The organism is Kitasatospora arboriphila (genome assembly GCF_039528095.1).
Lineage (GTDB): Bacteria > Actinomycetota > Actinomycetes > Streptomycetales > Streptomycetaceae > Kitasatospora > Kitasatospora arboriphila.
Genome location: NZ_BAAALD010000060.1, coordinates 1 through 49060, shown reverse-complemented (window position 1 = coordinate 49060; position 49060 = coordinate 1). Strand labels below are relative to the sequence as shown.

Genomic DNA, 49060 nt, shown 5'->3' with positions numbered 1-49060 from the left:
GCCGCTGGCACGCCAACACCGGCAACGGCTACTACGGCGGCCTCCAGTTCGACCGCGCCACCTGGCACACCAACGGCGGCACCACCTACGCGCCCCGCCCCGACCTCGCCACCCGAGACCAACAGATCGCCGTCGCCGAACACCTCACCGCCCACCGCGGCCTCGCCCCCTGGCCCACCTGCGGCACCCGCACCGGCCACAACACCACCGCCCACCACGCGGTACCCGCGCCCCGGCCCGCCACCCAGCAACCCGCCGCCGAACCGGACACCGCGGCCGATGCCGACACCGGCCCGATCCCGGCCGACTCGGCGACCGTCGTGGTCCAGGACGGCAACACCCTCGACGGCATCACCCGAACCCTGCAACTGCCCGGCGGCTGGCCGGCCCTCTACGCCGCCAACCAGGACGTCATCGGCGACAACCCCGACGTCATCCTCCCCGGACAGACCCTCCGCCTGCCCTGACGCCCGGCAGTCCGTGGCCGGCGCAGCGGTGCCGCGGAGAGGCGGAGAGGTGGGAAGGCCGGAAGGCGGCAAGAGTGTCCATACACCTGTTCGAGTTCGCGGGGGATCGACTCACGTAGGAAGGCCCACCATGAAGATCACCGTCCTCGGCACCGGACTCCTCGGCTCGCAGCTCGCCACCGAGCTACGAGCACGAGGCCACGAGGTGACCGCCGCGTCGCTGTCGTCCGGCGTCGATCTGCTCACCGGGGCCGGCCTCGACAAAGCGCTCGCCGGCGCGGAGGCAGTGGTGAACGTGACCAACTCCCCCACGTTCGACGAGCAGTCGATCGAGTTCTTCCGGACCACGGTGGGCAACCTCCTCGCCGCAGGCGAACGGGCCGGCGTGCGCCACCAGCTGGTTCTGTCCATCGTGGGCGTGGACCAGGTCCCCGAACTGGACTACTACCGCGCCAAGGCGCTCCAGGAGGAGTTGCTGCGCGGCGGTCCGACGCCCTACTCGATCGTCCGCGCCACGCAGTTCTTCGAGTTCATGGAGCCGACCATGTCGTGGACCTCGGACGAGACCACGGTGCGGCTGCCCGCGACGTTGCTCCAGCCGATCGCCAGCCGCGACATCGTCGACGTCCTCGCAGACGTGGCCACCGGCACGCCGCTCGGCGGGATTCTCGAGATCGCGGGCCCCGACACGTTCACGCTCGACGAGATCGGCCGCATGACGCTGGCCGCGCGGGGCGACCGGCGCCCCGTCGTCGTCGACAACCAGGCGGGCCTGTTCGCCGCCGTCCACGGAAACGTCCTCACCCCGGGCCCCGGCGCCCGCCTGGCACCGACTCGCTACCAGGACTGGCTCAACGGCTGACCGCTCCCAGGGACGCGAGGAACTGCGCGACACGCCACTGACACTTCAGACGGGCAAGGCGTGTTGGGTTGTTGACGATGCGGAAGGCACGCACGGCAAGGTCTCCCGCGCCGTGGGGCTGACGACCTCCAGGCGTTCCGCGGCGGCCACCAGGATGAGGGCGCTGGTGACGTCGCCGGGCGCTCCACCCTGACCGGGATGCCGTCCCGGCCGGCGCGCGCAGGATCTTGGAGGTCACCGCCACGACGGGGTTGTTCCCCGTCCACGGCACCACCGAGGATGCCGCCCGGCACAGCGAGGATCCGGCCGTATCCGGCACGTAGACGGCGCCGGGCCGGGCAGGCGCCTGATGTCGGAGAGTTCTTCGCCAGGACCGGAAGCCGTCATGTGTCCCTCCCTTCGCCCCGTGGTCTCGGACCAGCATCGACTGGACTTCCTGCCCTGCGGGGAGGCGGAGTGCGCGAGCGAGGGCCTGGACTTCACCCGCACCGCCCTCGCCGACTGGCACCTGACCACCGCAGTCGGTCAAGTGGCCGCCGACGCCGCCCTCGTCACGGCCGAGCTCCTCGCCAACCCCGCCGATCACGCCGGACATCCCCTCGCTCTGCAACTCCATTGGTCGCCGGGACGGTTGCGGATCGCCGTCACCGATCCCGGTCCCACCCCGCCGCGGCTGGTCGAGCCGCACCGGCCGCAAACCCCGCACGCCGGACCGCGCTCGCCAACCCCGACCCGCTCCTCGACAACTGACCCCGCCTCGGCGCAGGCCTGCGCAGCAGGCCTCATCCGCGCGACGCGCTTCCCTGCCCGAGCCCGGGCCCGCCGGACCGGGAGGTCAGCCCAGCCACTGCCCGGCCAAACGACGCCGGGGCGCCGGCACCTCTCCCCCGTCCCGCACCCGGCCGAGTTCCAGCAGCACGTTGAACACGTCCACGGCCGCCGCAGCGGCCGGCATCGCAGCCTCGAACGCTCGCTGCCGATCCCGCGCCGCCCACGCCCGGGCCTCCCGCTCCACCATCGCCCGCAGCTCGGCCGACCTCGCCGCCCAACCTCCGGCACCGACTCCCGTATCTCGCCCATTCCGCCGTCATCACTCACCCCCGCACACCCGCCCGGCCGTCCGGCTGTCCGGGCCGGTCCCGACACCACTGAACGCCGACAGGAACGGCCGCGAGGCGCCGGCATGGGCCGGCTCCGACGCGATGCCGCCCGGCACGGTCTGCGGCGCCGCGCACCGCACTCGGCGACACCCCGATGCCGGCCGGTGCCGCGCCCGCGAGCCGACCGCCGCCAGGCTGCCAGGCTGCCAGGCATGGGCATGGGCATGCTCACGGCCGTCGAACGGGTCGTCCAGGAAGCGCAGCAGCAGCTCGACGATGACGCCCTGTCACCGCATCACGAAAGCTTGCAAGAGCCAGTCCCAACTGGCCACTACTGAAGGTGAATACGTAATGTCGGACAGTTGCTCCTGAGCGGGCCTGCGCCTGCGCGGCAGTCGTCGACCAGGTCTGGTCGGTTCTGTACCTGTAGCAGGTATCGACCCACCCGACTTCGACGGCGCAGGGCCAGGCATTCGAGGGGCGCCGAAAACGCGAGCATCACTCCGATGGCAGACATATGATCGGGCCGGTCGTCGGGGCGGAAGCCGAGCCGGGCTGTCGGATTCAATTCGAAGGCACCGACGCTCGCGCCTGACGTTACGTCCGAGTCGAGGGGGAGACGGTTGGCCCTGCGCAAGAAAGGCACCCGCCTTATCACGGTCGATGGCACGGCCTACCGGTGGCGTGTGTCCGGTGGGGCCGGATGCTGCACAGGGTGCGCATCGGGGCGGTTCGAGTTCGTGGTTGAGCAGGCCGATCAGAAGGGCGCGGTGTTGATGGCGACGACATCGGCCTTTCCCGTGGTTCCCTCCATCGTCGGGGCGGGAGTTCGCGCCGCGCTCGATCACGGGTGGCAGCCGATGCGAAAGGGATCAGCTTTCCGACTGACCGGGCTGGCGTAGACCACAGGGTGACGGCGGGCGGGGCGAGCCGGTCGACCACCGACCGCCGCTCGCGTGGAGCACCAAGTTCCACCTCGGGCCGCCTCGGCAAGGTCGGCCTCCAACCAGCCGCGGGCCGTCCGCTGCTCGTACACGGCCCCGATGAGGGTCATCCGCCACCCCGCCGAGACTGCCGCCTGCGCGGGGCCGGGTGCACCAGGCCGTGCTCGATGTTTGCGCGGCTCCACAACCTCGCACTCGCCGGATAGCCCACCTCACCGTCGCATACCAGGAAATATGCACCCGGCTACGGCACGGATCCAAGGTCCCGTACGCATGAAGTCAGTGAAGTTCGCATTCCCATGGCTCGATGTCCGGCTCGCCCAGGGGCAGCTCCCCGGTGCAGTACTTGTAGAGCCACGTCGCAGCCCTGCGTTCAGCGTGCTTCTCGTTGACCGGCTCTCCCTGCTCGTCCAGTTCAAGGACGTTGGCGAAGATGGCGAAGCAGATCTCCACTTGTGAAGGCGAGTCACGGAGCTCTTCCCAGTAGTCAACCCCTTCGAGTAGTGGGTGGCCCACCGAGCCACGGGCGAGCCATCCGGCAAAGCGCCGGAAGGCGCTCGAAGTACCGCGACTGAGGTGTGAAGGCATACCAAGAATCTAAGGGCTGTCCCGTAAGTGATCTTGCTGTGTGATGTCTTGGTCGTGGCTGATGTGATCACGGCGTCCGTGCCGTCCTGGACAGAGCCGTTCACCGGGCTGAGCCCGCGCACCTTCGGCAAGTTGGTGACCCAGCTCCGCCGCGAGGGCGCCGACGCTCCGGGCCGGGGCCGGCCGTGGAAGCTGCCGCTGGAGGACCGGGTGCTGCTGGTCGCCGCCTACTGGCGTACCAACCTGACACTGCGCCAACTGGCATCGCTGTTCGGGGTGTAGAAGTCCGCCGCCGACCGCGTCATCGACCATCTCGGGCCGAAGCTGGCGCTGCAGCCCCGTAAGCGGTTCGCGAAGGACACGGTGCTGATCGTGGACGGCACCTTGGTGCCGACCCGCGACCACAAGGTGGCCGAGCAGTCGAAGAACTACCGCTACTCCACCAACCACCAGGTCGTCATCGAAGCCGACACCCGCATGGTCGTCGTGGTCGGCCGGCCGCTGCCGGGCAACCGCCACGACTGCCGGGCGTGGGCCGAGTCCGGCGCCAAGGCCGCCGTCGGCAAGACCACCACGATCGCCGACGGCGGCTACCCGGGCACCGGGCTGGTCATGCCGCACCGCCGCCGCAAGGGCGAGGAACTGCCCGACTGGAAACAGACCCACAACAAGTCCCACAAGCAGGTGCGCGCCCGCGTCGAGCACACCTTCGCCCGCATGAAGACCTACAAGATCCTGCGTGACTGCCGCCTGCGCGGCGACGGCGTCCACCACGCCATGCTCGGCATCGCCCGCCTGCACAACCTCAACCTCGCGGATAGGCGAGCAGACCGAACCTCAGCCGACCACATCCTCACCAGCCCCAAGATCATCTACGGGACAGCCCTTAGAAGCGAAAGCCCCTTCTCCGGCAGGCGCCCGCGCGTTGAGCGGGCCATCGTGACGGCACCCCAGTACGCGACCCAGGTATCCCCGCCGTGTCACCCAGCGGAACCCTGTATCAGCTGCGCATCCCCTCGCGGTATCCAATAACGGCTGCATCCGGTACAACGAGCAGCTTGCCGGTGGTACGCCGAGCCTCCAGATCGCTGTGGGCCTGGGCGGCCTCGGACAATGCGTAGCGGCCCGTTACGGTGACCTCAAGCGCCTTGGAGCGCACCCACTCGAACACATCGGCGGCCCGTCGGAGCAGTTCGGACCGATCGGCGATGAAGTCCCCGAGGCTGGGCCGGATCAGGGTCAGCGAACCGCCCTGGGCGAGCCGAATCGGATCAAACGGCGGCACGGCACCACTTGCCGCGCCGAAGAGCACGAGATGGCCGCGGGTTCGCAGGCTGGCGATGCTCGCATCGAAGGTGTGCGCGCCGACGCCGTCGAAGACAACCGGCAGTCCCTGACCGCCGTTGAGCCGCCTCACCTCGGCTGCGAGATCGTCGACTGCGGAGGAAAGGATCACCTCAGCGGCCCCGGCACGCTTCGCCAGCTCGGCCTTCGCCGCGGTCGACGTCGTGCCGATCACCCTGCCGCCGAGATGGGTGATGAGCTGGGTCAAAAGGAGCCCCATGCCACCGGCAGCCGCATGCACGAGCACCGTGTCGCCCCGCTGGACCGGGTAAGCGTCTGTGACGAGATAGTGCGCGGTCATTCCTTGCAGGAGCACGGCGGCGGCGGCCTCGAAGCCGATATCGTCGGGCAGCGGCACCAACCGCGAGGAGTCCACGACGGCCCGCTCGGCATAGGTGCCGGGAATCTCCACCCAACCGACCCGGTCCCCCACGGCGACGTCAGCCACGTCCGGTCCAACTTCGACGACCGTGCCAGCGCCCTCAGCGCCCGGGGTGAAAGGCAGCGGGAGGACGTATCGACCCTCGCGGTGGTAGACGTCGAGGAAGTTGACCCCGGATGCGGCGACCTCCACGACCGCCTCGCCCGGACCCGGCCGCGGCTGGTCCACCTCGGCCTCCTGCAGCACCTCGGGACCGCCCACTTCGTACACCTGAATCGCTCGCATGACCCTCCAATAGCGGCTCTCATCCCCCACCAACCCCGTTGATGGGGATCCGATTCCCGGCATGCAGATCAACGCCCGCCGGCGCCGCACGCCACGACCAAGATCATCGCACAGCAAGATCACTTATGGGACAGCCCTTAAGGGCTGTCCCATAAGTGACCGTTGAGATGGCCGGGACAAGGTGGGCTGATCGCCGGTGGGTCGGGCTATGCGGCCTGGAGAAGGTTGTGGAGGCGGGCGATGCCGAGCATGGCGCGTGGTGGACGCCGTCGCCCTTGAGCCGGCCAGAGCGCAGCGTCCGCTCCCGCCTCGTCCGCGACGTTCCGTCAAGCCGGTGCGGCTCTTCTCGATAGCAACCCGCCGCAGGCCTTGACGGACGAGATCTGACGTCGTGCCATGAGAGGACACCGCGACGGGGGGATGACACGATGGCGGCAGAGGGACATGACGGACCCAGTGGCGAGCCCGAGAGCCACGATGAGGTCCCACAGAGCAGCGCTCCAAGAAAAATCCCACCTGGCAATGACTTCGCCCATGTGGCTTGGATCGTCCTGGCTCTCATCGTCTTCGGGCTGATCTTGACCGCGGCATCCGGCGCCGGCGATTGCTCTGCTAACTGCGACGGCAACACGGGACCCTTGTGGCACTGATCACCGAGCTGCCCGCGAACCTGGCCGCCGCCTCGCTGGTCGCCACCACCGGTTCGCTGCTGCAGCGCCATCGCCGGGGCGTTGCGGTCGACGATGCGGTCGGCAGCCGACTTCGACACTCCATACAGCGGCGCCAACTGCCGCAGCGGAGGTTGGCCCGCCAGTATCCGGCGACCAGCAGGCCCCAGTCCTCCAGCGGCAGGCCTCAGGGCCGCCCCTTGCGGACCGAGCCTGCACCTTCCCACCGCAGCGTGGGTGGACAGCTTGCCGAACTGCCTCGGACACAACCCGGTGAACGGGGATAGCAGGACGGCTCCGACGCCGTGAGCACACCAACCACAGCAAAACCATCTCACCCAGGACCAGCAGTTACGGGACAACCCTTAGCCACAGCGGGCCACGGTCACATCGCCGACCTCGCATCGCTGGGGCCGCACGCCAGCGCCGCGGCTGGAGTAGGCCACGGAGCTCCGCTTGCCGTCGCACTGGCTCTGCGGTGCCGTCATGGTGTCGTTGCCGGCGCCCGCGCCGGGCACAAGGACGGGTGATTGCCGCCCGGAGGGAAGTCTCGTTCGGGAGTTCCGCCTCTGGGCGGCACGTTCGGGTTCGCCGGGAGCTCGGCCGGCAGGCAGCAGGACGGAGCGTCCCAGTACCGGCACCGCCGGGCGGCGTGTCACGCCGCCGTCCCGGCGTCGTCCTGCCCGGTGCCCGGGGGCGGCGCTCCCATCCTGACCGACAGCACGGACCCCGGGTGGAGGTGGCAACGTATGGCGGAGGCTGGGATCGACTACGCAGCGGCGTTCCAGGCGCTTCCCGGCGCGATCACGCTCCTCACCCCGCAGCTCGTGTTCGCGGCCGCCAACGAGACGTTCCTGCGCCAGGCCGAGCGCAGCCGCGACGTGGGCGAGCCCGGGGTTGAACGTCTCGGAGCAGCCGTCACTCCGGACGGCTGGCACACCTGGCCCGACGACCCGCCCAACCGATCTGACCGACCCCGTCCGGCGCCGCGGGCCCGGCTCGCGGCGCCGGGCCCAGTGCCGACCATTGCCCGCCCCGACAGGTGTGCACCGGTGATCCCGGTGCTGGGCAGTTCCTCGGCCGAGGGCCGCCGAGAACCGCCGAGGGTCGCCGAGGCAGGCGTCGGGCACAGCATGACGGACGGTCAGGACGAGGGCTCGGATGCTCTGCGGCGCTTCGACCGCCGCCGGTGGAGGACGGCGGCTGCGGCAACGGCAGCGGCGAGGGCTGCGGCGAGGGCTGCGGCGATTGCGGCGGTGACCAGGCCGGAGCTCTCGGATTGGGCGGTTTGCGTCAGCGGGGCGGCGGACGCCGGTGCTGGAGGGGCCGGCGGGGTGGTGGCGGAGGAGGCGGTGCTTGCGGCGGCGGAGGCGTCCGTTCCCGGCGGGGTGGTGGCCGGGCTTGCGGAGGATGGGGCCGGGGCGGACGGAGGGGCGGCGGAGGACGGAGGGGCGGCGGAGGACGGGGTGGGAGGGGCTTTCGCGGCGGTGACCTCGAAGGGGGCGACGGTGTCGTCCTGGCCGGCGTTCAGGGTGCAGGGGACGTCGACCCGGCCGGGCCCGGCCAGGTTGCCGTCGGCGTCCTTGGGCACGAGGTGGAGGGTGAACTTGTCGGCGGTCACGCGCCCGGTGCCGGGGCGGGTGAAGGAGAGCCGGGGCGCGTTGCCGGTGGCGGGGATCTCGAAGGCGCCGGAGGCGGGAACGGGGGTGCGGGTGATGGCGAGGTGGACGGGGACGGCCCTCTCGCCCTGCGGGGCGAGGACGCGGGTCTCGGCGTCGACCGAGCCTTCGATGCTGCGCACCCCGAGCACGTAGCGCAGGCCGAGGGTGAAGGAGGCCTCGACGGTGGCGGCCGCCCGGATGGCGAAGGCCGGGCTGGACTCGCCGGCCGGCAGGGTGGCCGGGATGTCCGCGGAGATCCTGGCGGTGATGGCCTGTCCGCCGATGGTCGGGAAGACGCAGGTGTAGTGCAGGGTGGGGGCGGCGGGCCGGGCGGCCGCGGGGGCGGTGGCGAGGGCGCCGACGAGGGCGGTGGCGGTTGCGGCAACGGCCGCGCGCCGGGTGCGCCTGCTCGGGCGGTGCGTACGGGATTCGGCGCTCATCGTGCCCCTTCCGTCGAGTGGTCGCGCCGGCGCTGTTCGCGGCCGTGGCGCTGCTGGTGGCTGCGGCTCAGGTGGCTCTGGATCCAGGCGTGGCGGAACTGGTAGACCGCACCGACCTGGCGGAGCACACCGCGCTGGTGGGCGTCGTCCAGGAAAGCGATCAGCGCCCAGGGCAGTTGCCCCGTGAGCGGCAGCCATATGCGGGCCAGTGCCACCCACTGGCCCCAGGCGGTCAGGCTCAGTCCGTAGCCGAGCCCGGCGCCGAACGCGGCCTCCAGTCCGAACACCAGGCCGACCTCGAAGCCACGCAGCGGCCCGTACACGATGCCGTTGAGCAGGCCGACGCCGATGCCGAGGACGAGCGCCCAGGTGAGCAGGTGGTAGGCGACGTTGCGGCGGTCGATGTGCAGCAGGTCGGCGGGGCTGACGACGGATTCGGAGCGGACCGGGGCCTCGAACAGGGCGATCAGGCCGAAGACCAGCCCGGTCGCGAGGGCGATCGGCGGGATGAACAGCAGCCCGGCGGCGAGTCCGGCGCCCTGCCCGTCGGCGAGTCCGATCGGAGCCACCAAGCCCTCGTCGACCAGGATGAGCAGCGCCATGCCGGCTGCTCCTGCACACAGGCCGATCAGGGACCGGGTGCGGGCTTTGCGGCGGGTCATCGGGGTGCCGGTGCTGAGCCGCATGCGGACCGGCGAGGGTCTGAGGGCGGCGCGGGCGGAGGCGTGCCAGTAGACGAGTCCGAAGAGCGTGCCGGCGGCGAGGCCGTGCAGGACGCCGACCAGCAGGCCGCGGACGACGGCGAACCGGAAGCTGTGCGCGGTGGCGACCAGGTCGACGGGGAGGTTGCCGATGGCGGTGGTGACTCCGAAGGCGATGCCGGCCAGGACTGCGATGATCACGGTGCGCGAGAGGCGGCTCATGCCGGTGCCGACCTCCCACCAGGTGAGGTCCTGCCGTTCGCGGCCGAGCCGGGTCAGGTGGTCGGCGAGGTGGCCGAGCCAGCGTTCGGCGCGTTCCGCGTCCCACGGTCCGGGCCGGCGGTGGGCGGTGCCGAGCCGTTCGGTGGGACGGGGGCGGTAGACGGCGGGGACGAACCCGGCCAGCAGGTGCTCCTCGATCGCCTCGGGGTCGGGGAAGCGGGCGGTGTCCAGGAGTTCGCCCGGCCGACGTTCGGGGTGGTCGCTGTACATGGTGCGGGCGAGGGCGATCATCAGCGGGGTGCGCAGCGCGGCGGCGAGGTTGGCGCGGCCCGCGCTCTGCGCCGTCCGGGCGGGGTCGAGGACGGTCTCCCAGGTCGCGCCCTGCCCGTCGGTGTCGGCGGGCCCGGGGAAGGCCGGGTCGGTCCGGGGCAGGTAGCCGCGCAGGTCGTCGAGGTCCAGGTCGCGCAGTTCCAGGACGACGGCGGCGGCCAGCGGGGCGTGGGCCGTCCGGACGGCGGCGGTGAACTCGGCCTTCCGGCTGGTGAGGACAAGCGGCAGCCGGGACAGGTTGAGTGCTTCGAGGGCAGGGGCGCGCAGGTCTTCGGCGAGTTCGTCGAACCCGTCGAGGACGGGGAGGACGAGGTCGTCGTCGAGCAGGTCCGCGGCCAGCGTCTTGCCGCTGGGGACCCGGCGGGCCAGGTGCGGGTAGTCGCGCAGCAGCCGGCCGATCAGCCAGTCGCGCAGGGCCACGGTGGTCGGGTCCCAGGCGCCGAGGCTGAAGATCACCGGCACTCGTTCGTTGCGGGTGCGGGCGTCCAGCAGGTCGAGGGCGAACCGGACCGCCAGGATCGACTTGCCCGATCCGGCCCGGCCGAGGACCACCAGCCGGCCCGACGGTATGCGTTGGTAGATCGCGGCGACCCGCCGCAGGTCGCCGCTGAGGTCCGGTTCGACGCGGGCCTCCCCGGGGGCCAGCAGGAGGGCGTTCGCCGACTGGTCGGCCACCCCCGCCGGCACCTGTTGCCAGCGCACCGGCAGCGCGAACGGGTGGTGCACCCGGTGTTGGGCCTCCTCGCGGCGCCAGCGCTGTCGGCTCTCGCGGGCCAACTCCTCGGCGGCGTCGGCGAGCGGGCCGTGGTCCCGGGGCGGCGGCGGTGCTCCCGGCGGGGGCACCTGCGGTGACGGTGTCTCAAGTGATGGAGCATCGGGTGATGGGGCCTCGGGTGCGGCCGGGCCTGTGCCGCCGCTGAGGGCGCTCAGCCGCCGGCGGTCCTCGGGGCCGGCGTCGAGCGCGTCCGCGATGCGGTTGATGGTGCCGAGCCGGTGGTCGAAGGGCCGGTCGGTCTCGATCCGGCGGACGGTGCTCTCGCCGAGCCCGGCCCGCTCGGCGAGCTGGAACTGCGTCAGGCCGGCCTGCTTCCGTAACTGCCGCACCAGCGCTCCGAGCGTCTCCGCCACGACCCGTCCTTCCCCCGAGGAATCGAAACAGGGGCGAGCCTACCCTGACGACCGGTCACATATGACCGGTGCTGTGACCTGTGCCTTTGCCTGACGCGACGCCAGCATCGGCGGTGCGGACAACGGTCCCGCGGCCCCGGCGCACCCCGTTGCGCGGCCCGGGCCGCCCCCGTCCGCGACACCAGTGCGTGAACTTGAAGGAGGCGGTGTTCCGATGGCGGAGGCGAAGGGCGTCCTGCTGCCGGCCTACGTGGTGGCCGACGAGTCGGGCTCGATGGCCCCGTACCAGCGGGAGCTGGGGGACGGGGTGGCGTCGCTGTGCGAGGGGCTGCGGGCGGAGCCGATGGTCGCGGCCAAGCTCCGGCTGGCCGTGCTGGGCTTCTCCGACGACGTCCAGGTCCGGCTCGCGGTGGCCGACATGCGCACCGAGACCACGGTGCCCCGGCTGGTGATCCGCGGGGTGACCAACTACCGGGCCGTCTTCGAGGACCTGCTGCAGCGGATCCCCGGCGACGTGAAGTGGCTGCGCGGCGAGGGCTACCGGGTGCACCGCCCGGTGGTCTTCCTGCTCAGCGACGGCCAGCCCACCGACGGCTCGTCCTGGCACGCGCCGCACGCGGAGCTGACCGACCGGGATCGCACGCCGACCGCGCCGAACATCATCGCCTGCGGTCTCGGCGACGCCCGGGCGCAGACCATGGTCGACGTCGCGACCCGCCCGGAGTTCGCCTTCCTCGCCAAGTCCGGCGCCGACGTCGGCCGGGCGATCTCGGAGTTCTTCCACTCGCTGACCATGAGCCTGGTGGCCTCCGGACACGCCCTGAACTCGGCCAACCCGCAGTTGGTGGTGAACCGGCCCGACCAGTTCACCATGGCCATCGACGAGGTCGGCCGGTGACGCCCGCCCGCCGGGGCGACCCGGACCCCGCGCCGCCGGCGGCGCCCCCAAGGCCCGCCGGGCCGCCCCGGGCGACCGGGCCGGACCCGGCGCCGTGGCAGCGGATCACCGTGGACGTGCCGGGCCTGGAGTTCGAGGCCCGGCCGCCCAGCCAGTACGCCTTCGACTTCCCGGACAGCGAGTGCGAGGGCTGGTCCACCGACCGGCTCACCCTGCGGTTCGCGTCCGTCCGCGGCGCCAAGCACCGCTACTATCGGCAGCCGCGCCAGGACGCGGCGCGCGCCGCCGTGCACGAGGCCACCGGCGGCATCGTCTTCGCGGTCGCCGACGGCGTGTCCAGCGCCGCCGAGTCCCACCAGGGCGCCGTCGAGGCGTGCCGGGCCGCCGTCGAACGCATCCTGCACTTGCTCGACCGGAGCCCGGACCGGCTCGACGGCGCCGACGTCGCGGCCCAGGCTGCGGAACGGCTGCGCGAACTGGCGCGGTGGCGGCTCGGCGTCGCCGCGCCGCAGGCGGCCGAGGTGGCCCGGCTGTACGCGACCACCCTGGTGGCGGGGGCCGTCCGTGCCGCAGGCGACGCCCTGGAGGTCGAACTCTTCCGGATCGGCGACTCCGCGGCGTGGCTCCTCGACCGGGCCGGCGGCGGCTACCACCCGCTGTTCGGCGGCAAGGCCGTACCGGGCACGCCGCTGGTCAGCAACGAGGTCTCCCCGCTTCCCCTGGTCCCCGACCGGCCGGAGACGGCCGTCGGACGGCTGGCCGAACCGTGGGTGCTACTGGTCGGCACGGACGGGTTCGGCGATCCGCTCGGCGAGGGCGACGGCCGGGTCGGGGAGCTGTTCGCCCGTCAACTCGCCTCGCCGCCGCCACCGTTGTGGCTCGGTCACGTGCTGGACTTCACCCGGGAGACCTTCGACGACGACCGCACCCTGCTGGCGATCTGGCCCCGGGCCGAGGGACACAGGTGAGCGCGGGGCCGGCCGCCCCGGTCGAGTTCGCCGCGCTGACCCTGGGTGGGGAACTCGGCCGAGGGGGCCAGGGATCGGTCCACCGGGTGTGCAACAAGCGCATCAACGAGTCGGCGGCCGACGGCGGTTGGGAGGTCGTCTACAAGGAGTACGCCCCCGCGGTGCTGCCGCAGGTGGACGCCGGCGCGCTGGCCGCCGCGGTCGCGCTGCCCGGGCGGCTGACCGGCGAGCAGGCGCGCTGGCTGTGCGAGAAGACCTCCTGGCCGGCTGCCGTGGTCCGGCGCGGAGGACAGACGTGCGGGTTCCTGATGCGGGCCGTCCCCGACCGCTTCCACTTCACGCTCCGGACCCTGGCGGCCGGCAACCAGGGCTCGCCCCGGCTCGCCACCCTGGAGTACCTCCTCAACGATGACGCCTACGTCGCCGGGATCGGGCTGACCGTCACCGACCGGGATCGGCTGCTCCTGCTCGCCGACCTGGCGACCACCCTCGACCGGCTGCACCGCTTCGGCGTCGCCGTCGGCGACCTTTCGCCGAAGAACCTGCTCTTCACCCTCGCACCGCGGCCCGAGTGCTTCCTCATCGACTGCGACGCGGCCCGAACCGACCGTGCGACGGTGCTGCCGCAGGCCGAGACCCCGGACTGGCAGGTCCCCGCGGGCGAGGAACGGGCGACGCCGCACAGCGACACGTACAAGCTCGCCCTGCTCGCCGTCCGCCTCTTCGCCCGCGACCAGAGCACGACCGACCCGGCCGCGCTGGCGGCGATCGTCCCGGCCCTCGGAGCCCTGGCCCGCGCCTCGCTCCGGACGGACCCGGCCGCCCGGCCGACGCCCGCCGCCTGGGCCGAGCAACTGGCCTCGGCATCCGGCAGCCTGAAACCCGGCCGCGGGCCGAAGGCCGCCGGGGGAACGAAGCCGGGCGGGGCAGCGAAGCCGAAGCCGCCGACCGGACCGGCCGCCCTGCGACCGCGCGTCAACAGCGGTGGCGGACCCGCCGGTTCGGCAGCGGGGAACGCGGGAGCGGGCAGCACGGCGGCCGGGGTCGGCAAGGTGCTCGCCGCCGTGGCCGCCGTCGTGGCAGTGCTGCTGTTCGTGACCCACCGCGACGACTCCCACCCGGCCGACGCCAAGGCGGCCGCCGACAGCCACCCGCTGACGCTCAGTCACCCACCGCGTCCCGCCGGCAGCTCGTACCGGATCCCGCAGCCCGATCCGACCGTCAGCAGCACCCGCCCACGAACCCCGACCCCGACCCCGACGCCCACCCCGAGCCCGAGCCCGAGTCCGACCGATCCGGTCGCCACCGCGGGCGTCGGCGACTGCTTCTACGACACCGGGACCAGCGGCCACGCCGACCTCACCCCGGCCACCTGCACCGCAGGGACGTTCAAAGTCGTCCGGATCAACGAGGGCAGCACCGACCTGGACGGCTGCGCCAACGTGCCCGGAAACGACGAGAGCGTCAGCTCCAAGCGCTACTCGCGGGTCCTGTGCCTCAGTTACCAGAGCTCCGGCGGGGACTCCTACCACGCCCGGCAGGGCGACTGCGTCTTCGGGCCGTCCGGCACGGGACCGTGGTCGGTGCTGTCCTGCCGGACCGGCGCCTTCAAGGTCCTCGCCGTCTACCGCGGCACCAGCGACCACTCCAAGTGCGACAACTGGCCCCACTACAACCAGTGGCGGACCGTCTCCGGCCCCAAGGGCGCCGACCTCGACGTCCTGCAGTGTCTGTCCATGGTGTTCCCCGACGACGCAGGCTACGCCACTGTCCGCGAATGCCTGCTCAAGTCGGGTTCCACCTTCACCAACGTCGGCAGCTGCGACCGCTCGAACGTTTACGTCACCGGACGCACCAGCACGCCGAACTACCCGACGTTCTGCGGCCAGGACGGCTCCACCTACTGGCGCTCCAACGAGTTCCCCGACCTCGGCTACACCGTCTGCTGGCGCTGGCGCTGACCCCCACCGCCGCTGCGCATTGACCGACCCACCATCCCACCGACGAAGTTCAAGGACCTGACATGGCATATCGCTACCGGTGCGGCGAATGCGGCTTCAAGACCTCCTGGGGCACCGAGTCCCAGGGCGAGCGGGAGCAGATCGCGCACTACACCGACCGCCACCCCGGCCTGCGCCCCGGCGGAACGGTCGAGGCCAACACCAAGAACCCGGAGGGGGGCATCGGCTGCCTCGGCTTCCTCGCCGTGCTGTTCCTGCTGTTCGTCCTCGCCGTCGCGTGCAACCGATGAACGGCGCCGACCCGAACACCCCGATGAGGAAGAGGTCATGACGAAGCATTACTGGAACCAGGGCCCGGCCGCACCGGCACCACCCACCTGGCAGCAGACGCCACGCGCGGTGCCGCCCCAGCTCGGCCGTAGCGGCGGCGCGGCGGCACCGGCCCCGAGCGGGCCTGCGCCCGCCACGCCGCCCGCCACGCCGCCCGCCACGCCGCCCGCCACGCCGCCGGCTGCGGCGCCGTCCGGGGCGCCGTCCGGGGTGCGGGCAACGCGCCGGGGAGCCGGGGTGCTGCGCCACTGGCGGCTGCTGGTGGCCGCCGTGGTCCCCTGCCTTCTGCTGGCCAGCGTCGGGTGGTGGTTCTGGCCGCAACAGCCGACGGGCCTTCCGCCGCACATCGCCGAGGGGACCGTCCAGGCGGACCTGATCAGCACTGACGGCGTCAGCAAACTGGTCGGGGCGACGGTGGCGGCCGGGCCCCAGTCGAACCGGCCGCACGCCCCGCTCACCACGGCCCCGTCGGGCTGCGCTGTCGCCGCCGGACCGACGACGCAGTCGGTCTACGGGCAGGCGTGGAAGGCGTTCCTGTCGGCGACCTACCAGGACGCCGGAGGCTCGGGCAGCTACACCGTGAACCAGGTGATCGGCGTGTTCCCGGACGGCAAGAAGGCGGGCGCGGCCTTCCGCACGCTCACCGACGGCCTCGCCAAGTGCCCGTCCTCAACACTCACCGACCAGGCCGGACGTACGTCGAAGTGGGCCTACACGGCGCACCCCGCCACCGAGGTCGCGGTGGCGTGGACCGCGACGCAGGGCGACACCGTGAACTGGGCCTGCTACCACCAGGCGCGGGTGAAGGGCGCAAGCCTGATCCAGGCCTCCGTCTGCCAGGCCGGCGACGGCGAGCCCGCCGTCTCCATGATCGCCGACGAGCTCACCGGCAAGGTGACCGGATGACCGCGCCCTCGCGCAGGACGGCCGCACGCCGCCGGCGGACGCTGCCCCGCATCCTCCACCTCGTGCTGATGGCGCTCCTGGCGCCGATCGTCGCCGCGGGAGTGCAGACGATCGCGGCAGCCGACGCCGTGGCGGTCACGGTACAGGCGGGCACGCTTGCCCCCGTCCCGCTGGTGGCGCCCCGGGGGTTCGAGGCCGCCCTGGCGACCCTCCTGGTGGAGATCAACGACGCGAACCGGCAGGCGGCGGAGCTGGCCCGGCAAGAGAAGGACGTGGTCGCCGAGGCGGAGCGGATCACCAAGGAGTCCGCCGCCATCCGCGACAGCAAGGCGGCGCTCAACGCCAGGGTCGCCGCGGTGAACCAGGAGATCAGCGACCACAACGAGCGCGCGAAGGCCGTGGATGGCGAGATCACCGCCCACAACGCCAAGCCGCACACGTTCCAACTGCCCGCGGAGGCGGGCGCGGCCGCCGCCTTCGACGCCGAGGCGCGCCAACTGGAGTCCAGGAGGAACCAGGAAAACGCCGTCGAGGACAAGATCCAGGGCGAGGAGAGCCAGATCCGGCAGGAGGCCTCCCAGGTCGACGCCAGGTCCTCCCAACTCGACGCAGCCTCCAAGGCCAATGACACGAAGGCCTCCGATCTCACGACGAAGCAACAGCAGCTCCAGTCCCGAGGCCAGCAACTGCTCGCGCAGATGGCGCAGGCGATCCAGAGCTTCGCCTCCGTTCCGTCGAACCCGGCGGCCGCCATGGACCAGGGCGGTGACGCGCCCGCTCCGGCGCCGCAAGCCGGCAACCGGTTCGCCGGCCAGGACGAGGACACCGGCGACAGCCCCTACCGCCGGCCCCGGGCCGCCGCACTGACGCAGTACGCGAAGCAGCACGGCACCACCGTCGACACCCGCCCCGGCACGGCGTACCTGACGCCCGACGCCGTCCGGCAGCTCTCCCCCGCGCAGGCAGCCACCCTCGGCAGCCCGTCCATCAGCTACGACGGGCTGGTCCGCAAGCCCAACGGCCACTACACGGCGCTACGGGTGCGGGCCCCGGCCACCACCACTGCCCCGGCCCCGGCACCGGCACCGGCACCCGCGGCCTTCGAATCCGGCGGGCTGGTCGTGCACCGCAATGGCGAACAACTCCCCGTCGACGAGGTCACGACGGTCCAGGAGGCGCCCGTCGCCGCCGCACCCGGCCCCGCCAACCCTGCCTCCGGGGGGAACGGCAACCGGAGCGTCCCCACCTGTGAGGACTTGAAGCCTTCAGGGGCCACGGACCTGAATGGCGGAGGATGGGTCGACTACCTGCCGTCGGACGCTCAGGGCCGCAACCGGGGAGTCAAGGCCTGTCTCGAAGGGAAGCCCAGCTCCAAGAGGGGGCAGTCCGCGGGCGGCGACATCCGGGGCTGGAGCGACGCTCAGGCGCGGGCGACCGCCCTCGGGTTCCCTGACCCCGATAAGGTCCTCGCTCGCTGCCACTCCGTGCCGCGCATGGCTGGCGGAACGAGGGACGAGCGGAACCTGACGCCTTGCTTCCAACAGGGGGCCAACACCAACCAGGCAACCGGCGGCACCATCACCAACAGCATGCGGACCTTCGAGACCAGGGCCGAGAGCGGCATGAACCGGGGTTATGTGCTGTACAACGTGCGTCCGCAGTACAACAGCACCATCAGCACCATTCCAAGCGAATGGGACATGTCGCTCTACGCGTGGGATGCCACCACCGGGGCGAGCACGGACTCCGCATGGACGGTCGTGGACAACGCGCGCTACGGCCCGAGCGGACTCGTGAACCTGGGAAACTAGCCTCCGGCGAGAACGGGCGGCCGACGGGAGTGGACGTGAACGTCGAGGAGACGCTGGACCGGCTCGGCGCGGTGATCGGGCCGCCGCCTGAGGACGGAGTGGTGCCGGTCCCGTGGGAGCGCGCGCCGGGGGAGATCGGTTTCCAGCTGCCCGCGGACTACCGGGCGTTCGCCGACCGGTACGGGTCGGTCAGCATCAGCAACGAATTGCACATCTACACGCCATCGGCAGCGCCCAGTTCCCAGATCGCGGAGCCGGTCGGCTTCGAGGGGTTCCTGTTTAACACGACGGAGCCCTACGGATACTGTGCCTGGCTGGCCCAGGCCTACCGGGACGGGGATTATGACGAGTGCCCGTATCCGCTGTTCCCGGCCGAGGGCGGGCTGCTGAAGTGGGGCAACAACTACAACTCCGACCATTTCTTCTGGCTGATACGGGGCCCGGACCCGGACCGCTGGCCGGTCGCTGCCAAGTTCCACTCGATGCGGGAGTGGGACCTGTTCGAGGGCGGCTTCCTGAAGTTCCTGCTGGCCGCGGTGACGCAGCAGTACCCGTACCATGATGATGTTGTCCCGGACGGGCTGAAGCAGGTCGGTGACGGCCGTGCTTATCGTTTCAAGGGTGACTGGTCCAAGCGACTGTGACTGACCGTCATTCTGGTTGTGACGGTTGGCTGCCGATCTGGGGTGTTGGAGTTGACCAACGAGCTGGTGCGTGATTGCGGTGGGGATGCGCCGGCCCAGGAGGCATGGCAGGCAGTGGTCGAGGGCCTGCGGCACGCGGTCCGGGGCGGCGTGCGGCTCCGGGCCGCGGGTGCGGGCGCCAAGCACCGGCCGGTGTTCACCGACCGGGCGGTCGCGGCGCTGATCCATCTGCGGCACGGCCTGCCGCGCGCGGTCCTGGGACTGCTGCTCGGCGTCGACCGCTCCACGATCACCCGGGCCGTCGCCGAGATACGGGGCATGCTTGCCCGCCGCGGCTTCGCGGTGCCGGACCGCCCAGGGTCGCCCGGCTGGAGCAATGCTCGGAACCTGTGGATCGGCTCGGGAGGGCATACCTTCCCGGGTAATTGATCGATAGGTCACCGAGCAAGGCCGACGTTGCAGCGCTGGCCGGAAAGACACGCCCTGTGCTCACCGTGGTCAACGAGGACGACACTACGCGAGACGGCTCCTTGCTGGACGAGATCGTCCGCGAAGGCGCGAGGCGGATGCTGGCCGCCGCGCTGGAGGCCGAAGTGAACTCCTACATAGCCGAGTTGGCTGATGAGCGGGACGAGATGGGGCGCCGCCTGGTGCTCCGCAACGGCTACCACCAGCCCCGGAAGGTCACCACCGCCGCCGGCGTCATCGAGATCAAGCAGCCGCGGGTCAACGACAAGCGGGGCGATCAGGCCACCGGCGAGCGCCGGCGGTTCTCCTCGGCGATCCTGCCGCCGTGGTGCCGCAAGTCCCCGAAGATCGCCGAGGTACTACCGCTGCTCTACCTGCACGGCCTGTCCACTGGTGACTTTGTGCCTGCCCTGGAGCAGTTCCTCGGCTCCTCGGCCGGGCTGTCGCCGGCGACCGTGACCCGGCTGACTGCCCAGTGGCAGACCGACCGCGCCGTGTTCCAGGACCGCGACCTGTCTGGCACCGACTACGTCTACGTCTGGGTCGACGGCATCCACCTGCGCATACGCCTGGACGAGGCCAGGGCCGCCGTCCTGGTGGTCATCGGAGTGCGCGCGGACGGCACCAAGGAACTGGTGGCCATGACGGACGGCTTCCGAGAGTCGTCCGAGTCCTGGGCCGCGCTGCTGCGGGACTGCGCGAGACGGGGCATGCGTGCGCCCGTGCTCGCGGTCGGCGACGGGGCACTCGGGTTCTGGAAGGCCCTGCGCGAGGTTTTCCCCGGCACCCGCGAGCAGAGATGCTGGGTTCACAAAACCGCCAATGTTCTCGACGCCATGCCGAAGTCGGCTCAGCCGGCGGCGAAGAAGGCGATCCAGGACATCTACAACGCTGAGGAACGCGACCACGCCGAGCAGGCCATCCAGACCTTCGCCAAGCTCTACGGCGCGAAGTTCCCCAAGGCCGTCAAGAAAATCACCGACGACCAGGACGTCCTGCTGGAGTTCTACAACTACCCGGCCGAGCAATGGATCCATCTGCGGACCACCAACCCGATCGAGTCGACCTTCGCCACAGTCCGACTCCGCACCGAGGTCACCAAGGGCGCCGGTTCCCGCGCCGCCGGGCTCGCCATGGTCTTCAAGCTCGTCGAGTCCGCCCAGGCCCGCTGGCGAGCCGTCAACGGCGCCCATCTCGTCCCACTCGTCCGCGCGGGGGCCCGCTTCGAACGCGGCAAGCTCGTCGAGCGCCCTGGGGCGGTCGCGGCCTGAACGAGCAGTGACGAGGTCTGGGGGTGCGGGGCCCTACATCAGGTCGCTGATCACTGGGTGATCCGTGGAGAGGGGGCAGACGAAGACGCGCATGGCTTCGTGGTTCCCGACGACGACGTCGGTCGGCTCGTTGTGCCGGAGCCGTTCACTCGAACTGCCATCGAGAAAGTCGGCAGGCGCCCAGCTCTCCGTGCCGCCGTCCCATTCTTCACTGTCGATCGCGGCCACGAAGCGCATCCCGCTGCCGCACGTGCCGCACCGTACCGGTCCGTCGTAGCCCTGGTAGTTCCAGGGTTCATGGCCGCCGAGTTTCCAGCCCGGGGCGGTCGAGAGGTCCCAGGAGTAGCGGGGTTCGTACTCCTCGGGGTCGTCAGGGTCGCTGAAGGTCTTCATCTCCCATTCCTCGACGCGGGCCTCGAACTCCTTGCCCAGAGCACCCGGGTGCGGGTACTCGATCACCGGCTCCGGCCGCAGCAGGCATGGGGTGGGCAGATAGCCGGGCGCACCGATGGCCAGCGGTTCCGGCGGGGTCAGGAAGCGGTCTCCCAGGTCAGCGCTGCGGCGGTAGCGGACCTGGACCCACGGGCCGGCGATTCCGTTGTAGGGCGCTGTCCGATCGTCGTACGTGTGCTGGAACGGACACCAGAGGATCTGGAGGAGGTCAATGTCGTCCGGATAGCCGTCGTACCAGGGCACATCATGCGCGTAGACCTGCAACACGGGGAGCAAGGGCCACGGCCCGTCCGCGGAGGACTCGTCCGAGGTGGTCCGACCGTAGTGGGCGGAGCTTGCCGGCCGTTCACTTCGGACGTCGGCGGGACTACGTGGCTGCTCGTACGTCAGATGACGGCCCCCCGGGCAGGTCGGCCAGACCTCATCCTCCGGCCAGGCCAGCGGTCCTCCCACAGAACTGTCCCGCGGGCCCGGATTCGCCGGCGCAGGATGCAGTCGGACTGCTGTCCTCGCATGGACGGCGAGCTCGGGAAAGACCAACGTGACATCGAACGGTCGCGGAGGAGACACCGGGGCTTTCACCGCCGCCCCCGACGGCTTCCGACGTAGTCACCGCGGCCGGTTGGAAGACCACCAGACAGCCATGGCGTCTGGACCAGACAAGCAGACATTTCCTTGATCACACACGGCATCGTACGGAGGAGCGTCCTCCCGCAACAGGAGGTCTGCGGCATCAAGACCATAGTGGTGGCGCCAGCGTTCCACAGGTCTTGACAATTACTCCCGGCTGCGGACCCTCACAGACGTCTTCGCGTACGCCCAGGCCGAAGGTGTGGTCTTGCGGCTGAACGCCACCGGGATCCAGGTCCGCCGCCCGGCCGGCCACCGGGGCGGCCGGTGCGACCGGAGCCCCGGGCGGCCCGACGGAGGCACGTTCCCGGGCCCTGGAATGCCGCAACCCCGGCCCGATCGACGCGGAAATGACAGAGCATCAGCCGTGTGCGGCATCCGACCGGCCGCCATCCGCAGCAAGCCGCCCCCGGGCCCGAGGCCTCACCAGCAGCCGCCCGAGCCGCAGCCGGAACGGTCCCGGCAGCGGCACGCAGCCGCACGTCTCCCGTCGGAAGCCGGCCCACGGCACTGGTCCGGAACAGGGGGCCGGACCCGACCATGCATGGCCCGGAAGGCGTGCGCCGATGCGGCCCGAGGCCCGACGGGAGGCGTGCGGAGCGCAGGCCTGCCGCCGCTCGACGAACCACTCCCGGCAACCGTCACGGACCCGGCGACGCCGGGCGACGCCCGGACACTCCCCGGCTCACCGACCGGGCCACGTCAGCCGACGCGGCGCCCGGATCGAGCTCCCCACCCCCACCCCGCCTGGCCGCCGCAGCACTGGGCCGGCGGGGCATCTGCGCCCCGCGCCGCCGCCCGGAAGGAGCCCCCCCCCGTGCAGGTGGCAGCCACACGATGGTTCAGAGTGGCGCGCCGCACGGCCCCGCGAGCCGTCACGGGCTTGCCCCGGATACTCCGATTCCGTACTATCCGAAACCGTGAAGTCTGAATCCGTTCCATCCGGGCGTTCGGCCCTGCTCGCCCTGCAGCGCGCGACCCACGCCACCCTGCAACTGATCGCCGCCGAACTCGTCGACCTGGACCTGACCGCCTCCGAGACCAACGCCCTGGCGAACCTCGCCGACGGCCGGGGCAGAACCGTGTCCCAACTGGGCGCCGCCGCCGGCACCCGCCCCACGACGCTGACCGGCGTGCTCGACCGGTTGGAGCGGCGCGGTTACATCACCCGCGGCACACGGGCCGGCGACCGCCGCTCGGTTCTCATCGAGCTCACCGAGTCCGGGCAGGCGGCGGCCGCCCTGATCCGGCAGACGCTGGCCGATCTCGAAAACCGCGCCCTGGGCGGCCTGCCGGCCGAGTCGATCGCCGGTTTCCACGCCGTGCTGGACGCGTTGATCGAGGAGGGCTCGTGACCGCGACCGGCCCCGGCACAGGCGCGGAATCCTCCCCGTTCACCCAGCTGATGGACGAGGTGATGGCCACCGCCGACCGGTTCGGGCACCGCCAGCACGTCCATCTGACCTGGCTGGCCGTCCGGCGACACGGAACCGCCGCAGCGGTGGACCTGATCGGCGACGGCATCCGGCGCACCGCCCGCTACGCGGGCGTCCCCCAGAAGTACAACGCCACCGTCAGCCGGGCCTGGGTCGAACTGGTGGGCCACCACGCCGACCGGTCGGACACCGCGGACTTCGACGCCTTCACCGACGAGCACCCCGCACTGCTCGACAAGAAGCTGCTGACCCGCTTCTACCGGCCCTCGACACTGGCGAGCACCCCCGCCAGGACCGGCTGGGTCGAACCCGACCTCGCCCCCTTCCCCCGGCTCACCGACAGCTGAACGCGGGTCCACGGTTGGTCCGCCGCGTGCGGTGCGGCCGACCCAGTGCTTTCCGTCCGGGGCTTCACCGTCGATGTAGGTCCACCCGGGCGCCGGAGCCGATCGCCGAGGGCTACCGAACGAACGGAAGCAGCGGCCACCGACATCACCCGGCGTGGGCCCGGGCAACGGCTTTCGAGGTGCACCCGTGGGCTGGCGCCGACGTCCGCGAAGCCGCCGCCGAAGCCGATGGCCGGCTCCCCGCGGGCCGCCCTGCACGGCCTCGCGCCGTTCGGGCTCCGGCAGGACGGCCCGCCAGGGCCGGCCTGCGACGTCCCACCCCGGCAAAGGAGCCTCCGACAGCTGCGGCGCCACCCTCCGCCCGGCCACGCCCTTACGGGGTGGAGCCGGAGCCGAGGGCGTCGTCGACACAGGCCGCCGGTGGGGACCGCACCCCCTCGGGCGTCATCTTCTGATCGTCGATCAGGCGTGCCACGAGGTCCGGTCGAGCAGCACTGCACGTCGAACGCCGCCGCTGCCGGTGCGGCACGGTCACCGCTGCGGCACGGTCACCGCTGCGGACGTGCCGGAGGATGCGGAGGAACTCGACCGGCATCCGGCCCCGGCCTCCTCGGTCCTCGTGATCGAGGGCTCGCCGGCTCCTGGCGTTCGACCGCCATGGCACTCACTTCCCTCGGACGGATGGCGATCAGCTCAGCTGTGCGTAGGTCCCGGCCGCGGTGAACGCCTCGTCGACGGGCGTGAGGAGTTCGACCAGGCGGCGGGCGCCGGTCGCGCCGATCGGCGCCCAGAGCCCGGCGCAGTGTTCGTCGGTCTCGACCTCGATCCGCTCGCGCGCCGCGGTGCCCGCCTCGGTCGCCGTCCCGTCGGTCTCCAGCCAGCCGCGGGTGACGAGACGTTCGGTGGCGGCGGCCCATTCCTCGTCGTCCCATTGCCGGGTGGCGCGCACGATCGGCGTCGGGAGCCGGCCGGTCGCGGTGTGGATGACGTTGCAGTCGCACGGTCCGAGGCGGTTGTCGGCGAGGACGACGAGGTGCGCGTCGCCGCGCCACTCGCGCAGCACGGTGACCTGCTGCCACAGTGCGGTCAGCGGGTCGGGCGGCAGGGGAACGGATGCGTTGGCCGCGGCCAGCGGTTTGCCGGCGTAGTCGGCCGCGGCGACGACGGGGGCGATCAGCGATCGCGCCTCGGCTATCTGGTCGTCCGTCAGGCCCACCCCGACGCGCCGTAGCGCGTGCTCGGCGGCCGTGTAGCGGGCGGCCTGCCACCGCTCGGGCGGCGCGGCGTCCCATACGCCCGTCATCGATCGCACCGCCCGGGGGCTGAAGTTGTAGAAGGTCGCGAGCGTGACCTGCCACGCGACCGCGCCCATCGGTGCCGAGCGGAACGCGAAGTAGGCCGGTGCGCGGTCGGTCACGCCGAGCTCGGCGGCCTGCCGGGCGGATTCCGGGACGAGGTAGATGAACCGGTGGGCCGCGTTGACGGCGAGGCTGATCTCGCGAACGGCGGTGATGTTCATGTGTGACTCCCAGTTCGGGGGTTCGGCGGTGGAGGTCGGCCCCGCCCGGCCGGGGGTGCGGCCGGACATCGTGGAGCCCGGGTGAGCCGGCGCGGATTCGGCCGGGATGCCGATGCGTTCGAGGCCCGGAGCCCCCACCAGGACGAAGTGGCGGCGCGGCACGGAGGGAAGCGGGCCGCGCGGACGTCGTTCGGCCGCTGAACGGCCGCCGCGGGAAGGCCCGAACCGACATCGCCACCGGCGCCTTCCGAAAGCCCGGCGACTGTGGCGGGATGTCAACCACGGCCCGTGGCCAGAGGCCTGGGCCGGTCGGGGCATCCGGGTCGTGGTCGGTCACGGCGAAGCGACTGGCGCCCTCGGGCTCCACTCCGGGTCAGCTGCCGGCATGCGCCCTTACCGGCCAGGAGATGGGCGGAGTTCTAGCCGGAGCGCAGGGTCGCTCCCGCAGGCGCGGTCGCGCCGGCGGCGGCGGCGGTGACGGTGACGGTGACGGTGACGGTGAAGTTCACCGCCCCTGGCAGGCGGGCGAACGGGTCGTTGACGCTCATCGAGTGTTCCCCTCCACTGCGGCAGGCCGCCCTCGGATATCAGATCATAGCAGCGATAATCGATTATTTGGCTTCCGGCTAGACTGTGGCCGTGACGCAGACGACCGACGCCCCCGCCCGGCCGGGCAAGCAGATGCTCTCCGAACGGGTCTACGACCGGCTGCGCAAGGATGTGCTGCACGGGGTCTTCGGTCCCGGGGATCCCCTCAAGCCGCAGGAGCTGGCGAAGCAACAGGGCGTCAGCCTGGCCGTCATGCGGGAAGTCCTGGTTCGACTGGTCGGGGAGGGACTCGCCACCCGGCTGCCCAACCGCGGCTTCGCCGCACCGACCCCCTCCGACAGCCGCTGGCAGCAGCTCACCGAGGCCCGCCTGGCCCTCGAACCGGACATGCTGCGCATGGCGATCGAGCGCGGCGACCTCGAATGGGAGACCCGCGTGCGCGCCGCCCACCACAGACTGGCACGCACCCCGGAATTCGACCCCGGACACACCGCGTACTACAGCGACGCCTGGGCCGAGGCTCACCGCGGCTTCCACCGCACACTGCTCGAAGGCTGCGGGAACGCCATCCTGCTCGAGACCTTCGACCGGTTGTGGACGGCGAGCGAGGTGGCCCGCCGTCTGGCCAGCCACCACACCCCCGACCGCTCGGCACCTGACGAACACGGCGAGCTGGAGCGGGCCGCCCTCGCCCGCGACCCGATCGCTGCCACCGACGCGCTGGTCCGGCACCTGAGCCGCACCACAGCGGCCCTGTCTCCGGCCACGGGCACCTCGATCTGACACGCACGGATTCCCCGTACAGGGCACACGCCGACCTCGGACGCCCGATTCATCCGGACGCCGGGCATCCCGCCGTCCACCCGGGTGTCCGCGCACCGGTCTGAGCGCTCCCGTGCGCACGGAGTTGTGGGATCTGTCGCAATCGGTGTGATCGGGCTCGCGGCAGTGGCAGCCGGTGACGGCCGGCCCGACCGGCACCCACGGCCGCGAACAGGGGCACCTGGACGCCCGCAGGACCAGCGCCCTCGGCCGGTACGGCCACCGGGGCCAAGCTGCCCGGCAGCGCCTACCGGTGCAAGGCCGAGCCGCAGTCCACCATCACCCGGCAGCCGTGGATCGGCGTCTCCTTCCACCAACGGTGGACGGCGATCGTCGGCTTCGAGAGCATCGTCGAGACGGGCGAGACCGTGCCGGTGCCGTCGAGGTCCACCGGCGGCGAGCCGCCGAGGACCGTCCCGGTGATGGCCCCCGGGGCGGTCGGCGTCCCCGCCCTTCCGCACCCCTGACAGGTTTCGAGTCTGCAGCGCAGTCGCCGGCGTGCTCCTCGGGTACGTCCCGCCGATCGGAGGAGCGGCGCCCACCCGATCAGTCACGATCCGTACGCCCCGCCGTCCCGGCTCCCCATGCCCCCGGGGAAGGCGGAGATGCTGACCCTCCGGGAACAAACGCTCCCAGATCGAATAGACATTGGAGGCGACCATGCCGCAACTGACCCTCGTCGACCACAAGGTCAAGCACAAATCGACCATCCCGGCGAATTCCGGTGAAGAGATCGAGCTCTTCGTCCGGGAATACAAGAAGGCCACCGGGTCCGGCGGCACCCCCAAGCCGGTCCTCATGCTCCATGGTAGGAGCGTTCCGGCCCTCCCCGGCTTCGACCTCGTACTCCCGCCGAAAGGCGGCTCCCCGAACCCGGACGCCAGCTACAGCTGGGCGCAGGACCTGGCGGGCAGGGGCTACGACGTGTTCATCATGGACCTCCAGGGTTCCGGGCTCTCCCCCCGTCCGAAGATGGACGACCCGTGCAATGCCAACCCGGCCCAGCGGGGCCTCCTGGAGACCAATCCCGGTACGGGGACATGCTCCCCGACCGCGCCCTACCCGCACCAACTGGGCAACTCCCAAAGCGAATGGGACGAGTTGCGCACCGTCGTCAAGTTCATCAGAGCGCGGTGCAACAACGAGAAGGTCTCCTTCATCGGCTGGTCCGCGGCCGCGTTCGTCATGGGTCCCTACGTGCTGCAGAATCCCGGGGACGTTGCGAAACTGTTCCTTCTCGCGCCCATCTTTCCTCCGAACGGCCGATGGTCGACGCACACGGCCGAACCCTTCGCTCCGCCCCCCGGCACGGGGCTGCCCACGCAGCCCGAGTCCAAGCCGCCCGCGGTCTTCGGCTTCCCGATGAACCTGACCAGCAAGGCGGGCCTGCAAGCCACCATCAGTGACGACGAGCTCGCCGACCACGTGTGGAAGGCCATCATGGACTGCGACAGCGTCGGCCAGAAGTGGGGCGGCACCACCGCTGGAGCACCGGACGGCGTCATGCGGTGGCGCAACTCCTACTGGTGGGGCTGGAACACGAGCACCGTGCCGTACGGCTCCACACTCGGCACGGCTGTGCCGGTGTGCATCGTCTACGGAGACCAGGACAGGACGGCCAATACGTCGGAGGACTTGGGGCCGGTGCTGCACTTCTCCGTTCCGGATCTCTACAAGGCCATTCCGGGCGCCAACAAGTTGATGATCCGTGTTGAGGGCTGGGACCACAATCCGGTCTGGGAACGTCGGCCCAACCGGATGCTGCAGCAGATGTCCTGGAAGTGGCTCGATGACAAGAAGGTGTACGGCGTCGAGAGCGGAAGCTGGGTGATGGACGCGGACGGCGTGGTGACGGAAGTGGAGTGAGGTCCCCAGGGTCGCGAGTAGCACGGGGACGAGCCGGGCCGGCCGACACCGGCCCCGGCGTGGGAACGGCGTCTCCGCGTAGCGCGTGAAAAGGTCCGACACCCGCTCCCGCCCGGCCTCGACCAGCCGCTCCACGTCCGGCTGCGGCCGGGGAGCGGGCTCCGGGGCAAGCAGCGGACCGAGCCAACGGACCACCCGGTAGACCGTGGTGGTGGAGATCCCGAACAGCGGCGCGAGCTGCCGCATGGTCAGGTCGGTCCGGTAGTGGTCGGCCACCAGCAGCACCCGCTCCTCCAGCGGCGGGCACCGGGGCCGGCCCGTCCCCCACCCCGGTGCCACACCGCCCGGACCAGCCGGTCGAACCGTTCCACCCGCAACCCCGTGAACAACTCCACCCGCAGCGGTTCGACCCGCAGCACCCGCCCGTACAGAGAAGTGCCCAGGCCAAAGCCTTCTACGACAAGCTTCAGGTTCGAAGTCGGCGGGTCGCCGAATCGTCACCCGCCGGGCAGGGCGCGACTGACCTGGGCCGCTCGCGCATGTCGCGATCCGGAGCCCCGTTGCGCTGCTCACGTGCCGGAGGCGGGTCGGCCGCGCTCGGGGTCCAGGGCCTGGACGGCCCGGGCGGTCTGGGCGGTCTGGGCGGTCTGGGCGGTCCGGGCGACCGTTGTCGGGCAGGTCGCACAGGGTACCCCGGGGCCGCCGGCGCTCCCGCAGGACAGGTCCGCCGACGCCCCGGACCGATGTGCTCGGGCGGGACGGCCTCGCGCTTTCCGCGCTCCACGGAGATGGTGCTCAGCGCGGCGGTCCTGCGGCCGCCAGTGCATCCACCACGATCTCCGCGATCCGTCGCGGCTCCTCCATGGGGAGGAAGTAGCTGGTGCCGGGGATCGTGACCACGCTCGCGCAGGTCTCCAACGTGCGCCGCTCGTCGGCGGTGAGCCCGCCGTCGCCCTTCTCCGCGTGCACGACCCAGACCGGCACGCCGGCCGCACACAGCCGCGCGGCCGGCCGGGCGTGCGCACCGAGGCAGTCGAGGTAGTCGCGGAAGATCCGGCGCACCACGCGCGGATCGTTGCTGCGCAGGTCGCTCAGCACCTCGGCCCGGCGTTCGGGCGACACGCGCATACCTTTCGAGGCCGGGCCCATGAGCTTCAGCAGGGCGGCGGCCGGCAGCGGGCCGAGGACATCGCCCAACCGGCAGACGGCCCGAAAGAACGTGGGTTCGTCCGCGGGTGACAAGCTGATGCCCAGCAACACGGTCGGACCGGTGAACGCACCGGTTGCGGCCATCTCGAGCGCGACCGTGGCGCCCATGCTGAACCCCACCACGACGTCGCAGGCCTGGTCCTCGGCCAGCCGCGCAGCGTGGCGGGCCGCCGTACCGATCGCGAAGTCCCGCGGTGGTTCCGTCCCGCAGTGTCCCGGCAGGGTCCCGGCAACCAAACGGGTCCCGGCGAGCGCAGGCTCGGCCATCAGCTCGGTGTACGACCGGGCGCGGTTCAGCCCGCCGGGAAGCAGCAGCACGGTCTGCCTGGCATCGGCCGGCCCCGAGACCAGCAGGTCCCATGCAATGTCCGTCGGATCCATCGGGCGTCCTCTCCGCACACGTCCTACGCGCTGGGCCGACACCCCCGGGATCGAGGCGCGCTGCGGGACCGGCCCGTCTCCCTCATCGTCGCGTCGCCGCTCGCGCCGGGCCACCCGATCAGGCCGGCTCCACACGGGCTGCGCGCCGCTGCTCCTGTCCCGCCGCCGCGCCGTCCTCAACGGCCGCCGTCCGTCGACGCTGTCGGTCGGTCTTGTCCTTGACGCCGAGCTCTGCGCCTGGACACCACGGTCGGGCGGTGGGCCCCCTCGACTTCCACGCCCTGGCCCTGACCGCCGGTACCGGACCGTGGTCGGCGCCCACCTCGTCGCTGTCGCCTTCGACGGCCTCGCAGTCCCCAGACGCACCGTCAGGTCAGGCCGCTGAGGATGGACAGGACCTGCTCCCGCCGGCCCTGGCCGACGCCCGACCCCAGATCCAGCAGACCGTGGAAACCCGCTCCCCCGCCGGAGCGCAGCAGTGGTACCGCGCACTCGAACCGCTCGGTAAGGACCTGCGGCCCATGCCTCCCGACTGCTCGGCCTGGCGGTCCTCACCGCGACCATCGCCCGCTACACCAAGGTCGACCTGCTCTGCCTGGACGAGTTCGGATACCTGAACCTGGACAAGAAGGGCGCGAAGCTGCTGTTCCAGATCTTCACCGAGCGGGAGGAGCGCAAGGCCACCGCGGTCGCCTCGAACGCCCCGTTCGGCGAGTGGGACAAGACGTTCACCGACCCCAGGCTCTGCGCGGCGATCGCCGACCGGCTGACCTTCCGCTTCACCCTGATCGAGCCCCGCACCGACTCGTTCCGTCTGGCCACCACGGAAGCCGAACACAGCACCCAGCGGTGACGACCCCCGAGGTTCGGGCGCCCTATCCGACGGCGTAGTCCCTCCACCGCCCCGGTTCGACCTCGCACTCGAAGATCTCCCGAAAGGTCGGGAAGAACGCGAGGTCACCGTTACCGACCCAGAAGAACCTGCCAGGGCCGGCCCCGGGCGGGATCATGAAGATCCCCACCGCCCCGTCGTCGTTGACCGACACCGGGGCCAGCGGCACATCCGGCGCGAGCCCGCAGTCCCGGCAGATCCCGCCCTGAATGATGCTGCGGAACGCGCTTCCGGGCTTCGGCGGCATCCCGCCGTTCCAGTCACACCAGCCGAACACCGGCATGAAGTGCCCGAAGTGCGCCATGCCGTCGCTCTGCAACAAGAACTCGGCATAGTACGGCTCGATGGGCTGGTCCATCCACTGTTCGAGTTCAGCGACCTGGTCAGGCGTCGCCGGCGGGCGAAGTCCCGGCGCGGGAGACATCCACTCCGGATCCGGATCCACAAGGTTCTCGCGGATCCGCAGATCCACGACGTTGAACACCCAGTCGCTCAGCACCAGCCATGCCTCTCACCCGTCGCTGCCCTGGCGCCGACGATTCTCGCGCACGGCCGAGCAGAGGCGATAAGCGCGGCGGCCTGCACCCAAACCCGCACGTCAGCGGCCCGAGCGAAACGATGTCCACGTCCTCATCGAAGTGCTCAGCCGAGTACAGATGAAACGTCTCAGTCCGTGAGGCCCCGATCGCACCCATCGTAAGCAGTGTCTGCCTCATGAGGTTTACTCCTGCCGTGGACAGCACTGCTCATCTCGCCGTGATCGAAGACCTCCTGACCAGGCTGTTGCCGGACGAGGAGTCCGCGCAGGAGAACGGACGGGGAGACCACCGCTACCACCTGGTCCATCTCGCGGCTGGCGATCGTGGACCTGCGGAGTTGAACGCGATCGTGGTCGCCCTGAGTCCGCGACTTGGGCCGCCCAAAACCGTGGCCCTCGACGGCTTCATGGACCCATCGCTCCGACGCCTGCCGGGTCCGCCGCTGGCCGACGTTCTCGCCGGCCAGGTCATCGAGATGTACGGGTGGACCATCGGGCAGAGATGGCTCGGAATCGGCCTGCTCAAAGGCTTGGGAGGTGGTGTTCCCGCTCTGGCCGTCGTTGTGAGTGCTCTGGACGTTCGGGACATGGCAGCTCCAGTGAAGCCCGCCGAGTCGGTGCGGGCCGAGGACCTGGTCGCCCTGACCGGTTGGCGAGGGGGTCGGAGCCAAGTCAACTGGGAGTCCGTGGAGCGGAAGCTCAGTCTTCGCCTTCCCCAGGACTACAAGCTACTGGTCGAGGCATTCGGCGCGGGCATCTTCGACGACAACCTCGGTCTCTGTGCCCCGGGACCAGGTGGCCTGGATCTGGACCTGATCGTTGCAGATCGCGCTCAGTTCTCCGATCCCGCCCCGTCCGAAGGACGCACGGCCCGGCTCCTCCAGTGGGCGACCGCTGACGAGCACTCGTTCTGCTGGCTCGTGGAGGATCCGGACCCGGAAGCGTGGCCGGTCTACGCTCGCAGCGACAAGTGGGACCCCTGGAAGCGATTCGACTACTCCTCGACGGAGTTCATCCATCGGATGCTGACCGACCCCAAGCACCCCTACTCCCTCGCGGAGCACTTCGAAACCCACTGGTTCACCTCTGCCGAACAGGTCGAACAGGCCAAGGAAGCGTTCATGGACGAGTACCACCCGCATCCGTGAAACGGGCCGTCGGCCTGCGGCTCCTCGGCGATCAAGCCGTGCCGGTGTCGATGGCGGCGAGGCGGTCGTTGCCCACCTGGCTCTCAATCATCCTGTCGAAAACAGAGCCCGGCACCGACCGACTCGGCGAGCTGTTCCAGCAGGTACCGTGGCTCCCCTCGGTCGACGACAGCAACGGACTGCGGCGCCGCATCCACGGCATGCTCGCGCCGGACGTCCCCGGAACAGCCCTTGATGGTCCTCCACCGGGAGAGCGCAGGACCGTCGCACGGGAGCCTGCAGCGGTGAGCCGGCCTTCGCGGGTGCTTCGGCCCGGGCGCGCGGGTGCCGGCGAGGCCGGGTCAGCGGTCAGCGGTCAGCGGGTGATCGAGATCGCGAAGGGGACGAATCCGCTGGAGCGGATCACGTGGGGCACGAACAGGATCGCGGCCTCCGTTGCGCGGGCGGTCCGGATTCCGCCGAGGTCGGTGATCCATTCGTCGTGCCAGCCGAGGTCGGCGAGGAGTTCGCGGACGGTCTGCTTGGCCCCGGGGTCGTCGCCGGAGAGGAACGCGGTGGGCGTCCGGGTGAGCGTGGCCGGGGCGGTCATCACCGGGAAGAGCATGGTGTTGAGGGTCTTGACGACGTGTGTGTCGGGGAGTGCTTCCTGGAGTTGCTCGGCGAGGCTCGAGCCGGGGTAGAGCAGGTCGGCGGGCAGGCCGTCCGGTCCGTCGGTGGTGGCGTTGGAGACGTCGACGAGGAGGGTGCCGCGCAGTTCGTCGCGCAGGGCGGCGAGCCGTTCCAGGGAGCCGGCGCCCGGGGTGGCGTTGATGACGATCCGGGCGCGTCGTGCGGCGTCGGCGGCGGCGCCCGGTGTGCGGTCCGCAACGGTCACCTCGTGGCCTGCGCGGGTGAGGGCGGCGGCCAGGTTGCCGCCGACGCGGCCGTTTCCGAGTACGGCGATCGTGGTCATGAGGGTGTGCTCCCTTGTCGTGCGTGCGGGTGGGGTGGTGTTCGGTCAGCGTGAGAGGGTGGCGACGGCCTGGGCGTGGACGCCCGGCGCGGCGGCCAGGAAGCCGGCGCTCTGCGGGGTCCAGGGGCGGCCCTCGGCGTCGGAGATCCGTCCGCCGGCCTCGGTGACGAGGAGCGCGCCGGGCAGCAGGTCCGCGCGGGCGCCGGCGAACTGCCAGAAGGCGTCGAGCCGGCCGGCGGCCACGTTCAGCAGGTGCAGGGTCGCGGGCACGGCGACGCGGACGACGAGTGCGTCGAAGAGCATCGCGGTGATCGAGGAGCCGACGCGCCGGACGACGTCCTCGTCCTCGTCGGGCCGGGCCTGGCTGGTGGCCACGACACCCAGGCCGAGGTCCGCGGTCCGGGAGACGTGCAGGGGCCGACCGTCGAGGTGGGCGCCCGCGCCGGTGAGCGCGGTGTAGGTCTGGCCGGTCAGCGGCAGGTGGACCGCGGTGAGCACCGGCTGGTTGTCGCGCACGAGGGTGGCGGTCACCGCCCATTCGGGCAGGGCGTGCAGGTGGTTGACGTTGCCCTCGGCCGGATCCACGACCCACCACTCGCCGGACGGCAGCGCCCCGCCGTCCAGCTCGTCCTCCACCCAGCCGGCGTCCGGGCGCAGGCTCGTGAGGCGGGGGCGCAGGATGCCGAGGGCCGTGTCGTCGTTGGCGGCGAGCGCGCTCATCAGCTCCTCGCGGGTCCCGTAGGGGACCACCTCGCCGAACCGCTCGCGCAGTGCCGCACCGGCCTCACGCACGGCGGCCGCGGTCCGGTCGAGCAGGTCGGCGTCGGAGACGGTGGCGTCAGCGGCCTGAAGCATTTCGGACATGGTGGAACTCCCGTCTGGGCAAGGGGTGTTGAAGAGGATTTCGGCCAGGCGGTGCGTTCCGTCCTGCGCCGTGGTGACGACGCTATCGACCCCCTCCATTAACATCAAATGCATGTCAAGCACGGCTGGGATTACTCCCATGCAACTGGATCTGAATCTGCTCACCGCGCTCGACGCACTGCTGGAGGAGGGCAGCGTGGCCGGGGCGGCTGCACGCCTGCACGTCACCGCCCCCGCGATGAGCCGGAGTCTGGGCCGGATCCGGCGCACGACCGGGGACCAGATCCTGGTGCGCACCGGCCGCACCATGACCCCGACGCCCTATGCGGTCGCCGTTCGGGAACAGGTGCACGAGCTGCTGGACCAGGTCCGGGGCGTGCTGGCGCCGAGCCGTGAACTCGATCCGGCAACGCTGGAACGCACCTTCACCCTCCGCTGGCACGATTCCCTGGTCGCCCTCGGCGGCCCCGCGCTGCTCGCGGCCGTACGTGAACGGGCGCCGGGCGTGCGGCTGCGCTTCGTCGCGGAATCGAGCACCGACACGCCCGAACTGCGACGCGGCGAGGTCGATCTGGAGGCGAACGCCAACCGCCCGAGCGCAGCCGACATCCGCGCCGAGCACGTGGGCGAGACCCGTCTCGTCGCCGTCGTGAGGCAGGGGCACCCCCTCACCCGCACCCGAACCGTCACCGCACAGCAGTACGCCGCCGCCGAACACGTCACCGTCTCGCGACGCGGAAACCTCGGCAACGCCCTCGACGACGCCCTTGCCCGGCTCGGCCTCACCCGCCGCGTGGTGGCGGCCGTCCCCACGGAAGCAGCCGCGCTGGAGTTCGCGCGCGGCACCGACCTCCTGGTCACCGTCCCCGAAATCACCACCCGCACCGCGGCCGCCGACCTCGGCCTGGCGGTACTCCCCCTGCCGCTCGAACTCCCCTCGGCACCGGTGTACCTGTCGTGGCACCAGCGCTACGACACCGACCACGCCCACACCTGGCTGCGCGCACTGGCGCGAACCGCACTGGCCACCTGCGGAGCGTCGTAGCCGACGCCCCGCAACCGCTCCACCGGAGACGGGTCAGCGCTCCGGGGTCACCTCGCAGCACGGCCGGGTCGTCCCACGACCGCGCGGCTCGCCACCCGCCGGGACGGCGCTGCGGCCTCTGCGGCCTCTGCGGCCTCTGCGGCCAGACCGTCCGGGCGGGGTCGGCCGTCCCGTTCCGGGCGCGCGGCACCCGGTTCTCGGCCGGCCCCCGACCCGCTCGGGTTCGCGTCAGGTCCGAGGGGACGGACCCGGGTGGGCGGCCTCGATGCCGCCCAGGATGAGGTCGATGCCGGCCAGGAACTGCTCCCGGTCGTCGTGCTCGGGCAACTGCGCCGCCACCCGGTGCACGAACGGGTACCGGGCGGGATCGAGCCGGGTCCACTGCCGGGCGATCTCGCCCAGGAAGGCCGTCCGGTCGGTCCTGTGCGCATGCAGGCGGGCGTTGGCGGCATTCTGTCCGGCGACGCCGAGGACATGGATCACGAGCGTGGACGTGGCGTCGAACTGCGCCCCCTCGGGCACGCCGAGCTCCTCCAGCCGGCTGCCGAAGCCCTCGAAGATCTGCGGAATCGCGGCCAGCCACGGCGCGCGGGAGAGCTGGGTGCCGACCCAGGGATGTGCGTCGATCGCGTCGAAGAGCCCGAGCGCGAGGGCCCGGATCGCCTCCCGCGGACGCGCGCCGCCGGGCAGGTCCGCCATGACCCGGGCGATCACGTCGTTGGTGGCCGCCGCCAGCAGGTCGTCCTTGTTGGCGACGTGCCAGTAGATCGCCCCGCTTCCGGTGGCCAGCCGGGCCGCGAGCGCGCGGAAGGTCAGCGCTCCCTCGCCCTCGGAGTCGAGGATCTCGATCGCGCTCTCCACGATCCGTTCCTTCGACAGGGCGTCCGTGCGCCGTACGGCCCGCTGCTTCTTGATCGCCATGAACACAGTTTGACATGAATGGATCGCCGTTCCAACATGGGAATGGAACAGCGTTCCACAGCGGCTCCGAAGGGAACACCATGACGACTCCGGTCACGATCATCGGCGCGGGCCTGGGCGGCCTCACCCTCGCGCGCGTCCTGCACGTCCACGGCATCCCCGCCACCGTCCACGAGGCCGACACCTCCCCCGAGTTCCGCACCCAGGGCGGCCAGCTCGACATCCACGAGGAGGACGGACAGCGCGCCCTCGCGGACGCCGGCCTCACCGACGAGTTCCGCGCGATCATCCACGAGGGCGGCGACGCCGCCAGGGTGCTCGACCGGCACGGCGCGCTGCTGCTGGACGTCCCCTCCGACGGCACCGCGGTACGCCCCGAGGTGCTCCGCGGCGACCTGCGCCGGATCCTGCTCGACTCCCTGCCCGAGGGGACGGTGCGCTGGGGCAGCAAGGTCACCGGCGTCCGCCCGCTCGGCGACGGCCGGCACGAGCTGACCTTCACCGACGGCTCGACCGTGACCAGCACCGTCCTGGTCGGCGCGGACGGCGCCTGGTCCAGGGTCCGGCCGCTGCTCTCCGACGCCCGGCCCGTCTACACCGGCACGACGTTCGTCGAGACCTACCTGCACGACGTCGACGAGCGGCACCCCGCAACGGCCGCCCTGGTCGGCCGCGGCGCCATGTACGCACTCGCCCCCGGCAAGGGGATCGTCGCCCACCGTGAGGCGGGAGGCATCGTCCACACCTACGTCGAGCTGAACCGTTCGGCCGAGTGGATCGCCGCCGTCGACTTCACCGACACCGCGGCCGCGACCGCCCGGGTCGCGGCCGAGTTCGACGGATGGGCGCCGCACCTCACCGCGCTGATCACCGACGGCGCGACCGCCCCGGTGGCACGCATGATCCACACCCTCCCGGACGGACACCGCTGGGACCGGGTGCCCGGCGTGACGCTGCTCGGCGACGCCGCGCACCTGATGCCGCCGTCCGGCGACGGCGCCAACCTGGCGATGTTCGACGGCGCCGAACTCGGCAAGGCCATCGCCCGGTACCCCGACGACGTCGAAGCGGCGCTCGCCGCCTACGAGAAGGAGCTCTTCGCGCGCAGCGATGCCTTCTACGCGGACGCCCACGGGATTCTCGACCTCTGCCTCGGCGAGCGCGCACCGCAGAGCCTGGTCGACTTCCTCGGCGGGCACCCGGAGGAGCGGGACGAGGCGCTGGCACGGTCCGGAAGGTGACCGCCGCGTTCGGACGACCGGGCGGCCTCGCCCTTCGCCGCGTCGATCCGGTGGTCTGCCGGGCGGCGCACCGCGGCTCCGGTTCCGCGGCCAAGAGCCGGGCCGTCGTCCACGAGCAGGCGGCCGTCCCGGCGCAGCGGCGGCCGTACGCCACGCGACCCGCGGGAGCTGGGTCGTGGGCGCCCGCCCGGACCGGGCGCGGGCCCGTCCACCGCGCAGGTGACCGGGCTCCCTCGCCGTCCCTCGGCCGCGGGGCGCGGGTCACGCCGAGCGGGACACCGCTGCGACGTCGCGCCCGACGCCGCCGGTGACGGCCCGGCGGGCCTCGGCGAAGGCGACCACCTGACGCGCGACGAGCTCCAGCCTGACCTCCAGCTCGCAGTCGGCCGGTGCGCGGAGCGGGGGGCCGTCCACGGTGACGCCCAGCGGTGTCGGCCAGCCGCGCAGCGCGTGCACGATGTCGCGCAGCGCCCGCAGGGCGTTCGCCGGCCCCTGTGCGCCCTGGCCGACCACCAGGCAGCCCACCGCCCGGCCGTCCAGGTACGGGGCGGAGCGGTCGCGCAGCTCCTCCAGGTGGTCGAACGCGTTCTTCAACAGCCCGGACACCGATCCGTGGTAGCAGGGGGATCCGACCAGCAAACCGTCGGCCGCGGCGACGGACGTGACCAGGTCCAGGACCGCGCTGTCCGACGCCGCGCCCGGGGTCCCGTACAGGGGGAGCCGGAGGCGCTCACCGGCGAAGAAGTCCACCCGCGCGCCCAGCGACTCGGCGTGCGCCGCCGCGCGGCGCAGCAGGCGCTCGGTGGACGAGGGGGTGGCCGCGCTGCCGCACAGCACGGCGAGTCTGACCGGGCCTGTCATGGCGGCTGCCCTGCTTTCTGGTCGTTGGTTCGAGCTCGGCGTCTCTGGTTGCCGTCAGCCGGCGGCGGCGCACTCGGCGCTTCGGGCCTCCAGTTCCGGCCGGTCCGCGCCGGGCAGCGCGAGGGCGCGCTCGTAGTCGGCCAGGGCGAGGTCGGGGCGGCCACCGGCCTGGTGCGCGATGCCGCGGTTGAGCAGCACGTCGGGGTCGTCGCCGACCAGGTCGAGGAGCGCGGTCAGGTCGGCCACCGCGGCCGGGTGCCGGCCCTGTCCGTAGTGGACGACGGCGCGGTTGAGCAGTGCGGCCGGGTACTCGGGGTCGAGGGCGAGGGCGGCGTCGAGCGCTTCACGCGCCTGCGCGAGTTCGCCGCGCTGCAGGGCGACGGTGCCGCGCATGCACAGCAGCCGGGGGTCCTGCGGGCGCAGCGCCAGGCCGGCCGTCACGTCGTCGTCGGCGGCATCGAACTCCTCCAGCTCGAGCAGGAGTTCGGCACGGGCGAGCCGGGTGTCGAGGTCCTCGGGTTCCATCTCCAGGACGTATCCGAAGTCGGCGAGCGCGCCCTTGGTGTCGCCGGCCTCGGCCCGGGCCGTGCCGCGGTTGTGGTACAGCTCGGGGAACGGAGGTGCGAGTTCGACCGCACGGTCGTAGTCGGCGAGGGCGGCCGCGAAGTCGCCGCGGGTGCGGTGGATCCGGGCCCGCTCGGAGAGGTAGTCGGTGTAGTGGGGGTCCAGCTCGATCAGCGTCGAATAGTCGGCGAACGCCTCGTCCAGCCGGTCGGTGGCGGTGAGCAGCCGGGCCCGGTTGTACAGCAGTTGGGAGCGGTGCAGCCGCCACTGCGCGTCGGTGAGTTTCGCGTCGAGCCGGGCGATGCAGGACTCGACCAGGTCCAGCGCGCGGCCAGGGTTGCCGCGGTGCATCTCCACCAGGGCGAGGCCGTTGTCGTGGAAGACGCTGAAGGTGAGCCGCTCGGCGGGGTCGGGGAGGATGCTCGCGATCGCGGCGGCGTTGTTCTGCCAGCGCAGCGCCAGGTCGTGGTCGCGGGGCCGCAGGAAGCGGGTGTGCAGCATCGCGATGGAGTAGCTGGTCATCATGTGGACCTTGGGGTCCGTGAACCGCTGGATGACGTCGAGGTACAGGTCCATCGACTGCTGGTGGCGGCCGAGCGGGATGCAGGCGGCCGCCGCCTGGTGCGTGAACTCCCAGAAGTCGTGCGGGTGGGCGTCCGGGTCGGTGACGGCGCGTCCGCGCAGGCCGAGGTCGATCACCGCCGCCGAGAACCCGACCTCGACGCAGTGCCGCTGGGCCGTCAGCAGCGCGATCCGCCCCGCCCCGGACGGGTCGCTGCCGTGCTCGCGGTGGTACGCCAGCGCGCCGACCCGCACGCTCGGGCCGGGTCCGGTGTCCTCCAGCTCCTCGGCACGCCGGTCGTGCAGCCGGGCCCGCAGCTCCGGCGGTGCTTCGAGGTAGGCGCGCAGCTCGGCGGGGTCGCCGGAGGCGCAGTCGCCCCGGACGTACGCCTGCGCCAGCTCCTCGTCCGTACGCGCCTGCCGGTCTCCGCCCACCGCGCCTGCCCCGTCCGGGCGTTCGGCGGAGCGTTCCGCCCACCGTTCGAGGGCCCGGTGCAGTTCCCCGGGCAGGTCGCCGGTGCCGGTGCGGACGGTCAGCCGCAGTTGTGCGGGGTCGGCCCGGCGCAGCAGGAGGGCGATCAGTTCCTGGGTCGTCGGTTCGGCCTGGTCCGCCTGGTCGAGGACGAGATGCGGCGCCGACTCGCCGGCCGACCGCAGCCGGTGGGCGTGGTCGACCAGGAAGGAGACCACGCCCTGGCTCATGCACCGGATCATCCCGGCCCCGAAGAACCGGGTGCGTTCCTCGAACGAGGACTCGAGCGCCAGGGTCCGCGGCGCCGGGCCGATCAGGTCCGCCAACTCCGGCATCCCGTAGAGCAGTTCCACCCGGTGGAAGTCCACCAGTTCGGGCCACCGGCGGACCGCCTCGGGCAGCACGGCGCGCAGCACGGTGTCCACACCCGTGTAGGGCCCGCGCAGGCGCCGGTGGCAGCCGGCCACGATCTCGGCGGCGGCCGGTCGCGGCGACAGCGGCGGAAGCTCGCTGACGATCCAGCGGTGACTGGGCATGTCGGTTCACCCCTCCATCGGGACGGTCGGAGTCGGGACGCGCGTGGACGCGGGGGCCGGCGCGACGGCGGGCCGGCGCTTGCGGCGGGCGAGGACGATCAGTGCCGCGGCCTGGGCCGCGTTCAGGACCAGGGACAGCAGTGAGTCCCAGAAGTGGGCGTCGATGCGTCCTGAGCCGAGGGCGCTGGCGGCGATCCGCAGGTACTCGAGGGTGACCGGGATGCTGGCGAAGACGGTGATCCCCACCAGGACGCAGAACCCGAGCACGATGAACGGCCCGTAGAAGGCGCCGACCCGGCGGTCCTGCTCGGTCCACTGGCTCTCGTCGACCTGCCGCTCCGGACGGCCCAGCAGCCGCCGGATCCGGTTCTTCAGCACGGCCTTGGCGGCGTCGTGCAGGTCGTAGCAGTGCAGCGCGGTGGCGAAGACGTAGTACAGGTCGGTGCGCAGGTACAGCTGGAACTGCCAGCAGAACCGCATCACCACCGTGAATCCGAGGGCGAGGCAGACCCGGCCGGCGGTCGAGAAGGTGCCGTCGGCGTGGCGGCCGGCCTCGGCGATCAGGCCGAGCACGGCCAGCACCACCACGTCGCAGAGCATGCCGGCCAGGAACGGCAGGTAGCGCTTGCGGCGCTCCACGCTGAGCAGCCCGTTGGTCTCCGTCTCGGCCACGATGTAGGTCAGCCGGTTGCTCAGCCGCAGCTTGGTCGGCAGTCCCAGCCGGCGGCCGGCCAGGATGTGGAAGCCCTCGTGGGCGAGCAGCAGCGGCACCTGCCCGAAGGTGATGACCAGTTGGACCACCAGCAGCGACTGGACGAAGAAGATCTGCGACGGGTGGGGGCGCAGGTCGCCGTGCACGGCGAGGGCCGGCAGCCACAGCGCCACGACCGCCAGGTAGCAGAGCCACGCCGCCGGGGAGAACGCCGCGCGGGCCAGCCGACGGAACCGGACGGGCGCCGCGGGGGTGGTCTGCTCGGCCCCGGTCTCGCGGACGAATCCCAATTCACGGATCGTTTCGAGGAAATCCTCGACGTCGACCGGTTCCTCGAAGGTCTCCTCGTACCACTCGGCCGCCCGGTCCAGGGGCATCCCCTCGGCGAGCCGCTGGAGCAGCTCCGCGCCGTCCGCCGGAAATACCGCGTACGAGCCGGTGTCCAATCGGCCGACCAGCACCTCGTCGCCTTCCGGGACAAAACTCAGCTCGTACAGCGCAATGGTCGATTCGCCCACGGTGCTCCAAAACCTCGATTGAACCGATCTGCCCGGCCTTCGGACGCACCCGGGCGCACCGAACGCATCCGGCGCACCCGGGTGGACTCACAGGGTCACCGTCAGGCGTTGACGTGGTACGGGCACTGGCACGCGGCCGAGGTCAGGCGCACGTCGCCGGTCCGACGGACGGTGATCTTCTTGGCCGTCTTCTTCAGTGCAGCAGTCGACTTCACAAGAACCTCCCTGCTCGCTGTTTCCCGACCGGACGGCCGGGCGGGAGCAACCCTGCCCCTCCTGAATGTGACACGTCAATAGAAACGATGCGGACCGCGCCGAACCCGGACGATCGAATGCCGGGCCACTGCCGACTGAGCTGCTGCGTTTCGCCACCAACCCGTCGAAAATTTCATGTCGACCTGCCAGGAATCCGTCAGGAAGTGGAGTGATGATCCTTCCTGGAGATGCCGGAAAGCATTTCTGAGCAGCTCGGCAATTCCTGGTGCGAGTGGTGCCGGAACGCGACGTGATCCGATGGGCAACAGGACTGACTCACGTCCTGCCGATCTTGCATCCGGTCCGTCACGGGATGCTCGAGGCCAAGCGGGCGAGTGAAAGGCTCACACCTCGATCATTCACGCGCGAGGGGGCCGCCCGAGGTGTCCGGGTTATCGATCGGCAGGCGGACGTCAAGGACGTCGCGGCCGATCTGGGCGTCACCCCCGAGACCTTGTGGACCTGGGTGCGGGACGCCGAGAACGGCGGCTCGGAGCCCGGCAGCAGGCCGGGACCGGAGAGCGTCCACGCGGAGCCGTCCCGGCTGCGGGCGGAGAGTGCCCACAGCCGGGACAGCTCCGCCGCAGCGCCCGAGGCCACCCGCGGGCCGGCCGGAACCAGGGCGCCCAACGCCACCAGGTCGAGTCCGCCGCAGGCGAGGGCACTGCAAGCACCGGAGGGCAGGGGCGCCGCGCCGGCCGCCTCGCCCCGCGGGGTTCCCCGGCCGTGACGGCTGCGGTGTCGCACGAGCCCCCCGAGGACAGCACTCTCAGTAACTCGGCGTGGCGCCGGGATTCGAGGTGGTCGCCCGGGACGTCGTCGAGGCCGGCGGAGAGGTCCTCGGCGAGGAGGAGCGGGTGGGCGTGGGCGTGGGGGTCGTGTAGTGCGTGGGCGTGGGGGTGCGCGTGGGAGCCGGGGTCGTGTAGCCGGTGGGCCTCGAGGGCGCGGTCGGGGCCGGGGTCGACGGCGAGGTCTCGGACCCGGCGGTGGACTCCGCGGGGGTGGCCGGCGAGGACGAGGCCGCCGGCGGCACCTCCACGTTGCCGTCCGACCCCTGGGTGGCGACCGCGACGCCGACGGCGATGGCCGCCACCACGAGCCCGGCCAGCAGGGCGATGTAGCGGGGCTTTCGCCACCAGGGCGGCCCCGGCTCGTCGCCGGATTCGCCGATCACCGTCCGCGGGGGCTCCGCGGGCGGCCCGGGAGGCGGGCCGCCCGCGATGGTCGGCGGCTCCGGCGGCCCGGGCGGCTACGAGCCCTGTCCGGACTGCGGCCTTGGCCCCTGCCCGGACGGCGGCGGCCCGCCCTCCCCGGGACCCGACAGCGGCCCGGTGGGCGGGCCGGACGGCTCGGACGATCCTGACGGCGGCTGCGAACTCACGGGGCCTTCCCTCCGGCGACTCGACCCCCTGCCCAAATCTGCGGCCCGTCCCGGTGCCGCCGCAACCCGGCTCGCCGAACGGACCGGCCGGCTGTGGGCCGGCGACCGGCGCGGGGGGACTCACGCGAGGCGGCGGGTGCAGCGCAGCGGGTGCGGCACCGTCACCCCTGCTGCGCGCAGCCCTCCGTGCCCCGAAGGGCCTCAGGCCGAGGCCTCGACCACCGGCCGGCGCAGCCCTTGCGGCCGCAGTAGCCGGTCATCGCACAGCCGAGGACCAGGGCGCGGACCGTCCCGATCCCCATCGTGATCCAGGCGCGGGCCGGGCCGGCATCCGCCCGGTCGTCGAAGCGCAGGTCGCCCTGGCCCCGTCGCTGAGCTGCCGCATCGGCTCGAAGTGCGCCAGGAACCGGTGGAACGACGGCAGGGCATGCGGGGGGATGTCGGCGCCCGAGGACGGCGGCGCGAGCACGATGAACACGGACATGCCGATCAGCTGCCCCACCCCGTCGAAGGTGGTGTCGGTCGCCTGCACGTCCGGCCCACCGCCGCGGTCGCCTCGATCGAGACGAGGAACAGCAGCGGCAGGTGACCCGCGTCCGTGCCCGGGATTCCGATCGTGGCCGGCATGACGGCGGCCGAGGTGACCAGCGAGATCCAGGTGGTCCTCACCGGCTTGACCACCCGGGTTCGGCGCCGGGGGGCCGGGACGGTACGCCGCCGGGTGTGCCAGGGGCCCGGTTCGTTGTCGGTGCATCCGTCGGTGCGGCCGTCGGTGCAGCCGGGCGCGCCGTCGACTCCGTTGCCGATGGTCTTGCCGCCGGGGAAGCCTGCGGGCACCGGCAGCAGGGAGCAGGAGAACGCGCTCGGGCCGAGCCCGCCGTGCGGTCCGATCGGGTGGCCCACCCTCGTCTCGACGGTGATCGGATCCGCGAGCGGCAGGGCAGCGGCGTTGGACACCCGGGTGCCCTGCTGGGCGGTGCGGTACACGAGACCCGTCTTCGTCCGACCTGCTCCGCGCGAGGTGGGCGGCTTGCGGCGTCGGCTCCTCCCGGCCGCAGCCGCCCTGACGCCGGGGTCCGTCGCTCCATACCTCTTGAAGCGCGTTCACGCGTCTCGCGGGCTGCGAGCGCAGCGATCGGCGACCTCAGCACTCCTGATCCTGCGCCTCGGCCTGCAGGGCGGCCCTTGTCTTCGGACCGTACACGCCGGTCTCGCCCTTGATGTGGCGTCGGCGCTGGTACTGGGTGACCGCGTTCTCGGTCGAGTCGTCGAAGGTGCCGGTGACGAGGGACTTGTCGAGGTTCCCGCAGGAGACGGTGACCAGCAGCTGTTGCATCGCCATCACATCCGTCCCCGTGTCACCGGGCCGGAGGGTTCGGGGCATGGCCGCAGCGGCCGGCGTCGGCGTGGACGTCGGCGTCCGCGTCGGCGTGGGCGTCGGCGTGGAAGGGGCAGCGGTGCGGGCGGTGGTGGCGAAGACTGCCTGCGGGGCAAGGGTTCTGGTGGTCGGAGCCTTCCTGGGAGCCGCGGCGGCCGTGTCGCCGGGGGCTGCGGAGGCCGAGGCGGTCTCGGCCGAGGAGACGGCGCCGGGCGAGGGGACGGCGTTGGGCGAAGGGTCGGTCGGAGGCTGGATCCAGGGGCTGCTGCTGGGGAGCGGCAGCGCCTGGCCGCTCTTCTTCCCGTCCTCACCCGAGGAGGCAGGTAGGAGGGCGATCCCGACGCCGACTGCCACAATGCCCAGGCCGGCCCGGGTGATGATGCTCCGTCGGCGGCTCGCCTTCCGCTCGTGGCGTCGCCCGGCGCGGTCGTCCGGGTGCTGCTTCTCGGTCAGCCCGACGGGCGGGTTCGGGAGGGGCGGTTCGGACGTCGGCGGCATCGGCGGCACGGGATGTGCCGCCGCCGTCCGAGCACGAAAGGGCGCGGGCAGCGCCGGAACCGGCCGGGCAGGCGTCGGAGCGGCGGCGCCCAGGGGGAGGATCGTTGTGTTGAGCAGGTCCCGACCGTGCACGGGTGCGGGCCGGGGCTCCGCCGAGGGGCCCAGGACGTACGGGCGGACCATCATCGCGTCTTCGGTGTGCTCGATGGTGCGGTCCGGCTGTGCCGCGATGGGCCGATCCTCCTCGGACCACGCGTGAGCGGTGGGGCCGGTGGTGAGCGCCTCAGCCACCGTGGCGGCCAGCCGGCCGGGGTTGGTCAGCGTGCCGGTGCGAGCGGGCCAGTGCTCCCACTCGGCCGAGCCGTCGCCCGGCATGTCCGGGTGGGGCACGACGAGGAAGCATCCCCTGGTCAGGAGGTGGACGTCCGCTCCCAGCCGCTGCCACTCCTCGGCGTGGCCGAGGGGGATGAACCAGTACATCCGGTGGCCGGGCAGATCCCGCAGGACCGGGCCGACCTGATCCGGGTCCGTCCCGCCGAAGCGTGCGAGGACGGCCAGGCCGAGGCTCTCGGGCATCCGCGCGACGTCCCACCGGAGCCCGCACGGCAGCACCGTCCGGTGCGGCGGCGTCGACTCCCACTCCAACAGCGTCTCGTAGCTGTGCTCTCCCATGACGCTGACGAGCCAGGTGGCCGCCAGGGGGGAGACGGATCGGGAGAGACCACTGCCCGTGGTCGCGGGTCTTGAAGGGTTCATTTGCCGGGCTCCGTTCGATTCGACGCACATGCGATTCGATGCGTGTTCCGGGACGGGCGGTCGTGGACTGGTTGCCGATGTGACGGGCGAGTGCCACGGCCGGGGGCCTCAGCCGGGTGGGCCTCAGCCGGGTAGGTCTCAGCCGGGTAGGTCTCAGCCGGGTAGGTCTCAGCCGGGTAGGTCTCAGGGCCACGGGGCATCCGGCGCGCCGTCCCTGGCGCCGCCGATGTCGAGGTCATCGGCGGGGGCCTCGCGGATGGACCCGGCCTCGGCAAGGCCAGTCGTCCCAGGTCATCCGTCCACCTCGCCGAGCTTGGGCGGGGTCCGTTCGAGCAGCACGGCCGGGGCGTGCACGAACGCGGCCGAGGCCCGGCCCGACCGGACCACGGGTTCGCCCGGGTGAACGGGCGGTGCCGCCGCAGCCCGGCACGTTCAAGGCGGTGCCGCTGCAGCGCGGTCCGAAAGTCGTCCGCATCCGACGATCGAGAGCCGGCATGCCTCGGCGTCGGTGCCGTTCATCGGACGGCACCGTTCGTCCGGTGGCGCACGGGTGCCGTCCGATCGCTGTTGCGGCAGCCGTGGATCACGCTCACGGCGTGATCTCGGCGTGGACCTGCCGGCGCCGACAGCCTGCGCGGGTTCGGCCCTGGTGGCATCTGCATCCGAGCGAACCGGACCGGAGGAGCCGCCGGCCGCTGCGGAGTGTGGGCACCGGGAACACGCGGAGTGGTCACAGGAGTGCAGGGCTCGGCCATGGGTGCCTCCTGGCGGATGACGTGTTCGGTCGATCCGACGCCGCCCCGGGTCCGCACACCTCTCGCGTGCGGCACCTGCCCGCGCCGTGCCGGGGTTTGTTCCTCGCCGCGGAGGTTCGAAAACGCACTTCGGTGAGAATTCTGTGGCCATCCGGTCGACGCAATGCCTTTGTAGACAAAAGGACTTGACGTGTGCCCATTCACGCGGCGGGTGCGGAGGCGGCGGGCAGCCGGGGCATGGCGGTGAGGGCGCAATGGATGGCGCCGAAGGGGTCGGTCCCGTGCCGGCGGGCGGCGGTGCAGCCGGTGCTCACGGCGAGAACGGCCTGCTGTCGATCCGTCAGTGGAGCTGCGGGGCGGGGCAGCCGGCCGCCCGCCCCCGCGCCCGGGTCCACCGCCACCAACAGACTTTGGGTGGGGGCGAGTTCACCAATGGTGTCGGTGGCGCGGCGGCATCCGCTGCGCGGAAGAGGGTGGGGGACCGTTCACGCACGGACGCGTGTCCCGGTCGCGCGGAACGACGTGCCCTGGTGGGCCCCACGGCTCGACCCACAGGGGGGATCTTGACCACACCGCTCCCCCGCCACCCCGAACCCGGCCGATCGGAAGGGCGGGAGCATGCGGGTGGATCACCGGCAACCGCGCCCCGGCCGGACGCGAACCTCGGCCAAGGAGCCGGATCTCCCTCTCCCCCGGTCACGGTCATCCGGCGGCAGGCGGCCCGCCGTGTGCGGGGCCTGCAGCGGCGGCTCTCTGCGGCTGCCCTGCGGTCTGCCCACCGGGCACCGTTCGAAGATGCGGCTCGGCCCTGCGGGAGGAGACCACCCACCGGGCCAAGTAGCAGGTTGTAGATGTCGCCGGCGTTGCCGGAGACGACCTGCGCGACTTGCTGAAGGGCGACGGCGCCGGCGAGCCTCCTGGAGTAGGTGAGGTCGACCTGTTCGGCGTCGCCGCTGAAGTCGTCGCCCGGGGACGCGAAGATGCAGCACCGGCAAATCGCTCGACGAGTCGCTGCTGCAGCCCTACCCTCACGCGGTGATGAACACGATCACGAACACGGTTGAAACCGGCGAGGACTTCCGCGGCCTGCTGAAGCGGCTTGCCAGGCACTTCGAGAGCCTCGGCCCGAACGCTCCGGACGTGGACGACGTTCTGCTCCGCTGGGCGGCAGCCCTCCCCGATCAGGCGCCGGATCCCGGCTGGACCGGACTGGCCGCCCAACTGCTCGCCGCAATCACAGCACCCTCCGCCGGGCTCGCCGTTCCCGCCCCCATGGACACCGAGCCACCGGTCTCCACGTCGGGCGACTTGCGGGTCCTGTTGCGCACCCTGGCGGCCGACTACGCCCAGGACCGCAAGCGGCAGGAGGACAGGAGGGCCCGCAGCCTGTGGGCCGGCGACGGCGGCGGCTGGGCGCACGATTCCCTGGGCTCGTTCCTCGAGTCGTGGGACGCCTGGCTGGGCGCCTCCCTCGGCAGACCCCCGCGGTTCCCCGGCATTCCGCCGATCGAACCGGTCACCTGGACCTCGGTCGCCTGGCAGCTCGGCGCAGTCCGCGTCTACGAGTGACACCACCCGCGGGCTACGATCGCCGCTCGAACTGCCGTCCCACATGAGAAGAAGCACCGGTGGACGCCAGGATCACCCGGATCCGAGCCGAACTCGCCGCACTGCCGACCACGAGAAGGCCGCACTCGGCCCCGTGCTCACCGAGACGCAGATCTCGGCCTTCGAGGAAGCCCACGGCATCCGGCTACCCGAGGAGTTCCGACAGTTCCTCACCCGAATCGGGCACGGCGGATACGGTCCCGCCTACGGATCGTTGCCCATGGAGCGGTGACTCGGACGGGGTCGCACGGGACTGCCTGCCGAACCGTTCCCGGTCGTCCCCGGGCATGGATCCCCGACGGGTCCCGACGGCCGAGGCGACCTCGCGGGATCCTTCCCGGCACCATCACGGTCGTCCACCGCGGCTGCAGCGACTTCACGCCGCTGGTCGCCACAGGACCCGGACGCGGGCATCCGGTAGGGGTCAACGCCCTGGGATCCTTCGCTCCTCGTTTCTACGCCGACTCCGACTTCCTTTCCTGGTACGAGCGATGGCTCGACTTCGTCCTGACAGGACACCGGGACCTCACCTGGCTCGGAGCCGGGCGGTCAGCGGGCGCCCGGCAGCGCCGAGCACGGCGATCTCGCGGGCGGTGCGGGCGGTGCGGGCGGCCGTCAAGTGGAACCACTGCCGGCCCTCGCACCTGTCGAACACCGAGGCCGGCACCGGAACGACCTCGGCCGCCTCACCGGCGATCCGCCGCAGCGCGAGCACCAGGGCGAGGTCGGTGTGCTGGTGGTGGAGGAGGGGCGTCGGGGTGGCGCGCGGCGGTGAGCGCGGCGTGCGCGGTCGCTTTCGTCGACATCTGTACGCGGCGCCGGCGACGGCGCCGGGGGCGCGGCTGTTGGAGGCGCCCGCCGGGTGGGAGCCGTGGAAGCGGGCGGTCGCGGCGCTCCTGCCGGTGGTGGTCGCGGCTGCGGACCGGTGGGGATGTGGCGGCCGGCGTCCTCGGAGTTGCCGGCGGCCGCCCGATGACCGCCACCGCACCCCGCCCGGACGGCCCCGCCCACCT

Annotated in this window: 42 protein-coding genes and 8 pseudogenes; 26 read left to right on the top strand and 24 right to left on the bottom strand. The window is 71.9% G+C overall.

From position 1 onward, the window contains the following. Together ABD353_RS26475 and ABD353_RS26470 are read left to right on the top strand one after the other, a co-directional pair. Window positions 1-467 (top strand): LysM peptidoglycan-binding domain-containing protein (locus ABD353_RS26475; protein ID WP_344626184.1); only part of this gene is annotated, 467 nt, incomplete at its 5' end. 130 nt (window positions 468-597) lie between these two features. Then, the gene (locus ABD353_RS26470; RefSeq protein ID WP_344626183.1) at window positions 598-1329 is read left to right on the top strand and encodes an SDR family oxidoreductase; all 732 of its coding nucleotides are present in this window, start codon (window positions 598-600) and stop codon (window positions 1327-1329) included. 835 nt (window positions 1330-2164) lie between these two features. On the opposite strand, the gene ABD353_RS26465 is transcribed toward ABD353_RS26470, so the two are convergent. Further along, entirely contained in the window at window positions 2165-2347 is a 183-nt protein-coding gene (locus tag ABD353_RS26465) for a hypothetical protein (protein WP_344626182.1), read from the bottom strand. A 294-nt stretch (window positions 2348-2641) separates the two neighbouring features. Here ABD353_RS26465 and ABD353_RS26460 point away from each other — a divergent pair, with 294 nt between their 5' ends. Next, entirely contained in the window at window positions 2642-2767 is a 126-nt protein-coding gene (locus ABD353_RS26460) for a hypothetical protein (RefSeq protein ID WP_344626181.1), read from the top strand. Window positions 2768-3652: 885 nt separating this feature from the next. On the opposite strand, the gene ABD353_RS26455 is transcribed toward ABD353_RS26460, so the two are convergent. After that, window positions 3653-3961 (bottom strand): DUF7677 family protein, encoded by a 309-nt coding sequence (locus ABD353_RS26455; RefSeq protein WP_344626180.1) that lies wholly within the window; start codon window positions 3959-3961, stop codon window positions 3653-3655. Window positions 3962-4015: 54 nt separating this feature from the next. Here ABD353_RS26455 and ABD353_RS26450 point away from each other — a divergent pair. Beyond that, a pseudogene (locus ABD353_RS26450) lies at window positions 4016-4777 on the top strand (transposase); the annotation flags it as partial. A 184-nt stretch (window positions 4778-4961) separates the two neighbouring features. Here the strand turns inward: ABD353_RS26450 and ABD353_RS26445 are convergent. The 5 genes and pseudogenes from ABD353_RS26445 to ABD353_RS26430 form a co-directional block, all read right to left on the bottom strand. Continuing rightward, complete coding sequence (locus ABD353_RS26445; protein WP_344626179.1) at window positions 4962-5972, bottom strand: quinone oxidoreductase family protein; 1011 nt, start codon at window positions 5970-5972, stop codon at window positions 4962-4964. 206 nt (window positions 5973-6178) lie between these two features. Continuing rightward, window positions 6179-6267 (bottom strand): annotated as a pseudogene (locus ABD353_RS40535) (IS5/IS1182 family transposase); the annotation flags it as partial. Window positions 6268-6675: 408 nt separating this feature from the next. Continuing rightward, a pseudogene (locus ABD353_RS26440) lies at window positions 6676-6962 on the bottom strand (transposase family protein); the annotation flags it as partial. An 822-nt stretch (window positions 6963-7784) separates the two neighbouring features. Next, window positions 7785-8741, bottom strand: a complete 957-nt coding sequence (locus tag ABD353_RS26435; protein ID WP_344626178.1) for a DUF6801 domain-containing protein — start codon at window positions 8739-8741, stop codon at window positions 7785-7787. Then, window positions 8738-11122, bottom strand: a complete 2385-nt coding sequence (locus ABD353_RS26430) for a helix-turn-helix domain-containing protein (RefSeq protein ID WP_344626177.1) — start codon at window positions 11120-11122, stop codon at window positions 8738-8740. Before ABD353_RS26430 ends, ABD353_RS26435 begins: the two co-directional genes overlap by 4 nt. 214 nt (window positions 11123-11336) lie before the next feature. Between ABD353_RS26430 and ABD353_RS26425 the strand changes: the two genes are divergently transcribed. The 9 genes and pseudogenes from ABD353_RS26425 (at window position 11337) to ABD353_RS26385 (ending at window position 20379) form a co-directional block, all read left to right on the top strand. Continuing rightward, window positions 11337-12020 (top strand): vWA domain-containing protein, encoded by a 684-nt coding sequence (locus tag ABD353_RS26425; protein ID WP_344626176.1) that lies wholly within the window; start codon window positions 11337-11339, stop codon window positions 12018-12020. Continuing rightward, window positions 12017-12988 (top strand): protein phosphatase 2C domain-containing protein, encoded by a 972-nt coding sequence (locus ABD353_RS26420; RefSeq protein ID WP_344626175.1) that lies wholly within the window; start codon window positions 12017-12019, stop codon window positions 12986-12988. Before ABD353_RS26425 ends, ABD353_RS26420 begins: the two co-directional genes overlap by 4 nt. Beyond that, window positions 12985-14949 (top strand): LppU/SCO3897 family protein, encoded by a 1965-nt coding sequence (locus ABD353_RS26415; protein ID WP_344626174.1) that lies wholly within the window; start codon window positions 12985-12987, stop codon window positions 14947-14949. Before ABD353_RS26420 ends, ABD353_RS26415 begins: the two co-directional genes overlap by 4 nt. A gap of 62 nt (window positions 14950-15011) precedes the next feature. Beyond that, on the top strand, window positions 15012-15239 hold the full coding sequence (locus ABD353_RS26410; protein ID WP_344626173.1) for a hypothetical protein: 228 nt from the start codon (window positions 15012-15014) through the stop codon (window positions 15237-15239). Between the two features lie 37 nt (window positions 15240-15276). Beyond that, complete coding sequence (locus tag ABD353_RS26405; protein ID WP_344626172.1) at window positions 15277-16185, top strand: sensor domain-containing protein; 909 nt, start codon at window positions 15277-15279, stop codon at window positions 16183-16185. Beyond that, entirely contained in the window at window positions 16182-17996 is a 1815-nt protein-coding gene (locus ABD353_RS26400; protein WP_344626171.1) for a DNA/RNA non-specific endonuclease, read from the top strand. Before ABD353_RS26405 ends, ABD353_RS26400 begins: the two co-directional genes overlap by 4 nt. A gap of 35 nt (window positions 17997-18031) precedes the next feature. After that, on the top strand, window positions 18032-18640 hold the full coding sequence (locus ABD353_RS26395; RefSeq protein ID WP_344626170.1) for a hypothetical protein: 609 nt from the start codon (window positions 18032-18034) through the stop codon (window positions 18638-18640). Between the two features lie 99 nt (window positions 18641-18739). Beyond that, a pseudogene (locus ABD353_RS26390) lies at window positions 18740-19000 on the top strand (helix-turn-helix domain-containing protein); the annotation flags it as partial. A 125-nt stretch (window positions 19001-19125) separates the two neighbouring features. Then, the gene (locus tag ABD353_RS26385; protein ID WP_344626169.1) at window positions 19126-20379 is read left to right on the top strand and encodes an IS256 family transposase; all 1254 of its coding nucleotides are present in this window, start codon (window positions 19126-19128) and stop codon (window positions 20377-20379) included. A 33-nt stretch (window positions 20380-20412) separates the two neighbouring features. On the opposite strand, the gene ABD353_RS26380 is transcribed toward ABD353_RS26385, so the two are convergent. After that, entirely contained in the window at window positions 20413-21099 is a 687-nt protein-coding gene (locus tag ABD353_RS26380; RefSeq protein ID WP_344626168.1) for a hypothetical protein, read from the bottom strand. Between the two features lie 517 nt (window positions 21100-21616). Between ABD353_RS26380 and ABD353_RS26375 the strand changes: the two are divergent. From ABD353_RS26375 to ABD353_RS26365, 3 genes and pseudogenes are all read left to right on the top strand, one after another. Beyond that, window positions 21617-21730, top strand: a pseudogene (locus ABD353_RS26375) (transposase family protein); the annotation flags it as partial. Window positions 21731-22382: 652 nt separating this feature from the next. Then, window positions 22383-22817: a MarR family winged helix-turn-helix transcriptional regulator gene (locus tag ABD353_RS26370; protein ID WP_344626167.1), complete on the top strand. Its 435-nt coding sequence runs from the start codon at window positions 22383-22385 to the stop codon at window positions 22815-22817. Beyond that, window positions 22814-23245, top strand: a complete 432-nt coding sequence (locus ABD353_RS26365) for a hypothetical protein (RefSeq protein ID WP_344626166.1) — start codon at window positions 22814-22816, stop codon at window positions 23243-23245. Before ABD353_RS26370 ends, ABD353_RS26365 begins: the two co-directional genes overlap by 4 nt. A gap of 688 nt (window positions 23246-23933) precedes the next feature. Here ABD353_RS26365 and ABD353_RS26360 read toward each other — a convergent pair. Both ABD353_RS26360 and ABD353_RS26355 read right to left on the bottom strand, forming a co-directional pair. After that, a complete protein-coding gene (locus ABD353_RS26360) occupies window positions 23934-24764 on the bottom strand; it encodes an SCO6745 family protein (protein WP_344626165.1) in 831 nt (276 codons plus the stop codon). Between the two features lie 419 nt (window positions 24765-25183). Further along, window positions 25184-25312 carry a hypothetical protein gene (locus tag ABD353_RS26355; protein ID WP_344626164.1) on the bottom strand — a complete coding sequence of 43 codons (129 nt, stop codon included), beginning with the start codon at window positions 25310-25312 and terminating at the stop codon, window positions 25184-25186. 91 nt (window positions 25313-25403) lie between these two features. Between ABD353_RS26355 and ABD353_RS26350 the strand changes: the two genes are divergently transcribed. Continuing rightward, the gene (locus ABD353_RS26350) at window positions 25404-26096 is read left to right on the top strand and encodes a GntR family transcriptional regulator (protein ID WP_344626163.1); all 693 of its coding nucleotides are present in this window, start codon (window positions 25404-25406) and stop codon (window positions 26094-26096) included. A 286-nt stretch (window positions 26097-26382) separates the two neighbouring features. On the opposite strand, the gene ABD353_RS26345 is transcribed toward ABD353_RS26350, so the two are convergent. Continuing rightward, window positions 26383-26526, bottom strand: coding sequence for a hypothetical protein (locus ABD353_RS26345; protein WP_344626162.1), 144 nt, complete (start codon window positions 26524-26526; stop codon window positions 26383-26385). Between the two features lie 269 nt (window positions 26527-26795). On the opposite strand from ABD353_RS26345, the gene ABD353_RS26340 reads away from it, so the two are divergent. Further along, complete coding sequence (locus ABD353_RS26340; protein ID WP_344626161.1) at window positions 26796-28001, top strand: alpha/beta hydrolase; 1206 nt, start codon at window positions 26796-26798, stop codon at window positions 27999-28001. A gap of 123 nt (window positions 28002-28124) precedes the next feature. On the opposite strand, the pseudogene ABD353_RS26335 reads toward ABD353_RS26340, so the two are convergent. Continuing rightward, window positions 28125-28432 (bottom strand): annotated as a pseudogene (locus ABD353_RS26335) (helix-turn-helix domain-containing protein); the annotation flags it as partial. Between the two features lie 364 nt (window positions 28433-28796). Then, on the bottom strand, window positions 28797-29591 hold the full coding sequence (locus ABD353_RS26330; RefSeq protein WP_344626160.1) for an alpha/beta fold hydrolase: 795 nt from the start codon (window positions 29589-29591) through the stop codon (window positions 28797-28799). Between the two features lie 550 nt (window positions 29592-30141). Between ABD353_RS26330 and ABD353_RS26325 the strand changes: the two are divergent. Next, a pseudogene (locus ABD353_RS26325) lies at window positions 30142-30444 on the top strand (ATP-binding protein); the annotation flags it as partial. A 22-nt stretch (window positions 30445-30466) separates the two neighbouring features. On the opposite strand, the gene ABD353_RS26320 reads toward ABD353_RS26325, so the two are convergent. After that, the gene (locus ABD353_RS26320; RefSeq protein WP_344626159.1) at window positions 30467-30982 is read right to left on the bottom strand and encodes a hypothetical protein; all 516 of its coding nucleotides are present in this window, start codon (window positions 30980-30982) and stop codon (window positions 30467-30469) included. A gap of 233 nt (window positions 30983-31215) precedes the next feature. Between ABD353_RS26320 and ABD353_RS26315 the strand changes: the two genes are divergently transcribed. Continuing rightward, window positions 31216-32169, top strand: a complete 954-nt coding sequence (locus ABD353_RS26315) for a hypothetical protein (protein WP_344626158.1) — start codon at window positions 31216-31218, stop codon at window positions 32167-32169. Between the two features lie 355 nt (window positions 32170-32524). Here the strand turns inward: ABD353_RS26315 and ABD353_RS26310 are convergent, their stop codons facing one another. Both ABD353_RS26310 and ABD353_RS26305 read right to left on the bottom strand, forming a co-directional pair. Then, complete coding sequence (locus ABD353_RS26310) at window positions 32525-33121, bottom strand: NADPH-dependent F420 reductase (RefSeq protein WP_344626157.1); 597 nt, start codon at window positions 33119-33121, stop codon at window positions 32525-32527. Window positions 33122-33166: 45 nt separating this feature from the next. After that, window positions 33167-33985 carry a 3'(2'),5'-bisphosphate nucleotidase CysQ gene (locus ABD353_RS26305; protein ID WP_344626156.1) on the bottom strand — a complete coding sequence of 273 codons (819 nt, stop codon included), beginning with the start codon at window positions 33983-33985 and terminating at the stop codon, window positions 33167-33169. A 139-nt stretch (window positions 33986-34124) separates the two neighbouring features. Here ABD353_RS26305 and ABD353_RS26300 point away from each other — a divergent pair, with 139 nt between their 5' ends. Beyond that, window positions 34125-35030, top strand: coding sequence for a LysR family transcriptional regulator (locus ABD353_RS26300; protein ID WP_344626155.1), 906 nt, complete (start codon window positions 34125-34127; stop codon window positions 35028-35030). A 228-nt stretch (window positions 35031-35258) separates the two neighbouring features. On the opposite strand, the gene ABD353_RS26295 is transcribed toward ABD353_RS26300, so the two are convergent. Then, window positions 35259-35951 (bottom strand): TetR/AcrR family transcriptional regulator, encoded by a 693-nt coding sequence (locus ABD353_RS26295; protein WP_344626154.1) that lies wholly within the window; start codon window positions 35949-35951, stop codon window positions 35259-35261. Window positions 35952-36031: 80 nt separating this feature from the next. Here ABD353_RS26295 and ABD353_RS26290 point away from each other — a divergent pair, with 80 nt between their 5' ends. Next, window positions 36032-37192 (top strand): FAD-dependent oxidoreductase, encoded by a 1161-nt coding sequence (locus tag ABD353_RS26290; RefSeq protein ID WP_344626153.1) that lies wholly within the window; start codon window positions 36032-36034, stop codon window positions 37190-37192. Window positions 37193-37453: 261 nt separating this feature from the next. Here ABD353_RS26290 and ABD353_RS26285 read toward each other — a convergent pair whose 3' ends face one another. From ABD353_RS26285 to ABD353_RS26275, 3 genes are read right to left on the bottom strand one after another with little or no spacing between them, the layout of a single operon-like run. Further along, on the bottom strand, window positions 37454-38053 hold the full coding sequence (locus ABD353_RS26285; RefSeq protein WP_344626152.1) for an NADPH-dependent FMN reductase: 600 nt from the start codon (window positions 38051-38053) through the stop codon (window positions 37454-37456). Between the two features lie 54 nt (window positions 38054-38107). Continuing rightward, window positions 38108-40186 (bottom strand): tetratricopeptide repeat protein, encoded by a 2079-nt coding sequence (locus tag ABD353_RS26280; protein ID WP_344626151.1) that lies wholly within the window; start codon window positions 40184-40186, stop codon window positions 38108-38110. A 6-nt stretch (window positions 40187-40192) separates the two neighbouring features. Next, window positions 40193-41416, bottom strand: a complete 1224-nt coding sequence (locus tag ABD353_RS26275) for a hypothetical protein (protein WP_344626150.1) — start codon at window positions 41414-41416, stop codon at window positions 40193-40195. A gap of 568 nt (window positions 41417-41984) precedes the next feature. Between ABD353_RS26275 and ABD353_RS40530 the strand changes: the two genes are divergently transcribed. Beyond that, complete coding sequence (locus ABD353_RS40530) at window positions 41985-42401, top strand: transposase (protein ID WP_425555251.1); 417 nt, start codon at window positions 41985-41987, stop codon at window positions 42399-42401. A 199-nt stretch (window positions 42402-42600) separates the two neighbouring features. Beyond that, window positions 42601-42792: a hypothetical protein gene (locus tag ABD353_RS26270; protein WP_344626149.1), complete on the top strand. Its 192-nt coding sequence runs from the start codon at window positions 42601-42603 to the stop codon at window positions 42790-42792. Window positions 42793-43541: 749 nt separating this feature from the next. Here ABD353_RS26270 and ABD353_RS26265 read toward each other — a convergent pair. The 3 genes from ABD353_RS26265 to ABD353_RS26255 form a co-directional block, all read right to left on the bottom strand. After that, window positions 43542-44039, bottom strand: a complete 498-nt coding sequence (locus tag ABD353_RS26265; RefSeq protein ID WP_344626148.1) for a hypothetical protein — start codon at window positions 44037-44039, stop codon at window positions 43542-43544. A gap of 157 nt (window positions 44040-44196) precedes the next feature. Next, window positions 44197-45600, bottom strand: coding sequence for a peptidoglycan-binding domain-containing protein (locus ABD353_RS26260; protein ID WP_344626147.1), 1404 nt, complete (start codon window positions 45598-45600; stop codon window positions 44197-44199). 1039 nt (window positions 45601-46639) lie between these two features. Further along, window positions 46640-46840, bottom strand: a complete 201-nt coding sequence (locus ABD353_RS26255; RefSeq protein WP_344626146.1) for a hypothetical protein — start codon at window positions 46838-46840, stop codon at window positions 46640-46642. A gap of 637 nt (window positions 46841-47477) precedes the next feature. Here ABD353_RS26255 and ABD353_RS26250 point away from each other — a divergent pair. Both ABD353_RS26250 and ABD353_RS26245 read left to right on the top strand, forming a co-directional pair. Continuing rightward, entirely contained in the window at window positions 47478-48008 is a 531-nt protein-coding gene (locus ABD353_RS26250) for a hypothetical protein (RefSeq protein ID WP_344626145.1), read from the top strand. 133 nt (window positions 48009-48141) lie between these two features. After that, the gene (locus ABD353_RS26245) at window positions 48142-48279 is read left to right on the top strand and encodes an SMI1/KNR4 family protein (protein WP_344626144.1); all 138 of its coding nucleotides are present in this window, start codon (window positions 48142-48144) and stop codon (window positions 48277-48279) included. A 294-nt stretch (window positions 48280-48573) separates the two neighbouring features. Here the strand turns inward: ABD353_RS26245 and ABD353_RS26240 are convergent. Next, window positions 48574-49060, bottom strand: a pseudogene (locus ABD353_RS26240) (hypothetical protein); the annotation flags it as partial.

What these genes read in the sequence shown, in the direction of transcription:
- ABD353_RS26470 (WP_344626183.1), top strand. Translation starts at nt 598, where the DNA reads ATGAAGATCACCGTCCTCGGCACCGGACTCCTCGGCTCGCAGCTCGCC.
- ABD353_RS26465 (WP_344626182.1), bottom strand. Translation starts at nt 2,347, where the DNA reads ATGGTGGAGCGGGAGGCCCGGGCGTGGGCGGCGCGGGATCGGCAGCGA.
- ABD353_RS26460 (WP_344626181.1), top strand. Translation starts at nt 2,642, where the DNA reads ATGGGCATGGGCATGCTCACGGCCGTCGAACGGGTCGTCCAGGAAGCG.
- ABD353_RS26455 (WP_344626180.1), bottom strand. Translation starts at nt 3,961, where the DNA reads ATGCCTTCACACCTCAGTCGCGGTACTTCGAGCGCCTTCCGGCGCTTT.
- ABD353_RS26445 (WP_344626179.1), bottom strand. Translation starts at nt 5,972, where the DNA reads ATGCGAGCGATTCAGGTGTACGAAGTGGGCGGTCCCGAGGTGCTGCAG.
- ABD353_RS26435 (WP_344626178.1), bottom strand. Translation starts at nt 8,741, where the DNA reads ATGAGCGCCGAATCCCGTACGCACCGCCCGAGCAGGCGCACCCGGCGC.
- ABD353_RS26425 (WP_344626176.1), top strand. Translation starts at nt 11,337, where the DNA reads ATGGCGGAGGCGAAGGGCGTCCTGCTGCCGGCCTACGTGGTGGCCGAC.
- ABD353_RS26410 (WP_344626173.1), top strand. Translation starts at nt 15,012, where the DNA reads ATGGCATATCGCTACCGGTGCGGCGAATGCGGCTTCAAGACCTCCTGG.
- ABD353_RS26405 (WP_344626172.1), top strand. Translation starts at nt 15,277, where the DNA reads ATGACGAAGCATTACTGGAACCAGGGCCCGGCCGCACCGGCACCACCC.
- ABD353_RS26400 (WP_344626171.1), top strand. Translation starts at nt 16,182, where the DNA reads ATGACCGCGCCCTCGCGCAGGACGGCCGCACGCCGCCGGCGGACGCTG.
- ABD353_RS26360 (WP_344626165.1), bottom strand. Translation starts at nt 24,764, where the DNA reads ATGAACATCACCGCCGTTCGCGAGATCAGCCTCGCCGTCAACGCGGCC.
- ABD353_RS26355 (WP_344626164.1), bottom strand. Translation starts at nt 25,312, where the DNA reads ATGAGCGTCAACGACCCGTTCGCCCGCCTGCCAGGGGCGGTGAACTTC.
- ABD353_RS26340 (WP_344626161.1), top strand. Translation starts at nt 26,796, where the DNA reads ATGCCGCAACTGACCCTCGTCGACCACAAGGTCAAGCACAAATCGACC.
- ABD353_RS26330 (WP_344626160.1), bottom strand. Translation starts at nt 29,591, where the DNA reads ATGGATCCGACGGACATTGCATGGGACCTGCTGGTCTCGGGGCCGGCC.
- ABD353_RS26310 (WP_344626157.1), bottom strand. Translation starts at nt 33,121, where the DNA reads ATGACCACGATCGCCGTACTCGGAAACGGCCGCGTCGGCGGCAACCTG.
- ABD353_RS26305 (WP_344626156.1), bottom strand. Translation starts at nt 33,985, where the DNA reads ATGTCCGAAATGCTTCAGGCCGCTGACGCCACCGTCTCCGACGCCGAC.
- ABD353_RS26300 (WP_344626155.1), top strand. Translation starts at nt 34,125, where the DNA reads ATGCAACTGGATCTGAATCTGCTCACCGCGCTCGACGCACTGCTGGAG.
- ABD353_RS26295 (WP_344626154.1), bottom strand. Translation starts at nt 35,951, where the DNA reads ATGGCGATCAAGAAGCAGCGGGCCGTACGGCGCACGGACGCCCTGTCG.
- ABD353_RS26290 (WP_344626153.1), top strand. Translation starts at nt 36,032, where the DNA reads ATGACGACTCCGGTCACGATCATCGGCGCGGGCCTGGGCGGCCTCACC.
- ABD353_RS26285 (WP_344626152.1), bottom strand. Translation starts at nt 38,053, where the DNA reads ATGACAGGCCCGGTCAGACTCGCCGTGCTGTGCGGCAGCGCGGCCACC.
- ABD353_RS26280 (WP_344626151.1), bottom strand. Translation starts at nt 40,186, where the DNA reads ATGCCCAGTCACCGCTGGATCGTCAGCGAGCTTCCGCCGCTGTCGCCG.
- ABD353_RS40530 (WP_425555251.1), top strand. Translation starts at nt 41,985, where the DNA reads ATGCTCGAGGCCAAGCGGGCGAGTGAAAGGCTCACACCTCGATCATTC.
- ABD353_RS26260 (WP_344626147.1), bottom strand. Translation starts at nt 45,600, where the DNA reads ATGGGAGAGCACAGCTACGAGACGCTGTTGGAGTGGGAGTCGACGCCG.
- ABD353_RS26250 (WP_344626145.1), top strand. Translation starts at nt 47,478, where the DNA reads ATGAACACGATCACGAACACGGTTGAAACCGGCGAGGACTTCCGCGGC.